The 55,422-nt window shown below is 58.7% G+C and carries 59 protein-coding genes (2 of these 59 only partly in view); 16 read left to right on the top strand and 43 right to left on the bottom strand.

The window, feature by feature from the left end; all coding sequences use genetic code 11:
* On the top strand, nt 1-252 hold the 3' end of the coding sequence (aroC, locus tag G5182_RS07655; RefSeq protein ID WP_201951171.1) for a chorismate synthase. The gene continues 837 nt to the left of window position 1, outside the view; only the last 252 of its 1,089 coding nucleotides appear in the window; its start codon lies beyond the left edge, outside the window; the stop codon is at nt 250-252.
* A 125-nt stretch (nt 253-377) separates the two neighbouring features.
* Here the strand turns inward: aroC and G5182_RS07650 are convergent, their stop codons facing one another.
* The gene (locus tag G5182_RS07650) at nt 378-1,187 is read right to left on the bottom strand and encodes a substrate-binding periplasmic protein (protein WP_106843347.1); all 810 of its coding nucleotides are present in this window, start codon (nt 1,185-1,187) and stop codon (nt 378-380) included.
* A 358-nt stretch (nt 1,188-1,545) separates the two neighbouring features.
* Here G5182_RS07650 and G5182_RS07645 point away from each other — a divergent pair, with 358 nt between their 5' ends.
* Nucleotides 1,546-2,952, top strand: a complete 1,407-nt coding sequence (locus tag G5182_RS07645) for a DEAD/DEAH box helicase (protein ID WP_227342835.1) — start codon at nt 1,546-1,548, stop codon at nt 2,950-2,952.
* A 112-nt stretch (nt 2,953-3,064) separates the two neighbouring features.
* On the opposite strand, the gene G5182_RS07640 is transcribed toward G5182_RS07645, so the two are convergent.
* From G5182_RS07640 to cra, 5 genes are all read right to left on the bottom strand, one after another.
* The gene (locus tag G5182_RS07640) at nt 3,065-3,451 is read right to left on the bottom strand and encodes an MAPEG family protein (RefSeq protein ID WP_227342837.1); all 387 of its coding nucleotides are present in this window, start codon (nt 3,449-3,451) and stop codon (nt 3,065-3,067) included.
* Nucleotides 3,452-3,643: 192 nt separating this feature from the next.
* A complete protein-coding gene (locus tag G5182_RS07635; protein WP_216953543.1) occupies nt 3,644-4,207 on the bottom strand; it encodes a hypothetical protein in 564 nt (187 codons plus the stop codon).
* 144 nt (nt 4,208-4,351) lie between these two features.
* A complete protein-coding gene (locus tag G5182_RS07630) occupies nt 4,352-5,017 on the bottom strand; it encodes a hypothetical protein (RefSeq protein ID WP_227342840.1) in 666 nt (221 codons plus the stop codon).
* 154 nt (nt 5,018-5,171) lie between these two features.
* Nucleotides 5,172-6,365 carry an aromatic amino acid transport family protein gene (locus tag G5182_RS07625; RefSeq protein WP_227342842.1) on the bottom strand — a complete coding sequence of 398 codons (1,194 nt, stop codon included), beginning with the start codon at nt 6,363-6,365 and terminating at the stop codon, nt 5,172-5,174.
* A 559-nt stretch (nt 6,366-6,924) separates the two neighbouring features.
* Nucleotides 6,925-7,911, bottom strand: a complete 987-nt coding sequence (cra, locus tag G5182_RS07620; protein WP_021230150.1) for a catabolite repressor/activator — start codon at nt 7,909-7,911, stop codon at nt 6,925-6,927.
* Nucleotides 7,912-8,207: 296 nt separating this feature from the next.
* On the opposite strand from cra, the gene fruB reads away from it, so the two are divergent.
* The 3 genes from fruB to fruA are packed head-to-tail and all read left to right on the top strand — an operon-like array spanning nt 8,208 to nt 12,018.
* A complete protein-coding gene (fruB, locus tag G5182_RS07615; RefSeq protein WP_167567260.1) occupies nt 8,208-9,308 on the top strand; it encodes a fused PTS fructose transporter subunit IIA/HPr protein in 1,101 nt (366 codons plus the stop codon).
* A complete protein-coding gene (gene pfkB / locus G5182_RS07610) occupies nt 9,308-10,297 on the top strand; it encodes a 1-phosphofructokinase (RefSeq protein WP_227342844.1) in 990 nt (329 codons plus the stop codon). The genes fruB and pfkB overlap by 1 nt, the downstream gene beginning before the upstream one ends.
* Entirely contained in the window at nt 10,294-12,018 is a 1,725-nt protein-coding gene (gene fruA / locus G5182_RS07605; RefSeq protein ID WP_421254311.1) for a PTS fructose transporter subunit IIBC, read from the top strand. Before pfkB ends, fruA begins: the two co-directional genes overlap by 4 nt.
* A gap of 101 nt (nt 12,019-12,119) precedes the next feature.
* On the opposite strand, the gene G5182_RS07600 is transcribed toward fruA, so the two are convergent.
* On the bottom strand, nt 12,120-12,371 hold the full coding sequence (locus G5182_RS07600) for a DUF1289 domain-containing protein (protein ID WP_216953548.1): 252 nt from the start codon (nt 12,369-12,371) through the stop codon (nt 12,120-12,122).
* Nucleotides 12,372-12,520: 149 nt separating this feature from the next.
* On the opposite strand from G5182_RS07600, the gene mltA reads away from it, so the two are divergent.
* On the top strand, nt 12,521-13,672 hold the full coding sequence (gene mltA, locus G5182_RS07595) for a murein transglycosylase A (RefSeq protein ID WP_421204889.1): 1,152 nt from the start codon (nt 12,521-12,523) through the stop codon (nt 13,670-13,672).
* A gap of 118 nt (nt 13,673-13,790) precedes the next feature.
* Here mltA and yfaE read toward each other — a convergent pair whose 3' ends face one another.
* The 5 genes from yfaE to ubiG form a co-directional block, all read right to left on the bottom strand.
* Complete coding sequence (gene yfaE / locus G5182_RS07590; protein WP_227342848.1) at nt 13,791-14,114, bottom strand: class I ribonucleotide reductase maintenance protein YfaE; 324 nt, start codon at nt 14,112-14,114, stop codon at nt 13,791-13,793.
* The gene (gene nrdB / locus G5182_RS07585; RefSeq protein ID WP_005336708.1) at nt 14,111-15,244 is read right to left on the bottom strand and encodes a class Ia ribonucleoside-diphosphate reductase subunit beta; all 1,134 of its coding nucleotides are present in this window, start codon (nt 15,242-15,244) and stop codon (nt 14,111-14,113) included. The genes yfaE and nrdB overlap by 4 nt, the downstream gene beginning before the upstream one ends.
* 80 nt (nt 15,245-15,324) lie before the next feature.
* A complete protein-coding gene (gene nrdA, locus G5182_RS07580) occupies nt 15,325-17,592 on the bottom strand; it encodes a class 1a ribonucleoside-diphosphate reductase subunit alpha (protein ID WP_421254310.1) in 2,268 nt (755 codons plus the stop codon).
* A gap of 624 nt (nt 17,593-18,216) precedes the next feature.
* A complete protein-coding gene (locus tag G5182_RS07575) occupies nt 18,217-18,912 on the bottom strand; it encodes an HAD family hydrolase (RefSeq protein WP_421254309.1) in 696 nt (231 codons plus the stop codon).
* The gene (gene ubiG, locus G5182_RS07570; RefSeq protein WP_005352120.1) at nt 18,912-19,628 is read right to left on the bottom strand and encodes a bifunctional 2-polyprenyl-6-hydroxyphenol methylase/3-demethylubiquinol 3-O-methyltransferase UbiG; all 717 of its coding nucleotides are present in this window, start codon (nt 19,626-19,628) and stop codon (nt 18,912-18,914) included. Before ubiG ends, G5182_RS07575 begins: the two co-directional genes overlap by 1 nt.
* Nucleotides 19,629-19,826: 198 nt before the next feature.
* On the opposite strand from ubiG, the gene gyrA reads away from it, so the two are divergent.
* Nucleotides 19,827-22,574, top strand: coding sequence for a DNA topoisomerase (ATP-hydrolyzing) subunit A (gene gyrA, locus G5182_RS07565; protein ID WP_216962815.1), 2,748 nt, complete (start codon nt 19,827-19,829; stop codon nt 22,572-22,574).
* 107 nt (nt 22,575-22,681) lie between these two features.
* On the opposite strand, the gene G5182_RS07560 is transcribed toward gyrA, so the two are convergent.
* Complete coding sequence (locus G5182_RS07560; RefSeq protein ID WP_421209059.1) at nt 22,682-24,079, bottom strand: alpha-amylase family protein; 1,398 nt, start codon at nt 24,077-24,079, stop codon at nt 22,682-22,684.
* 262 nt (nt 24,080-24,341) lie between these two features.
* On the opposite strand from G5182_RS07560, the gene G5182_RS07555 reads away from it, so the two are divergent.
* On the top strand, nt 24,342-24,497 hold the full coding sequence (locus G5182_RS07555; RefSeq protein ID WP_005345370.1) for a hypothetical protein: 156 nt from the start codon (nt 24,342-24,344) through the stop codon (nt 24,495-24,497).
* A 179-nt stretch (nt 24,498-24,676) separates the two neighbouring features.
* Here the strand turns inward: G5182_RS07555 and G5182_RS07550 are convergent, their stop codons facing one another.
* Entirely contained in the window at nt 24,677-25,732 is a 1,056-nt protein-coding gene (locus G5182_RS07550; RefSeq protein ID WP_005336693.1) for a PA0069 family radical SAM protein, read from the bottom strand.
* 173 nt (nt 25,733-25,905) lie between these two features.
* Between G5182_RS07550 and G5182_RS07545 the strand changes: the two genes are divergently transcribed.
* From G5182_RS07545 to rplT, 5 genes are all read left to right on the top strand, one after another.
* A complete protein-coding gene (locus G5182_RS07545) occupies nt 25,906-26,493 on the top strand; it encodes a tetratricopeptide repeat protein (protein WP_421254308.1) in 588 nt (195 codons plus the stop codon).
* Nucleotides 26,494-26,726: 233 nt separating this feature from the next.
* A complete protein-coding gene (thrS, locus tag G5182_RS07540) occupies nt 26,727-28,655 on the top strand; it encodes a threonine--tRNA ligase (protein ID WP_005336690.1) in 1,929 nt (642 codons plus the stop codon).
* A gap of 21 nt (nt 28,656-28,676) precedes the next feature.
* Nucleotides 28,677-29,207 carry a translation initiation factor IF-3 gene (gene infC, locus G5182_RS07535; RefSeq protein WP_234923365.1) on the top strand — a complete coding sequence of 177 codons (531 nt, stop codon included), beginning with the start codon at nt 28,677-28,679 and terminating at the stop codon, nt 29,205-29,207.
* An 86-nt stretch (nt 29,208-29,293) separates the two neighbouring features.
* On the top strand, nt 29,294-29,491 hold the full coding sequence (rpmI, locus tag G5182_RS07530) for a 50S ribosomal protein L35 (protein ID WP_005300673.1): 198 nt from the start codon (nt 29,294-29,296) through the stop codon (nt 29,489-29,491).
* Nucleotides 29,492-29,506: 15 nt separating this feature from the next.
* Complete coding sequence (gene rplT, locus G5182_RS07525) at nt 29,507-29,863, top strand: 50S ribosomal protein L20 (protein WP_005300683.1); 357 nt, start codon at nt 29,507-29,509, stop codon at nt 29,861-29,863.
* Nucleotides 29,864-29,988: 125 nt separating this feature from the next.
* Here rplT and G5182_RS07520 read toward each other — a convergent pair whose 3' ends face one another.
* The 28 genes from G5182_RS07520 to G5182_RS07385 form a co-directional block, all read right to left on the bottom strand.
* Nucleotides 29,989-31,149 (bottom strand): phage late control D family protein, encoded by a 1,161-nt coding sequence (locus tag G5182_RS07520; protein ID WP_421254307.1) that lies wholly within the window; start codon nt 31,147-31,149, stop codon nt 29,989-29,991.
* The gene (locus G5182_RS07515; RefSeq protein WP_216963400.1) at nt 31,149-31,640 is read right to left on the bottom strand and encodes a phage tail protein; all 492 of its coding nucleotides are present in this window, start codon (nt 31,638-31,640) and stop codon (nt 31,149-31,151) included. Before G5182_RS07515 ends, G5182_RS07520 begins: the two co-directional genes overlap by 1 nt.
* A gap of 12 nt (nt 31,641-31,652) precedes the next feature.
* On the bottom strand, nt 31,653-34,088 hold the full coding sequence (locus G5182_RS07510; RefSeq protein WP_421254306.1) for a phage tail tape measure protein: 2,436 nt from the start codon (nt 34,086-34,088) through the stop codon (nt 31,653-31,655).
* Nucleotides 34,085-34,216: a GpE family phage tail protein gene (locus tag G5182_RS07505; protein WP_041202707.1), complete on the bottom strand. Its 132-nt coding sequence runs from the start codon at nt 34,214-34,216 to the stop codon at nt 34,085-34,087. Before G5182_RS07505 ends, G5182_RS07510 begins: the two co-directional genes overlap by 4 nt.
* An 8-nt stretch (nt 34,217-34,224) precedes the next feature.
* The gene (locus tag G5182_RS07500; protein ID WP_019445430.1) at nt 34,225-34,509 is read right to left on the bottom strand and encodes a phage tail assembly protein; all 285 of its coding nucleotides are present in this window, start codon (nt 34,507-34,509) and stop codon (nt 34,225-34,227) included.
* Between the two features lie 77 nt (nt 34,510-34,586).
* Nucleotides 34,587-35,105 (bottom strand): phage major tail tube protein, encoded by a 519-nt coding sequence (locus tag G5182_RS07495; protein ID WP_421254305.1) that lies wholly within the window; start codon nt 35,103-35,105, stop codon nt 34,587-34,589.
* A 9-nt stretch (nt 35,106-35,114) separates the two neighbouring features.
* Nucleotides 35,115-36,293 (bottom strand): phage tail sheath protein, encoded by a 1,179-nt coding sequence (locus G5182_RS07490; RefSeq protein ID WP_421254304.1) that lies wholly within the window; start codon nt 36,291-36,293, stop codon nt 35,115-35,117.
* A 194-nt stretch (nt 36,294-36,487) separates the two neighbouring features.
* A complete protein-coding gene (locus G5182_RS07485; protein WP_421254303.1) occupies nt 36,488-36,844 on the bottom strand; it encodes a tail fiber assembly protein in 357 nt (118 codons plus the stop codon).
* A gap of 33 nt (nt 36,845-36,877) precedes the next feature.
* Nucleotides 36,878-38,281, bottom strand: a complete 1,404-nt coding sequence (locus tag G5182_RS07480; RefSeq protein WP_421254302.1) for a glycine-rich domain-containing protein — start codon at nt 38,279-38,281, stop codon at nt 36,878-36,880.
* A 1-nt stretch (nt 38,282) separates the two neighbouring features.
* Nucleotides 38,283-39,698 (bottom strand): phage tail protein I, encoded by a 1,416-nt coding sequence (locus tag G5182_RS07475; protein WP_421254301.1) that lies wholly within the window; start codon nt 39,696-39,698, stop codon nt 38,283-38,285.
* Nucleotides 39,698-40,099: a hypothetical protein gene (locus tag G5182_RS07470; RefSeq protein ID WP_013723883.1), complete on the bottom strand. Its 402-nt coding sequence runs from the start codon at nt 40,097-40,099 to the stop codon at nt 39,698-39,700. The genes G5182_RS07475 and G5182_RS07470 overlap by 1 nt, the downstream gene beginning before the upstream one ends.
* Before the next feature lie 10 nt (nt 40,100-40,109).
* A complete protein-coding gene (locus tag G5182_RS07465; RefSeq protein WP_421254300.1) occupies nt 40,110-40,991 on the bottom strand; it encodes a baseplate assembly protein in 882 nt (293 codons plus the stop codon).
* Nucleotides 40,988-41,347 (bottom strand): GPW/gp25 family protein, encoded by a 360-nt coding sequence (locus G5182_RS07460; RefSeq protein ID WP_421254299.1) that lies wholly within the window; start codon nt 41,345-41,347, stop codon nt 40,988-40,990. The genes G5182_RS07465 and G5182_RS07460 overlap by 4 nt, the downstream gene beginning before the upstream one ends.
* Entirely contained in the window at nt 41,344-41,895 is a 552-nt protein-coding gene (locus G5182_RS07455) for a phage baseplate assembly protein V (RefSeq protein WP_421254298.1), read from the bottom strand. The genes G5182_RS07460 and G5182_RS07455 overlap by 4 nt, the downstream gene beginning before the upstream one ends.
* Before the next feature lie 233 nt (nt 41,896-42,128).
* Nucleotides 42,129-42,794, bottom strand: coding sequence for a hypothetical protein (locus G5182_RS07450; protein ID WP_421254297.1), 666 nt, complete (start codon nt 42,792-42,794; stop codon nt 42,129-42,131).
* A 261-nt stretch (nt 42,795-43,055) separates the two neighbouring features.
* Nucleotides 43,056-43,523: a phage virion morphogenesis protein gene (locus G5182_RS07445; protein ID WP_421254296.1), complete on the bottom strand. Its 468-nt coding sequence runs from the start codon at nt 43,521-43,523 to the stop codon at nt 43,056-43,058.
* The gene (locus G5182_RS07440) at nt 43,505-43,975 is read right to left on the bottom strand and encodes a phage tail protein (RefSeq protein WP_421254295.1); all 471 of its coding nucleotides are present in this window, start codon (nt 43,973-43,975) and stop codon (nt 43,505-43,507) included. The genes G5182_RS07445 and G5182_RS07440 overlap by 19 nt, the downstream gene beginning before the upstream one ends.
* Entirely contained in the window at nt 43,950-44,192 is a 243-nt protein-coding gene (gene lysC, locus G5182_RS07435) for an Rz1-like lysis system protein LysC (RefSeq protein WP_421254317.1), read from the bottom strand. Before lysC ends, G5182_RS07440 begins: the two co-directional genes overlap by 26 nt.
* Nucleotides 44,083-44,556: an Rz-like lysis system protein LysB gene (gene lysB, locus G5182_RS07430; RefSeq protein WP_421254294.1), complete on the bottom strand. Its 474-nt coding sequence runs from the start codon at nt 44,554-44,556 to the stop codon at nt 44,083-44,085. Before lysB ends, lysC begins: the two co-directional genes overlap by 110 nt.
* Nucleotides 44,546-45,367 carry an N-acetylmuramidase domain-containing protein gene (locus tag G5182_RS07425; RefSeq protein WP_421254293.1) on the bottom strand — a complete coding sequence of 274 codons (822 nt, stop codon included), beginning with the start codon at nt 45,365-45,367 and terminating at the stop codon, nt 44,546-44,548. The genes lysB and G5182_RS07425 overlap by 11 nt, the downstream gene beginning before the upstream one ends.
* A complete protein-coding gene (locus G5182_RS07420; protein ID WP_013723873.1) occupies nt 45,364-45,705 on the bottom strand; it encodes a phage holin family protein in 342 nt (113 codons plus the stop codon). Before G5182_RS07420 ends, G5182_RS07425 begins: the two co-directional genes overlap by 4 nt.
* Entirely contained in the window at nt 45,702-46,073 is a 372-nt protein-coding gene (locus tag G5182_RS07415) for a putative holin (protein ID WP_421254292.1), read from the bottom strand. Before G5182_RS07415 ends, G5182_RS07420 begins: the two co-directional genes overlap by 4 nt.
* Before the next feature lie 9 nt (nt 46,074-46,082).
* A complete protein-coding gene (locus G5182_RS07410) occupies nt 46,083-46,313 on the bottom strand; it encodes a TraR/DksA C4-type zinc finger protein (protein ID WP_019445413.1) in 231 nt (76 codons plus the stop codon).
* A 28-nt stretch (nt 46,314-46,341) separates the two neighbouring features.
* Nucleotides 46,342-46,545, bottom strand: coding sequence for a tail protein X (locus G5182_RS07405; protein WP_005352059.1), 204 nt, complete (start codon nt 46,543-46,545; stop codon nt 46,342-46,344).
* Nucleotides 46,545-47,021 carry a head completion/stabilization protein gene (locus G5182_RS07400; protein ID WP_421254291.1) on the bottom strand — a complete coding sequence of 159 codons (477 nt, stop codon included), beginning with the start codon at nt 47,019-47,021 and terminating at the stop codon, nt 46,545-46,547. Before G5182_RS07400 ends, G5182_RS07405 begins: the two co-directional genes overlap by 1 nt.
* A gap of 108 nt (nt 47,022-47,129) precedes the next feature.
* On the bottom strand, nt 47,130-47,891 hold the full coding sequence (gene gpM, locus G5182_RS07395; RefSeq protein ID WP_421254290.1) for a phage terminase small subunit: 762 nt from the start codon (nt 47,889-47,891) through the stop codon (nt 47,130-47,132).
* Nucleotides 47,892-47,900: 9 nt separating this feature from the next.
* Nucleotides 47,901-48,959, bottom strand: coding sequence for a phage major capsid protein, P2 family (locus tag G5182_RS07390; RefSeq protein WP_421254289.1), 1,059 nt, complete (start codon nt 48,957-48,959; stop codon nt 47,901-47,903).
* Nucleotides 48,960-48,971: 12 nt separating this feature from the next.
* Nucleotides 48,972-49,775 carry a GPO family capsid scaffolding protein gene (locus tag G5182_RS07385; protein WP_421254288.1) on the bottom strand — a complete coding sequence of 268 codons (804 nt, stop codon included), beginning with the start codon at nt 49,773-49,775 and terminating at the stop codon, nt 48,972-48,974.
* A 149-nt stretch (nt 49,776-49,924) separates the two neighbouring features.
* Between G5182_RS07385 and G5182_RS07380 the strand changes: the two genes are divergently transcribed.
* The 3 genes from G5182_RS07380 (at nt 49,925) to G5182_RS07370 (ending at nt 54,766) form a co-directional block, all read left to right on the top strand.
* Entirely contained in the window at nt 49,925-51,691 is a 1,767-nt protein-coding gene (locus G5182_RS07380; RefSeq protein ID WP_421254287.1) for a terminase ATPase subunit family protein, read from the top strand.
* Nucleotides 51,691-52,695, top strand: a complete 1,005-nt coding sequence (locus G5182_RS07375; protein WP_013723865.1) for a phage portal protein — start codon at nt 51,691-51,693, stop codon at nt 52,693-52,695. Before G5182_RS07380 ends, G5182_RS07375 begins: the two co-directional genes overlap by 1 nt.
* 700 nt (nt 52,696-53,395) lie before the next feature.
* On the top strand, nt 53,396-54,766 hold the full coding sequence (locus G5182_RS07370) for a hypothetical protein (protein ID WP_421254286.1): 1,371 nt from the start codon (nt 53,396-53,398) through the stop codon (nt 54,764-54,766).
* A 504-nt stretch (nt 54,767-55,270) separates the two neighbouring features.
* On the opposite strand, the gene G5182_RS07365 is transcribed toward G5182_RS07370, so the two are convergent.
* On the bottom strand, nt 55,271-55,422 hold the final stretch of the coding sequence (locus G5182_RS07365; RefSeq protein WP_421254285.1) for a hypothetical protein. Its footprint extends 208 nt past the window's final position; the window shows 152 of its 360 coding nt (coding positions 209-360); the start codon falls outside the window, past its right edge; it ends in the stop codon at nt 55,271-55,273.

The raw sequence follows: 55,422 nt of genomic DNA, 5'->3' as shown, positions 1-55,422 counted from the left end.
ATCTCGTCGGGTCAGGATATTGTGGTGAGCATGGCGCTCAAACCGACTTCCAGCATCACTGTGCCGGGCAAGACCATCAATACCGAAGGTGAGGCCATCGAGATGATCACCAAGGGGCGTCACGATCCCTGTGTCGGCATTCGCGCCGTGCCCATCGCCGAAGCCATGCTGGCGCTGGTGTTGATGGATCACCTGCTGCGCCATCGTGCCCAGAATCAGGGGGTGTTGACCCATACCCCACAGCTGCGTTGATCGCTATTGCTGCACATCGACTGATCGCACCCTGTTCAGGGTGCTGGTTCGTCAACCAAATCAAAGGCGACCTTCGGGTCGCCTTTGTTCTTATGCTCTGCGGTACTTCTATCACTCGTCGGTTATCAAGAGTGATCAGCGTCCTGCGGATCGGCATCGAGACGGCAGTTGGGGGGAGAGAACTTCCCATGGTGTTTGGGCATAGCGTGAATGGCCTCGTTGACCTTGAGGAGCTGCTCTTCGCTCATGCTGTTTTTGGCAAACATCAGGCTGACCGGCTGATGGTGCAGCAACAGCTGACAACTGATAAACCCCTCGGCGCCCAATTGGGAGAGCCGATAGCGTGCATATTGCCACTCCATAATGATGCCATCGAGACGGCGGGCCAGCAGCAGTTCGATTAGTCGATCATCGGCATTGTACTCGGTCGCCCCCTTGAGGGCAGGACACTCGTCCATTTGATGAATGGGGCGAGTACCGCGCAGTTTGCCAATTTTGAGATCCTTGTTGTGGCACAGTTTGGACAAGGTATCGAGCTTTCCCCAGCGATCCTGATGGCCTGGAATCGGGTTATTACTCAACAGCACATAGGCGCTCTGGCGATAGGGTGCAGAGAAGCGGGCATACTTCTGCCGCTCCGGTAGTGGTAGTGCGGCCATCGCCACATCCAGCTGATCGTGCTCCACCAGATGGAGTGCCCGCGCCCAGGGGATCTCACGAAATTTGGGGGCAAAGCCCGCCTGGGTGAGGATCTGGCGAGTCAGGCTGACATCCAGCCCGTCCAGCTCACCCCGGTTGTTGATTTGACTGAAGGGGGGCCAGTGGCTCCAGGCCACGGTCAGGGTCTGACTGGCCTGCAGGGAAGGGGTCAGCAAAAGCAGCAGCAGGCAGAGCTTGGCCTGCCAGTTGCCGTGGGGACGATATTGCGTGCTCATAGCTTAACCTCGTTATTCTGCTTTTTGTTCTCTGCTATCCCGTGCGCCTGCGACCCGCGCATCACGATGGCGGGACAGGTAATAAGTTGTCAGTTAATAGTGTGGTTCGTGCTTCACTGGTCAACGGGATTATTCGGTGGAGAGCAGAGGGCTTTTCTGTGCGTGCTGGGAGGAGCATCACATTTTTCTCGTTTATCCGGCACAACTCCGTTAGACTGCGCCCCTATTCTTTCCCCTTTGCTCTGCTCCCCGGGGAAATCGTTGTGTTCTCAACAGGCCCGAGTCTGGCGAGATGGCATCGGCTCAGCAGAGGAGCCCCATCCCGGATTGTCGGCGCCCCTATCCCTAGCAGGTAATTATGAGTTTTACTTCCCTCGGTCTGGCCGAACCCTTGTTGCGTGCCGTTGCCGAACAAGGCTACGACACCCCGTCTCCCATTCAGCAGCAAGCGATCCCCGCCGTTCTGGCTGGCCGCGATCTGATGGCGGCGGCCCAAACAGGGACCGGCAAGACCGCAGGCTTTACCCTGCCGATGCTGCAACGTCTGATGGAGAGCAAGCGCAAGGTCTCTCCGAACCGCGTCCGTGCGCTGGTACTGACCCCGACGCGCGAGCTGGCCGCCCAGGTGGGCGAGAGCGTGCGCAACTATGGCAAGCATCTGCCCCTGCGCAGCCACGTGGTATTCGGTGGCGTGAGCATCAACCCGCAGATGATGGCGACTCGCCGTGGTCTGGACGTGCTGGTGGCCTGTCCGGGCCGTCTGATCGATCTCTACAACCAGAATGCCGTCAAGTTTGACGAGGTGGAGATCCTGGTACTGGACGAAGCGGATCGCATGCTCGACATGGGCTTTATCCGCGACATCCGCCGCATCCTGACCCTGCTGCCGAAGAAGCGCCAGAACCTGCTCTTCTCCGCCACCTTCGCCGATGAAATTCGCGAGCTGGCCACTGGCCTGCTGGACAACCCGGCTGTCATTGAAGTTGCCCCCCGCAACAGTACCGCCGAGCGTATCGAGCAGCTGGTGCACCCGTGCGACAAGGCCAACAAGATTGCCCTGCTGAGCCACCTGATCTCCAGCAACAACTGGCAGCAGGTGCTGGTCTTTACCCGTACCAAGCACATCGCCAACCGCGTTGCCGAGAAGCTTGAAAAAGACGGCATCAGTGCTGCCGCCATTCACGGCAACAAGAGCCAGGGTGCCCGTACCCGCGCGCTGGCCGGTTTCAAGGATGGTAGCGTCAAGGTGCTGGTGGCGACCGATATCGCCGCCCGTGGTCTTGACATCGACAAGCTGCCGCAAGTGGTCAACTTCGAGTTGCCCAACGTGGCGGAAGATTACGTGCACCGTATCGGTCGTACCGGTCGTGCCGGCGCGGCCGGTCACGCCATCTCCCTGGTTGCGGCCGATGAAGGCAAACTGATCAAAGCCATCGAGCGTCTGACCAAGCAGAACATCCCCTGCGAGCAGGTGCCCGGCTTCGAAGCGTCCCGCGAGACCCTCGACAACATCGCCCGTGGTATCGGCGCGCCGCTGCGCAAAGAGCCCCGTGATCCGAGCGAGCAGCGCCGTGCGCCGCGTCCGCAAGGTCAAGGCCAGCGTCAAGGTGCCGGTCGCTCCGGCAATGGCGCCGGTGCTAACGGTGGTGGCAATCGCACTGGCAACGGCGGCAAGCCCAAGCCGCAAGGTGGTCAGCGTCCGGCTGAGGGCGCTGGCAAACCGGCTCAGGCCCGTCGTCCCCGTCGCGCCAGCCATAACCAGTAAGGGCAAGGAGAGCCACTCTCCACCCTGATCGGTTAAACGAAAAGCCCTGCCATATCGGCAGGGCTTTTCTATTTCTGCTTCTGCAGATCCGCGTTTGGCTGACCTGCTCTGGTCAGGAGAGCAGGGCGGTGATCAGGAGACAGGCCGCACTCAGCAAAATGACGGTGAAAGTCAGCCCCATTCCCACCACCCGATAGCGGAAATGCTCCGGTGTGCGGCTCATGCCGAAGGCGTGACAGAGGCGACCAAGCAGCAGGGCACTCCCTAGCAGATGAACCAGCCAGGGGGCATGGCTGCCGGTTTCGACGAAATAGATGAGCAGCAGGGCGAGGGGGACATACTCGGCAAAGTTGGCGTGCACCCGCATGGCCCGCAGCATGGCGGGATCATCGCCATGGCCGAGCGCCACTTTCTGGCGGTGACGGGTGCGAATGGTGCGTACGCTGAGCAGGACAAAGAGCAGGGCAAGCAGGGCTGCATAGATGGGCAGTATGGTCATGGCGTAGGGCTCCCGAGGTGATGGATAAGCATGGATCTGTTGCGCGCTCAATGGCTTGCCCTTGAGGGTAGCAGTAAAGGGGGCTCGGCCATGGCGCCCAAAGCACCCTTGCCGGATAAAAAAGCCCCGCCAGTCTGGCAGGGCTTGTTGTCTGGTTTTAGGTGGCGTGCTCTGTCAGCTGCACTTCGCCAGTCAGGCGCCGTAGGGGAGAGAGGAGTGGTGCAGCACGATGCGCACCTTGCCATCATCCCCCTTCTTGAAACCCCAGCTCTTGTCGACCGTGGTCTCCTTGTTGTCGCGATCCACCAGATGCACCTTGCCCATGGTCAGCGCCATGTTGCCGTTGATATAGACGGCGGCATTGTCATAGCGGTAGCTCTGCCAGTTTTTCAGGGCAAAGCCGCTATCTGCCGGATAGGCGCTGTTGTTGCCGACAAAATAGGCCAGCGCCCCCTCGCGGGTGGTGCGAAAGGTCTGCTCACCACCGGCGAGGGTGGGTTTGAACAGTACCGGCCCCTGCTGGTAGCCATAAGCGCTGTCGAGTACCGCCTCGGCGGTGGCTTTGGCGCGCTCAATGCCGCCGGCCCGATAGTCATCGCTGATCTTGATGAGCGCCGCGCCCCAGGCATCCTGCGCCGCCTTGATGTCGGCCTCGGTGATATTGTTGTTGGTGATTTCGGCCGCGCTGAGGGCGCCGCTGGCTGCCAGCAGAGCAAGGGCAAGGGCAAGGGAACTCTTCGTGAGATGCAACATCATTGTTTTCAGGCTCCTGAAAGCGATAAACGAGGGGGCAGTGTAGCGAGCGGGCATGAACGGGTTTTGAACTGTCCGTTCAGGCTTCGGTGGCAAAAAAGATTGTATAAAACACGGTTCTTGGCGGTTTGTTCTGTGGTGCCCCGATCAGCGGATGGGGGTCAGCAGGGCCGAGAAGTAGCGCTCCTGCATCTGCTGCCAGCGGCCGCTCGCTATCAGCTGCTGCTGGGATTGGACAAGGGCGGCGATATCGGCCTGGCGGCTCTTGTTGAGGTAGAGATAAACCTCGATATCGGAGACCCGTTTCCATGGTGCGGCAAGGGGGGATTGATTGGTGGGCAGTAGCCGGATCACCCAGTCGGTTCTGCCGCGCTGGAACAGGGCGAGACCCTGCTTCTCATCGTTGAACCAGACGATGCGTCGACTGTCGAGATAGCGGCTGCACCACTGAATGCCGCGCAGGCAGCCAACCCGCTCCTGACTGGCGGGTGGCCAGCTGGCGTCCTGCTTGCTCTGGGCATAGATGGTCACTTCGCCAATCGCCGTGCCGACCGGGATCATATGCGGATGGGTCTGCTCAAAGCCCTTGATCCGGGCGATATCGCCAGCGATGGTGCTATCGGAATCAAGCAGCTTTTTGCAGCGGGCGCTGGTACAGGGGATAAAGGTAAAATCGACCCTGGCCTTGCCAAACCACTCCTCATAGAAGGGGCGCAGCAGGGGGATATATTCCACGGGCGCCGCCAGAGTCAGGGGCGCGCCCTGGGCAATCGAGTTCAGGCAAAACAGCAGCCACCAGCCAGCCCACTTCATACCTTGCTCCCCACTCCATTGCATATGGAAAAAGCGTAGCTGAAACGTCCTTTATCCCTCTTGTGCGAGGAGGGAATGGGCAGAATCATGGCAGCGTTGATAGCACAAAGCCCCGCCAAGTTAATTGGCGGGGCTTTGCTTTCAGTATCGGGGATTACAGCGCGGGCAGCAGCCCCATGCTGACGCTGATCTGGACGCCAACAATCAGCACGCCCATGGCGGCGGCCACTCCCAGCGCCACTACGCCACCCGGGGCGCGGTAGTGGTGGGCAGGCGCCTGCTTGCGGCTCTGCCATACCAGCGCCACCGGCAGCAGTACCGCGAGGATCGCCAGCGCAATGGCAGCGTAGCCGAGGGCCATGATAAAGCCCTGCGGGAAGTAGAGGGCAAACAGCAATGGCGGCACAAAGGTGATGAGGCCAGTCTGAGTGCGGCCCTGCCAGTTGTCCTTGCGGAGGGTTGCCTTGGCCATAAAGTCGAACAGCCCCAGCGTTACCCCGAGGAAGGAGGTGGCGAGTGCCAGATCTGCAAACAGGTGCATCGCCTGATTAAACGCAGGCCAGCTCACCAGCTTGCCGACGTTGGCCAGCAGGCTGTCCAGCGCGCCGCCGGTTTGCAGCAGGGCTTGCTGGCCGAGCAGACCGAGGATCGCCACCTGCCACAGCACGTAGAGGATCAGCGGCAGGGCTGAGCCCCAGACAAAGACCCGACGCAGCTGTTTTGGGCAGTCACCGAGGTAGAGCATCACGCTCGGAATGGAGCCGTGAAAGCCGAACGAGGTGAAGATGACCGGCAGGCCCGCCAGCAACAGGCCCTGACCCAGCGGCATCGAGAGCAGATGCTGCCCTTCGGTGCGGGGCAACAGCAACGCCAGCACCACCACCATGATCACCAGTTTGACGGTGAACATCAGCCGGTTGAGGTAATCCACCGAGCGGGTGCCGACACAGACCATGCCGCCAAACAGCAGGGTAAAGGCCCAGGCAGCCTGCTCCTGGCTGAGAGTCATGCCCGCATCGGCCAGCGCCTGTGCCAGCAGGCTGCTGCCACCGCTGATGTAAGCTGAGGCCAGCGAGTAGAACAACATCAGGATACAGAAGGAGGCGATGCGCTTGCCCCAGGGGCCGAGCAGATGGTCCGCCAGTTGGTGCAGGTACCACTTGCCGGTGGCAAGGCTCGCTTCCACCTGCAGCATGGCGGTGAAGGCCATCAGGGCCCAGAGGCCGACCATCAACATCAGGGTGGCGGGGCCGCCGAGGGACGAGGAGGCCAGCGGCAGGGCCAGCATGCCGGCACCTATGGTGGTGCCGGCAATCAACAGGGTACAACCCAGGGTTTTGGTATTCATGTTATCCATCCGAACGTAGCGGTGTCAGTGCAAACAGGCGATGCCAGCAGTGACGTCAACAAGAGGGGGCTAATTGGCGTTATCAGAAGGTGCCTCCGGTGATAGGGCCGGAGGCTAGCAATATCGGAACGGGAACATCTGTACCTAAAACCTGTCAGTTGTAAAAGATGGTTGCCAAGTTAGCGGATCAAAATAGCGGAAACAACCTCTTTTATACGGATCTTGTGCTGGCTTGTGGCAATAAGTGGAAATAAATGATGACAGCGGTAGCTAATTGAAGAAAAAAGCACCAAAAAAATGACTGGCAGGGGCTCATTGATACAGGTCAGCCAAGTGGTTACTGCACGGATGGGGGAGTGCCTTGTCGTGGCGTTGGCGTTTAGTTGTGGGGTGAAAGGAGTGTGGAGGCCAGTTGTTTAGTCGGCCAGACGGTAGAGAAAGCAAAGCGGGCGGGTAGGGTTGTGGGGGAAAACAATAAGGCTGCCGATGCTGGCAGCCTTATTGTCATCTGTTCGCTTTACCCACCCATTGACAGCAAATCGGGTCTGCAGCGGTCAGGTTAGCGACGGCGCTTGAGGGTGCGGCTCACATAGTGCAGCCCGCTCTGGTAGTCGCCATTGACCGCCTTGAGCGCTAGCTCCAGCGCCTGACTCGCCAGCGCGTCGTGCTGCTGGGGCAGGGAGTTGATGCCAAAGGGGAGGAAGTCGAGCAGCCGATCGTCCCCGAAGGTAGCCATGGCGAGCTGGCTCATATCGATCTCTTGCTCCAACAGGTAGTCGAGTACCCCCTCCATCAGGATATAGGAGGTAGTGATTAGCGCTTCGGGCAGTTGACCCAGCTGCTGGTGCAGATCTTTGATTAGGCGATACCCCTCAAGGCGAGAGAAGTGATCCCCCTCGCACAGATGGCGAGCCGCGCTGTGACTGGCGACCGCCTGCTCGAAACCGGCTTTGCGCTCCTGACTGATCGTGAGTGCCGGCAGCGCGGTGATCAAGGCGATATGGCGCAGAGTCGGGGTGAGCAGGGAGCTGGTGAGATCAAAGCTCGCCTTCTCGTTTTCACTGGCGACGGTGACAAACTTGTCGGCGGCCATCGCCCGGTCGATGGCGAGGATCTGGCTGCCTTGCGCCTGCAATTTACCGTAGAAGGGGTCGTCCGGCGGCAGGCAACTGGCCACCAGCAGGGCGTCCACATGGCGGCTCACCAGCATCTGGGCCAGCTCTTTTTCTGTGGCGGGCTCATCTTCCGAGCAGACGATGAGCAGCTGATATCCCTGTGCCCGGGCCCCCTGTTCCAGCCGTTTGGCCAGTTTGGCGTAACTGGCGTTCTCAAGGTCGGGCAGGATAAAGCCGAGGGTCTTGGTTTGGCCGCCGCGCAGGGAGGCGGCGCGGCTGTCCGGCTGATAGTTGTGGGCGGTGACAACGGCCATCACCTTGTCGCGGGTGGCCTGACTGATGCGGTATTGGTCGGCCTTGCCATTGATCACATAGCTTGCCGTGGTGCGCGAGACACCGGCGAGGGCGGCGATTTCATCCAGTTTCATCATATTGGCTCTGTTTGAGTTGCAAGGCCCACGGTCACTGCCGGGTGAGGGCACCGAAAAGTGTGCGCGGGATCATATCATTGAAAAGCACTCTTTGTGGGTACTTGATCAATTCGCTGAAACGATTCAGTCTGAGTGTAAGTGAAACGATTCAGCCTGTCAGCAACGAAGAGACCCAGTGGCCTGAAAATCAGGCTCCGATCACAGTCAACCGTGTTCGGGTCTATTGTCAGCTGGCGAGTTACCCGAATGTTCAATTGTGACGTACCGGCGTGGCCGGAACCTGATGGAGAGTCTCTATGTTGAAGTTGGCGCGAGAGCAGATCTTGCTGGGGCAGTCGGTGGCGACCAAGTCGGACGCCATTGCCCTGCTGGCAGGCAAACTGACCGAAGCCGGTCTGGTGGAAGCGGGCTATGTGGATGGGATGCTGGCCCGTGAAGCGCAGCATGCCACCTATCTTGGCAGTGGCATCGCCATTCCCCACGGCACCACCGATACCCGTCATCTGGTGAAGAGCACAGGCGTCATGGTGGCCCAGTTCCCCAATGGTATCGAGTGGGATGAGGGGCAGATCGCCTATGTCGCCATCGGCATCGCCGCCAAGTCCGACGAGCATCTGGGCATTTTGCGCCAGCTCACCCATGTGCTGGGTGACGAGCAGGCGGCAGCTCAGCTCAAAGAGGCCACCGATGCCGACACCATCATCAACATCCTGACTGGCGCCACTGCCGCCAAAGAGGTGCAATACCTGACCCTGGCTGACTTCCCGGCCGATGATCGCGATCAACTGCTGCTGGGAGCAGCCGCCCGCGCCAAATCGGCGGGCTGGGGCGATGCCGCCATGGTGAGCGCGCTGCTGGCAAGCGATCCCGCCTATCTGGGCGAGGGCATCTGGCTGGCCCGGGCGCAAGCGGCCCAGACTGGCTGGGTGTTGGCAACGCCCAGCAGCGAACTTCGCGCAGGGGAGCTGCCGGTCAGCGCCATGCTACTGCTGTGCGCCGCAGATAGCGGCCATCTGCCGCAGCTGGAGAATCTGGCCAAACTGGCGGCTGCTGGTCAGCTGGCGACGCTGGCGGGCGGCGAGGGACTGGCCATGCTGCAAGCAGGCCCCGCGAGCGGTCTTTCCGAAACCTTCACCATCATCAATCCCCACGGCTTGCACGCTCGTCCCGGCGCCATGCTGGTCAAGGTGGCCAAAGAGTTTGAATCCGACATCCGGGTGGCCAATCTGGATGGCAGCGGCGAAGCGGTTTCCGCCAAGAGCCTGATGAAAGTGATCGGTCTTGGGGTCAAATGCGGGCACCGTCTGGCGTTTCGCGCCGAAGGGGCTGATGCCGAAGCGGCTCTCAAGGGGATCGGTGAGGCCATCGCCGCTGGTCTCGGCGAGGGGGCGCATTAATGAAGATTGTTACCATCACCCTCAATCCGGCCCTTGATCTCACTACTCGCCTCGAGGCGATGAGCCTCGGTGAGGTCAATCTGGTGAGCGAGGCCAACCTGCGTGCCGCAGGCAAGGGGATCAACGTCGCCATGGTGCTCAAGGACTTGGGCCGCGAGGTGGGCGTCACCGGCTGGCTGGGCGCAGACAATGAGCAGAGCTTTGTCTCCCTGTTTGCAGAGCGTGCGCTGGATGATCACTTTGTGCGCGTCGCGGGCAGCACCCGCATCAACGTCAAGATCTCCGAGCAATCCGGTCGGGTCACCGATCTCAACCTGCCGGGGCTCACCATCCAGCAAGGGGAGGTGAGCGCGCTGGAGCAGGCCATCGACCAATTGGCACCTCACGCCGAGTGGTTCGTGCTGGCGGGCAGCCTGCCTAAAGGGGTGGCCCCCGATTATTGCACCCATCTGATCCGCCTGCTCAAGGCCAAGGGCAAGCAGGTGATCTTCGATTGCAGCGGCGCGGCCTTAAGCGAAGGGATCAAGGCGGCGCCGACCCTGGTCAAACCCAATCTGGAGGAGCTGAGCCAGTGGGCGGGTCGCCCTGTCAAAACTCTGGGCGAGCAGGCCGAGTGCGCCCGCTCGCTGCAGGCAAGCGGCATCCCCAACGTGGTGATCTCCAACGGCGCCGATGGCCTGATCTGGTTTGCCCCGGATGCCGTCTGGCAGGCCATTCCACCGCGCATGCAGGTGGTCAGCACGGTCGGTGCTGGCGACTCCCTGGTGGCCGGTCTCGCCCATGGTCTGAGCCTTGGCTGGGCGCCGGAGCAGACCCTGCGGCTGGCCACCGCCGTCTCGGCCTTGGCGGTTAGTCAGGTGGCGGTAGGCTTTAACGATATCAGTGTGCTCAACCCTTTACTTGAACAGGTGCGCGTAGAGCGTCTGGATGCGCTGGCACCGGTTCCGTGCAATACCCCCTCAATGGAAAACTCAGGAGATGCCCAATGAAAGCAATCTTGGTTACGGCTTGCCCGGCGGGCATTGCCACCAGCTTTCTCGCTGCAAAACGGATAGAACAGCAGGCCAAACTGGCTGGCTGGGAACTCACCCTCGACGTCGGCTCCAGCGTGCAGCCCCGCCAAGTACCGAGCAAGGAGCAGATTGCCGCCGCCGATCTGGTGCTGGTTGTCGCCAGTGCCCCGGTGGATCTCGCCGCCTATGATGGCAAGCGAGTCTATCAGGGCAGCATGGATCTCGCCCTGCAGGATCCGGCCGCCTTGCTGGAAGCAGCCACCAGCGGTGCCAGCGTCTATCGTCATCAAGCCGCTCCCGCAGCAGCTAAACCCGCCGCCGCTGGCAAGCGCATCGTGGCAGTGACAGCGTGCCCGACTGGCGTTGCCCACACCTTTATGTCGGCAGAAGCGCTGGAGACCATGGCCAAACAGCTGGGTTATCAGATCCGCGTCGAGACTCAAGGCTCGGTCGGTGCCCAGAATGCCCTGACTGCCGAGGAGATTGCATCTGCCGATCTGGTATTCCTCGCCACCGATATCGAAGTGGACATGGCGCGCTTTGACGGTAAGCCGGTCTATCGTACCAGCACGGGCGCGGCATTGAAGAAAACCCGCGCCGAACTCGACAAGGCGTGGAACGAGGCGACACTCTATCGCCACAGCGGTGCCAGCCAGCCCAAGAAAGAGGAAAAAGCCGGCCCCTACAAGCACCTGCTGACCGGTGTCTCCTTCATGCTGCCGATGGTGGTGGCGGGTGGCCTTATCATTGCGCTCTCGTTTGTGTTCGGTATCGAAGCGTTCAAGGTGGAAGGCACCCTGGCTGCTGCCCTGATGAAGATCGGTGGTGGCTCCGCCTTTGCCTTGATGATCCCGGTGCTGGCCGGTTACATTGCCTACTCCATCGCTGACCGCCCGGGTCTCGCTCCCGGCATGATCGGCGGCATGCTGGCAAGCTCGCTGGGCGCCGGTTTCCTCGGCGGCATCGTGGCCGGTTTCCTCGCCGGTTACAGCGCCAAGTACCTGAGCGACAAGGTGCGCCTGCCGGTGACCCTGGAAGCGCTCAAGCCCATCTTGATCATTCCGCTCTTTGCCAGCCTGTTTACCGGTCTGGTGATGATCTACGTGGTGGGTGGCCCGGTGGCTGGCATCATGAATGCCATGACCGAGTTCCTCAACAACATGGGCTCTGCCAACGCCGTGCTGCTGGGTGTCATCATCGGGGCCATGATGTGCTTCGACATGGGCGGCCCGGTCAACAAAGCTGCTTACGCCTTCGGTGTCGGCCTGCTGGCCTCCAAAACCTATGCCCCGATGGCAGCGGTCATGGCCGCTGGTATGGTGCCGGCACTGGGCATGGGGATCGCGACCTTCTTGGCCCGCTCCAAGTTCATCAAGGCGGAGCAGGAAGCGGGTAAAGCCTCCTTCGTGCTGGGCCTGTGCTTTATCTCCGAGGGGGCCATCCCGTTTGCCGCCAAGGATCCGATGCGCGTTATCCCAGCCTGTATGATTGGCGGCGCCCTGACCGGTGCGCTCTCCATGCTGTTCGGCTGTGAGCTGATGGCACCCCACGGCGGTCTGTTTGTGCTGTTCATCCCGCACGCCATCAGCAATGTCATGATGTATATCGTGGCCATTGCAGCAGGCTCGCTGCTGACCGGTGTCTCCTACGCCATGCTCAAGCGCGGCGAAGAGCAGGCCAAGCTGGCCACGGCATAAGCCTCGCCACCCGGCAAGACGTCATAACCAAGAGCGGCCTGCGGGCCGCTTTTGGTTTTGTCGGGAGGACAGGTAACCTGTGAGGGGAAGATAGGGAGTGGTTAAAACTCCCAGCCTTGTTGTTCTGGCAACTGGGGTTGCGCTCCTTCCAGCGCTTTGCGCCGCGCAGCCTCAACCCGCGCCTTGCGGGCGCGACACAGACGCATTACATCCTGTTGCTGGGCCGGGCTCATTTTCTGCCAGTTGAAACGCTCCTCGCGATTGCGCAGGCATCCTTTGCAATAGCCCTTGTTGTTCACCTCGCAGACCCCGATACAGGGGCTCTGCAACGGGAATATTTCGAGCTGTTCCATCCATTACCTCGCATATCCTGTCACCTTGTTATAACCCAGCATCCTCCCTTTGGAGAAATCTCTCTTCAAGTGATTGATGTCGTTTGCTTTCCCCCTGCAAATTTGGCATCTTGCCGCCGAGCAGGACTCTTGGTGTTAAATGAGGACATATGAACAAACACGGATTCTGGCTGGCCGCGATAGTGCTGGGGTTGGCCGGGTGTGCGGGTAACTCTGACAAAGCAGAGGTGCCCAAAAAACAGACTGATGACAGATGTTTTCTCAACTGCGAGGTGCCGGAAAATCTGGGCAAGCAGTATCTGGACGGTACCTTGCCGGGGGATCTGGTGCGGGTCGAGCGGGTCAACAGTCGTGCCAGTGTCGATTACAGCAAGTTTGGCCCCCAGAGTCGCATTGTCATGCAGCGTTCAGGGCGGATGGCGAGCCGTTATGGTGAACTATATCGTCTGCTCTCCCGCTGGGTAGCGAACGGCGGCAATCCGGCCGACATCACCCGTTACGGCATCAGCCTGGCCCAGCTGGGCGGTGCGGATCGGATGGGCAACGTGCTCTTTACCGGCTACTACTCGCCGGTGCTGGAGGTGCGTCACCGCCCGGATGCCGAGTATAAGTACCCCATCTATGCCATGCCCAACTGCGGCAGCCGTTGTCCGACCCGGGCACAGATCCACCAGGGCGCCCTTGCCAACCGCGGGTTGGAGCTGGGTTACAGCAAATCCCTTATCGACAACTTCCTGATGGACGTGCAGGGATCGGGCTTTGTTCACTACGGTGACGACGATAGGCTGCAATATCTGGGTTACAGCGGCAAGAACGGCCACGGCTATGTGAGCATTGGCCGGGTGCTGATTGACCGCGGTGAAGTGCCCAAGGAGCAGATGTCGATGAAGGCCATCAAGGAGTGGGCCAACCAGCAACCTGAGCACAGGGTCAAGGAGCTGGTAGAGCAGAACCCCTCCTATGTCTTCTTCGAGCGTCGCCCGACTAATGATGTGATCGGTGCCGCCGGTATCCCGCTGCTGCCGCTGGCGGCCGTCGCTGCCGACAAGACCCTGCTGCCGATGGGTACCCCGATCCTGGCCGAAGTTCCCTTGCTCGATAAAGAGGGCAACTGGACCGGCAAGCACCAGCTGCGGCTGTTGATTGCGCTGGATGTGGGCGGGGCGGTGAAGAAGGGCCACCTCGACCTCTACCACGGCATGGGCGAGAAGGCCGGTGTCGCGGCCGGTCACTACAAGCACTTTGGCCGGGTCTGGAAGCTGGGTCTGCACCACGGGCCGACTGCCGCCCCCTGGTTGTAATCCTCTGAGGGTTTGGGCGTCTGTCATCGGGCGCCCGAGCAATGTGAAGAGACAAAAAAAGCCGCCGGATTGCTCCGGCGGCTTTCTATTTTGTGCGAGTTGCCAGTCTGTGGCTGCGTCAGCTCTTCTGGATATCCAGCCGGATGGCGCCGACCGGTTTGCAGCAGCAGGGGAGGCACTCCCCCTGGGCGACAAATGCCAGCGGCACATTGGGGTAGTGCACCTTGCCAGCCATCAGCGGAGTGCGGCAGGCGCCGCAATAGCCGCTGCGACACTGGAACTCCACATGATGACCATGGCGCTCCAGGGTCTCCAACACGCTTTCGCCGGGATGGGCGTGCAGCACGGCACCATCCCGGGTATGTACCCGTGGTGCCACGACCGCATGCTGTTCGGCAGGTGCGTGCGGGGCAGGGGTCAGCGTGTCGGTGGCGTCACTCACAGCTCGAAATCACCCAGGTCGTCGGCATTGACTTCGCTGTCGATCTGACCAACCAGATAGGAGCTGACCTCTACCTCTTGCGGGGCGACCTGTACGTTGTCGGATGACAGCCAGGTGTTGATCCAGGGGATCGGGTTTTGCTTGGTGCCGGCAAAGGCTGGCTGCAGGCCGACTGCGCTCATGCGCAGGTTGGTGATGTACTCCACATACTGGCAGAGGATGTCCTTGTTCAGGCCGATCATGGAGCCGTCCTGGAACAGGTACTCGGCCCACTCTTTCTCCTGAATGGCCGCTTCCTTGAAGATCTCGAAGCAGGCCTGTTCGCACTCGGCGGCGATCTCGGCCATCTCTGGGTCATCCTGGCCGGTGCGCATCAGGTTCAGCATGTGCTGGGTGCCGGTGAGGTGCAGCGCTTCGTCGCGGGCGATCATCTTGATGATCTTGGCGTTGCCTTCCATCAGTTCACGCTCGGCGAAGGCAAAGGAGCAGGCGAAGCTGACGTAGAAGCGGATCGCTTCCAGCGCGTTGACGCTCATCAGGCAGAGATAGAGCTTCTTCTTGAGCTCACGCAATGTGATGGTCACCTCGCGGCCCGCGACGGTGTGGGTACCTTCACCATGCAGGTTGTAGAGGGCGGTCGCTTCGATCAGGTCGTCGTAGAAGTGGCTGATGGAGCCGGCGCGCTTGAGGATCTGCTCGTTGGTCACGATGTCGTCGAACACCTGGGCGGGGGTGTTGACGATATTGCGGATGATGTGGGTGTAGGAGCGAGAGTGGATGGTCTCCGAGAAGGCCCAGGTCTCAATCCAGGTTTCCAGCTCCGGAATGGAGACTAGCGGCAGCAGGGCCACGTTGGGGCTGCGGCCCTGAATGGAGTCCAACAGAGTCTGGTACTTCAGGTTGGAGATGAAGATGTGCTGCTCGTGAGGCGGCAGGGCCTGATAGTCGATGCGGTCACGGGAGACATCCACCTCTTCCGGGCGCCAGAAGAAGGAGAGCTGCTTCTCGATCAGCCGCTCGAACACTTCGTGCTTTTGTTGATCATAACGGGCTACGTTGACCGATTGGCCAAAAAACATCGGCTCTTTGAGCTGGTCGTTTTGGGTTTGGCAGAAAGTTGAATAGGCCATGGTTACCAGAATATGTGAATAGAGAAAACAGGAGAGCGGGAGCTTCACGCTCCCGCCCGGTTATCAGTTCTTGCCGCGACTTAGATTTTGCAAGCCCCGCCAGCGCAACCGTCATCTTGCAGGTCGGTCTGGGCATCGTCTGCACCATCACGGGTGTTGTGATAGTACAGGGTCTTGAGACCGTATTTGTAGGCGGTCAGCAAGTCCTTCAGCAGCTGCTTCATCGGCACCTTGTTGCCTTCGAAACGGGCAGGGTCGTAGTTGGTGTTGGTGGAGATCGCCTGATCCACAAACTTCTGCATGATACCGACCAGCTGCAGGTAGCCGTCAACGCTCGGTTGCTTCCAGAGCAATTCGTATTGATCTTTCAGGCGATCATACTCGGGCACCACCTGTTTGAGAATGCCGTCTTTGGAGGCCTTGACCGACACCAGACCGCGTGGCGGCTCGATGCCGTTGGTGGCGTTGGAGATCTGGCTGGAGGTCTCGCTCGGCATCAGGGCGGTCAGGGTTGAGTTGCGCAAGCCCACGGACTTGATCTCTTCACGCAGACTTTCCCAATCCAGATGCAGAGGCTCGTTGCACAGTGCATCCAGATCCTTCTTGTAGGTGTCGATGGGCAGGATACCTTGCGCGTAGGTGGTCTCGCCAAACAGCGGGCAGGGGCCGAACTCGCGGGCCAGCTGCACGGAGGCTTTCAGCAGGTAGTACTGGATGGCCTCGAAGGTGCGGTGAGTCAGTGCCAGACCGGAGCCATCAGAGTAGCGGGCACCGTTTTTAGCCAGGTAGTAGGCGTAGTTGATGACGCCGATCCCCAGGGTGCGACGACCCATGCTGCCCTTCTTGGCGGCGGCAATCGGGTAGTCCTGATAGTCGAGCAGGGCATCGAGGGCGCGCACGGCCAGATCCGCCATCTCTTCCAGATCTTCCAGTTTGTCGATGGCACCCAGGTTGAAGGCAGAGAGGGTGCACAGAGCGATCTCGCCGTTCTCGTCGTCGATGTTGTTGAGCGGCTTGGTCGGCAGCGCAATCTCGAGGCAGAGGTTGGACTGGCGTACCGGCGCCACGCTCGGGTCGAACGGGCTGTGGGTGTTGCAGTGATCCACGTTCTGGATGTAGATGCGACCGGTACCGGCACGCTCTTGCATCATCAAGGAGAAGAGGTCTACCGCTTTCAGGGTCTTCTTGCGAATGGCCGGATCCTGCTCGTACTTGACGTAGAGCTCTTCGAACTTGTCCTGATCGGCGAAGAAGGCGTCGTACAGACCCGGCGCATCGGACGGGGAGAACAGTGTGATGTCACCGCCCTTGATGAGGCGCTGGTACATCAGCTTGTTGATCTGCACGCCGTAGTCCATGTGACGAACACGGTTCTCTTCCACGCCGCGGTTGTTCTTCAGCACCAGCAGGCTTTCCACTTCGGTGTGCCACAGCGGGTAGAACAGGGTGGCCGCACCGCCGCGCACGCCGCCCTGGGAGCAGCACTTCACGGCAGTCTGGAAGTATTTGTAGAAGGGGATGCAACCGGTGTGGAACGCTTCGCCACCACGGATGGGGCTGCCCAGACCGCGGATGCGACCTGCGTTGATGCCGATACCGGCGCGCTGGGAAACGTAACGCACGATGGAGCTGGCGGTGGCGTTGATGGAGTCCAGGCTGTCGTCGCACTCGATCAGTACGCAGGAGCTGAACTGACGGGTCGGGGTGCGCACGCCGCTCATGATCGGGGTCGGCAGCGAGATCTTGAAGGTCGAGACCGCATCATAGAAGCGCTTGATGTAGTCCAGACGGGTATCCTTCGGATACTTGGAGAAGAGGCAGGCCGCTACCAGAATGTAGAGGAACTGCGGGCTCTCGTAGATCTCGCCGGTGACGCGGTTTTGTACCAGATACTTGCCTTCCAGCTGCTTGACCGCCGCGTAGGAGAAGTTCATGTCGCGCCAGTGATCCATGTGCGCGTTCAGCTCTTCGAATTCAGCCTGGGTGTAGTCTTCCAGCAGGTGTTTGTCGTACTTGCCCATGTCGACCAGACGAGCCACGTGCTGGTAGAGGTGGGGCGGTTCGAACTGGCCGTAGGCCTTCTTGCGCAGGTGGAAGATGGCCAGACGGGCGGCCATGTACTGGTAGTCAGGGGTCTGCTCGGAGATGAGGTCAGCCGTCGCCTTGATGATGGTTTCGTGAATGTCGGCGGTACGGATACCGTCATAGAACTGGATGTGGGACTTGAGCTCTACCTGGGAGACCGACACGTTGTCGAGCCCTTCGGCGGCCCAGTCCAGCACGCGGTGAATTTTATCCAGATCGATGGGTTCTTTGTGTCCGTTACGCTTCGTCACAAACAAGTTCATTGGCTGATGACCTTCAGTTGATTCCCGAAAAACCATCGCACAATGACACCACCCCTGGCCCCGGCGATGTGCAGGTATTGGGTAGAGATTGTGCGATGAATCACAAGATGTAGTGTTATTTTAAGTTCGAGCTACAAGATAGTGAGGTCAGCCCGCCATTGCAATGTGTGGATAAGTGACGAGCTGTGGATAAATTGTGAGTCTTGCCCCATCAGTTAGTGACCGCTCACAGTGAGCGGGTTTTCATTCGTCCGCTCCGCTAAAAGCAAGTCTCCCGATCGAAGATGGAAAATTTAAATAACTTTTTTTGCTTGCGAAACGGGGGGCTTTTTACTAGCAAACGGCGGCTGATTATCCCTTATGCAACAAGGGTCAAAAGCTGTCCAGTTGTCGCAGCCGCGGGCTCAGCGTGGCAAGGGCTTTGCATCAGATGACGGTGGTTTGTGGCCGCTTTGTGACGGTTGTGTGCGTGTCAAATGGGTATCCAATAGACTGTAAGCTGCCTTTATTATCCATGAATAGACGAGTGATGGTGGCGCAGGACGCAGGAGCGTAAAGGAAGAGATGCAAGGGGCGGAGAGTCTCTTCGCCCCGTTATCGCATATCAGCCGGTAAGGCTGTGCGTTACACCTTGGCCGTCAACTCATAGCGCAGCCAGTGGTGCAGGGCTTGCACGGTATCGAATTGCAGGTCGGCGCCCCACTGGGCGGGATCTTCCTCATCATTGAGATACCCCCAACCAGCGACCGCGGTGCGCATGCCAGCATTGCGGCCTGCTTCGATATCCCGCACATGATCCCCCACATAGAGGCAGTGAGCCGCCTCGACCCCCAGCTTCTCGCAGGCAAAGAACATGGGGGCGGGGTCGGGCTTGCGTACCGGCAGGGTATCGGCGCTGACAGTGACGCCGCAGCTGGCAAGCTCTGGCAGGGCTGCCAGCAGTGGCTCGGTGAGAAAGCCCGGCTTGTTGGTGACGATACCCCAAGGTAGCTGTTTCTCGTCGAGCCACTCGATAAGATCCACCATTCCCTCATAGGGACGGGTACCGACGCAGAGATTGGCCGCGTAGTAGTCGAGCAGGGCATTGCGCAGGCGCGTGGTCCCCAGCTCTTCAAGCAGTTCGTCGCCGAGGCCTGCTTTCAGCAGCCCGAGCGCTCCGTGGGAGGTGGTCTGACGAATAATATCGTCAGAGAGCGGCGCAAAGCCTTCGTTTATCAGCACGTGGTTGACGGCGGCCCCCAGATCCGGGGCTGTGTCGAGCAGGGTGCCATCCAGATCGAACAGTACACCGCGCAGGGGAAGAGGGCGAGAGGCGCTCATCAACCGTGCTCCGGGCGGACAAACTCCACCATATAGTTGACGTCGACATTTTTGCCGAGCTTGAACTGGTTGGTGAGGGGGGCGTAGTGGACGCCGCTCATGTCCCGCACCAGCAGGCCAGCCGCTTCCCCCATGCGACACAGTTCGGCCGGGGTGATGAATTTTTTGTGATCGTGGGTACCCTTGGGCACCATCTTCATCAGGTATTCGGCCCCGATGATCATCATCAGATAGGATTTGGGGTTGCGGTTGATGGTGGAGACAAACACCCGGCCGCCCGGGCGCACCAGGGTAGCGATGGCGCGCAGCACGGAGGCGGGGTCCGGCACATGCTCCAGCATCTCCATGCAGGTGACCACGTCATACTGGCCCGGCACTTCGGCGGCATGGGCTTCGGCAGTGATCTGGCGGTACTCGAGCTCGACACCCTGCTCCAGGGCGTGCAAGCGGGCGACGCCGAGGGGCTCCTTGCCCATGTCGATGCCGGTGACCTTGGCACCACGGCGGGCCATGCTCTCGGAGAGAATGCCACCGCCACATCCGATATCGAGAATGCGCTTGCCAAACAGACCGCCACTTTTGTCGGTGATCCAGTCAAGGCGTACCGGATTGATTTGATGCAGGGGTTTGAATTCACCTTCCATGTCCCACCAGCGGGAGGCGATGGCTTCAAACTTGGCGATTTCTGTCAGATCGACATTGGCATCACTGTTCATTTTTCGAAGATCCTGTGGCAGGGCGCCCGCTTCTGAGTCATGGGCGCAATCTATTGTCCTGGCGGGCATTATAACGGACGGACTTTGTCACACCAGCCCGATCTGATACCCGATTTGTGGCTTAAGGTATTTGGCTCAGTGTGTTACCATGTCGCGCTGTTTAAGCCAAAGAACAACTAATTAGGGATAAGGCTTTCTATGAGCGATCTGGCCAGAGAGATCACGCCGGTCAACATCGAAGAAGAGCTCAAGAGTTCCTATCTTGATTACGCCATGAGCGTGATCGTAGGACGAGCTCTGCCGGATGTGCGTGATGGCTTGAAACCGGTTCACCGCCGCGTTCTGTTTGCTATGAACGAGTTGGGGAACGACTGGAACAAGCCCTATAAAAAATCGGCCCGTGTGGTCGGTGACGTAATCGGTAAATATCACCCGCACGGCGATAGCGCTGTGTATGACACCATTGTCCGGATGGCGCAGGATTTCTCCATGCGTTACATGCTGGTCGATGGTCAGGGCAACTTCGGTTCGGTCGACGGCGACAGCGCCGCGGCGATGCGTTATACCGAAGTGCGGATGGCCCGCATCTCCCACGAGCTGCTGGCTGATCTGGACAAAGAGACCGTGGACTGGGTGCCGAACTATGACGGCACCGAGATGATCCCGGCGGTCATGCCTACCAAGGTTCCCAACCTGCTGGTCAACGGCTCCTCCGGTATCGCGGTGGGCATGGCGACCAACATTCCGCCTCACAATCTCACCGAGATTGTCAATGGCTGCCTGGCGCTGATCGAAAACGGCGACCTCACCATTGACGAGCTGATGACCTACATCACCGGCCCGGATTTCCCCACCGGCGGCATTATCAACGGTCGTTCCGGCATCGTGCAGGCGTACCGTACCGGTCGTGGCTCCATCTATGTGCGGGCCAAAGCTGAAGTGGAAGTGGACGAGAAGACCAGTCGCGAGACCATCATCGTTCACGAGATCCCCTATCAGGTGAACAAGGCTCGACTGATCGAGAAGATCGCCGAGCTGGTCAAAGAGAAGAAGATAGAGGGCATCAGTGCCCTGCGCGATGAGTCTGACAAAGACGGCATGCGCATCGTTATCGAGATCAAGCGCGGCGAGTCCGGCGAGATTGTGCTGAACAATCTCTACAAGCACACCCAGATGCAGACCACGTTCGGCATCAACATGGTGGCGCTCGATAACAACCAGCCCAAGGTGATGAACCTTAAAGAGATCCTTGATGCGTTCCTGCTGCACCGCCGTGAAGTGGTGACTCGCCGGACCGTGTTCGAACTGCGCAAGGCGCGGGATCGGGCGCACATTTTGGAAGGTCTGGCGGTTGCGCTGGCCAACATTGATCCCATCATCGAGCTGATCCGTCACAGCGCGACCCCGGCCGACGCGAAAGCGGGCTTGGTTGCCAAGGGCTGGGAACTCGGCAACGTGGCCGCCATGCTGGAAAAAGCGGGCGACGACGCGGCACGGCCAGAGTGGCTGGAGCCCGAGTTCGGTATCCGTGAAGGTCAATACTTCCTGACCGAACAACAAGCCCAGGCCATCCTTGACCTGCGTCTGCACAAGCTGACCGGCCTTGAGCACGAGAAGATCCTGGAAGAGTACCAATCTCTGCTGGACCTGATCGCCGAGCTGCTGCACATCCTGGCGAGCCCGGCTCGTCTGATGGAAGTGATCCGCGATGAACTGCTGGCTGTACGCGAGCAGTATGGCGACGAGCGTCGCACCGAGATCAGCATGTCCAGTGCCGAGATCAACATCGAAGATCTGATCACCCCGGAAGACGTGGTGGTCACCCTGTCTCACCAGGGCTATGTGAAGTATCAGCCGCTCTCCGACTACGAGGCCCAGCGCCGCGGTGGTCGTGGCAAGTCGGCCACCCGGATCAAGGAAGAGGACTTTGTGGAGCGTCTGCTGGTGGCCAACACCCACGACACCATTCTGTGCTTCTCCACCCGTGGCAAGGTCTACTGGCTCAAGGTTTACCAGCTGCCGGAAGCATCCCGTGGCGCCCGTGGTCGTCCGATCATCAACCTGCTGCCGCTGGAAGAGGGTGAGCGTATCACCGCTATCCTGCCGGTGAAGGAATATGACGCCGAGAAGTATGTCTTCTTCGCCACCGCCAACGGTACCGTGAAGAAGACCAGCCTCTCTGACTTCAGCCGTCCGCTCTCCTCCGGTATCCGCGCCATCAACCTCAAAGAGGGTGATGAGCTGATCGGGGTGGATATCACCGATGGCAGCAACGAGATCATGCTCTTCTCCGATGCGGGTAAAGTCGTTCGCTTCGCGGAAGGCAGCGGTCGCGCTGATGCCGATGTCAGCGATGACGTTGAAACCGACGACGATGCCGGCAACGACGATGATGGTAGCGACAACGGCGAAGGCACCGAAAGCAAGGGTACCTTCAAGGGTGTGCGTCCGATGGGTCGTACCGCAGCCGGTGTCCGTGGCATCAAGCTGGGCGCCGGTGACAAGGTGGTTTCCCTCATCGTTCCGCGCGGCGAAGGTGCCATCCTCACCGCCACCGAGAACGGTTACGGCAAGCGGACTGCGTTGGCCGAATACCCGACCAAGAGCCGTGGTACCCAAGGCGTTATCTCCATCAAGGTGGATGAGCGCAATGGCAAGGTGATCGATGCGATCCAGGTCGAAGATACCGACCAGATCATGCTGATCACCAACGGCGGTACCCTGGTGCGTACCCGTGTTGCCGAGGTGAGCGTCATTGGCCGTAACACCGGCGGTGTCCGTCTGATCCGTACCGGTGAAGACGAGACCGTGGTTGGCCTGCAGCGTATCGCCGAGAGCGACGAAGACGAGAACGACGCTTTGGCCGTTGACGGTGAGGTATCTGAAGGTACCGATACCGTGACCGGCACTGATGCGGTCGATGCTGGGGAAGCGGGCGACGAGTAATCGTCACCAGTTACCCGAGCAACGTCTCTGATCAAAAAGAGCGACCCAGGTGGTCGCTCTTTTTATTTATTTGCATTTTATGACTCTACGCTGCTCTTACGGCAGGCTCACTCCTGCAGCCACATTCTGGCGCTGCGGGCGGGAATGGCGACCCGTAACCACTGGCTCTGCACATTGACCACGGCACCTTGGTCGAGCACGTCACGATAGTTGCGATACCAGTTCATCTCGAACTTGGCGGTATCGAGCCAATACTCCTGCTCATAGTCGCACTTGTTTATGCCGACCAGCCCCTGTTTGCCCCGTTTGAACAGCACGAAGCAGTCACCGCTGCCGATCAGCTGCATGGGTTGACCCTGCACCGTATTGTGGAAGCGGATCATCTCCTTGAGATCGGCGCGCTGGTAGTAATCCTGCCAGCGCAGTCCATCCTTGGCCTGGGTTTCGCCGTGATCCGAATAGACCAGTGGCGAGCCACCATCGCGGCCGAGCAGGTAGGCATAGGCCAGCTTCTCGTCAGTCTGGCTCAGGATCTGATAGCGGAAGCCGTCGTTGGTGGGGATGTCGTGGGTCACGGCAAAGGTGACGGCACGACTGCCCGGTAGCGCCTGACCATAGGCGCCCGGATCCGCCAGCAGGTTCATGCTGCCACCGTAACTGAAGGCACCGCGCAGGGAGGCAAACAGCGGAAAGTCATAGGCTCCCTGGCCGCTGCTGTCGAGGTAGGGTTTGAGGAAGCGCTCGTAATCGGTGCTGCCTGCGCCCCCTGTGGTGATCACCTCGCCAAAGACATGCATCCCCTGTTTGATCTCGGGGGTGAACACGGCATTGATCTGGTAATCGCTCATGTGTTTGACCGCATCGACCCGAAAACCCTTGATCCCCATCCCCTTAAGCGCCTTGAGATAGGCCTGTTGCTGGCTCACTACCCAGTTGTTGGGATCCAGATCCGGCAGCCCCTTGTCACCGGCACCACCACAGAGTCGCCAATACTGGACATGACCCGGATCGCTCCAGTCGCTAATGCACCCTTCGGGATGAAAATCCTGACCGGAGAGGAAGTTTTGCCCGAGATCGCCAAACAGTTTCTGGCGCTCGAAATAGGCCGGGTTGCTGGCGTAGCTTTGCAGCAGCTCGTTGCCGGGATAGTTGAGATCGCTGCGTTTCCAGCTTTCGTTGGCCATGTGGTTGAGCACCACATCGGCATAGACGGCGATACCTCGCGCCTTCATGGCGGCGATCAGCTGCTCGAGATCCTGCTTGTTGCCAAGAGGGGAGTCGACAAGACGCAGATCCTGCGGCTGGTAACGAGCCCACCACTCGTTGCCTGATGACTTGAGAGGTGGTGAGATGAGTACCTGTTTGTAACCGGCTGACTTGATAAGATCGGCTTTGGCGGTCACTTCACTGTACTTCCAGTTGAAGGCGTGCAGTATGACGTCGGCGTGCGCCAAGGGGGCGATCAGCATGCCTGCGATCGCCCATATTCCCGCTGTGTGTTTCATTATTGTGTCCCTGTTTTTATAGATGCCTGAATGGGCAACTCAGCTTTGGCGGGAACAGAGTGAGCTGCAATCAACAACCTGCAGATTTGTGACCGCTTTCAGTATGATTTCGCCGAATATGTGAACTGTTTCGGCTTTTCCTCGCCACCGCCAGTTGCCTTTTTACAAGTGATTTTTTTGTCATTTCCCTGTCATTCCCAGCCGCTATCCTGCCAGGCGAGTGGTGCGTTGTTGCAATCACCTTCACCGTCAGGAGCTGCATATGACCAGTTGGATCACGTGGGAAATTTGGTGGAGCCGGGTATGGGGCGAGTCAGAGGTGCCGCTGTATGAAGAGGATGAGCACGAAGTGGCTCATGAACCCTCGCGACTACCGGTTGAAATGGTGCAGCAGGGTCGGGATCAGCGCGCAGGCTAAGGCGCTAACACAGCCTTTACCGGATTGCGCGATCTTGTGGCGACATGGCTACTTCGTTGGCCAATTTGGAAAATTAGGAAAGCGGGTTTTCCACAGGATGTATCGCGGCATATCTTCCTCTCGACCTCTTGGCAGGCAAGGGCTCTGTGCCTGATGCGTGAAGGGCGTGAGCAGGGGGATTAGAAGAGCGACAGCTGCTCCCCGGGGCGGATAAACCCATCCAGCCTGAGCTGAATATGGCGTTTGCCCAGATCAAGTCGTTTGCTGATAAGGCGAAAGCGCTGGGCCAGCAGATCGGCAAAGTGCCCCTCACCGCGCATGCGGGTACCGAAGGCGGTACTGTTGAGCCCGCCACCGCGGCTGGCTCGCAACTGATTCAAAATAGCCTCCTTCTGGCCCGGATAGTGGGTATCGAGCCAGTCACCAAATAGCGGCGCCAGCTCGTGGGGCAGGCGCAGCAGAATGTAATCGGCGCAGCTGGCGCCAGCCTCGGCAGCCGATTTGATGATCTGCTCCAGCTCCGGTTCATTGAGCCGCGGGATCATGGGGGCGGCCAATACCCCCACCTGTATACCAGCGTTGGCCAGCTTTTCGATCACTTTCAAGCGGCCGGTGCCCGTGCTGGCGCGGGGCTCCAGCTGTCGCCGCAGGGTTTCGTTCAAGGTCGTCACCGATACCATCACCTGACACAGTCCCTCTCTGGCCAGCTCGGTCAACAGATCGAGGTCGCGCAAGATCATGGCGCTCTTGGTAATGAGTCCGACCGGATGGCGGTGGGCCAGCATCACTTCCAGCAACTGCCGGGTGAGGCGATAGCGCTGCTCGATGGGTTGATAGGGGTCGGTATTGGCGCCAATGAAGATGGTCTGTGGCTGATAGGCCGGTTTGGCAAACTCCCGACGCAGCAGATCGGCTGCATTGCGTTTAGCAAACAGCTTGCTCTCGAAATCAAGACCAGGGGAGAGTTCCAGATAAGCGTGACTGGGTCTGGCATAGCAGTAGATGCAGCCGTGTTCGCACCCCTGATAGGGGTTGATGGAGCGACCAAAGGGGACATCCGGCGAGCTGTTGTAGCTGATGATACTGCGTGCATCGATCTCCCGCACCTCGGTGCCAGGCACAGAAGAAGTGAAGGCGGCATCCCAATCGGACGATTGCCAGCCGTCATCGACCGCTTCGACAAGGGGGCCGCTAAAACGGTGATCGATATTGTTGGGGCTGCCTCGTCCTGCCATGGTGTGCACCGACACTGTTTATACATACAGTTATTTTGCAGGTACCCCGGATAAATGACAACAACTGCTGGTCGACCGGGTGCAAAAAGGGTTTTCGTGGGGATCTCTAGCTTGATCGCGGCGCTACATTTCGTTTACATAGACAAAATGAGAACTGGATCACGGAAATCATCATGAGACCCACCACTTCCCGCTGGCTGTTTATCGGTCTGCTTGCGCTGGTTATCTGGCGTCTGCTTCCGCTCTCCACCGAGCAGGAGATGGCTGCCGCCAACCGTGCCTGGCGTACCGGTCACTTCGATGAGGCGACCCGGATCTGGTCGCCACTGGCCGATCAAGGCCAACCTCGGGCGCAAGCCCTGATGGGCTGGAGTCATGAGGTGGGGCAGGGGAGCGAGCAGGATATCCATCAGGCCATCAGCCTCTATCGCCAGTCGGCGCAGGCAGGGGATCCCTTCGGCCAATATCGGCTGGCAGAGCTCTATCTGCGCGGTGTTGGGGTCAAGCGAGATCTGCGCCAAGCCTTTCACTGGATGGAGCAGGCTGCCCGCAATGGTGATGTCCCGGCCATGCTGAAAGTCGGTGTGCTTCATCTGATGGGGGTCAGCGGCAGGGTCGATCTGGCTCAGGCGAAACAGTGGCTCTATCAGGCGGCACAAAAGGGCAACAAGCTGGCGCTTCAGGTGCTGCAAGAGCTGGCGCTGGCAGAGGAGGGGAGCAGTGACTTTGACTTCAACTGGCAATCCCTGCTTGGCGAATAGTCGGTAGGCGACTCATTTGACTGTAGAAAATATCTGCAAATCCGATACAGCACGCCCGACTTCTGGTAGCATGGGGGCCGTTTTGGCTTGGTTTGTCATGTTAAACATGCTGTTTGCGTGTCAGGCCGTCTTCGCAAAGTGCTGTGGAGAACCAGAACATCACCTTTTTGAATCTCTTTTCCATCCCGCATGTGACCTTTGGTAGGGGTCACCACTGTATAAGGAAACACATAATGCCAATCATTACTCTGCCTGACGGCAGCCAACGTCAATTTGCCCACTCTGTTTCCGTCATGGATGTGGCTGCGGACATCGGTCCCGGTCTCGCCAAGGCGTGCATTGCCGGTCGGGTAAACGGTGAACTGGTGGATGCATGCGAGCTGATCGAAGCCGATGCTGCGCTGGCCATCATCACCGCCAAAGACGAAGAAGGTCTGGACATCCTGCGCCACTCCTGCGCTCACTTGCTGGGTCATGCTATCAAGCAACTCTGGCCCCAGACCAAGATGGCCATCGGTCCTGTCATCGACAACGGCTTCTACTATGACGTTGATCTTGACCGTACCCTGACCGATGAAGATCTGGCTGCCCTGGAAGAGCGCATGCTGGCGCTGGTAGCCAAGGATTACGACGTCATCAAGAAGAAAGTCTCCTGGCAAGAAGCGCGCGATGTATTCGAGGCGCGCGGCGAGTCTTACAAAGTCGAAATCCTGGATCAGAACATTGCCCGTGATGACCAGCCAGGTCTCTATCATCACGAAGAGTACATCGACATGTGTCGCGGCCCGCACGTGCCCAACATGCGTCACTGCCACCACTTCAAGTTGCTGAAGATGTCCGGCGCCTACTGGCGTGGCGACTCCAACAACAAGATGCTGCAGCGTATCTACGGTACTGCCTGGGCTGACAAGAAGCAGCTCAAGGCTTATCTGCAGCGTCTGGAAGAGGCCGCCAAGCGCGACCACCGCAAGATCGGCAAGCAGCTCGACCTGTATCACATGCAGGAAGAAGCACCCGGTATGGTGTTCTGGCACAACGATGGCTGGACCATCTTCCGTGAGCTGGAAACCTTTATCCGCGGCAAGCTCAAAGAGTACGACTATCAGGAAGTGAAAGGTCCGTTCATGATGGACCGCGTCCTGTGGGAGCGTTCAGGTCACTGGGAGAAGTATGCCCAGGCCATGTTCACCACCCAGTCCGAAAACCGCGAGTACGCCATCAAGCCGATGAACTGCCCGGGTCACGTCCAGATCTTCAACCAGGGTCTGAAGTCCTACCGCGATCTGCCGCTGCGGATGGCCGAGTTTGGTTCCTGCCACCGCAACGAGCCGTCCGGTTCCCTGCACGGTCTGATGCGGGTGCGCGGTTTCACTCAGGATGACGCTCACATCTTCTGTACCGAAGAGCAGATCATGGAAGAGGTCTCCGGCTGTATTCGTATGGTCTATGACGTCTACGGTACCTTTGGCTTCGAGAACATCGTGGTCAAGCTCTCCACTCGTCCCGAGCAGCGTATCGGCTCTGACGAGATGTGGGATCGCGCCGAGAAAGCGCTGGCCGAAGCGCTGGAGCTCAACGGTCTGAAGTACGATTTGCAGCCGGGTGAAGGGGCGTTCTACGGTCCAAAAATTGAATTTACCCTGCACGATTGCCTTGATCGTGCGTGGCAATGTGGTACCGTGCAGCTCGACTTTGCCCTGCCTGGTCGTCTGGGTGCCACTTATGTGGGCGAAAACAACGATCGTCATGTACCTGTGATGATCCACCGGGCCATCTTGGGTTCTATCGAGCGCTTCATCGGTATTCTGACTGAAGAGTACGCCGGTCTGTTCCCGACCTGGTTGGCTCCGACTCAGGCTGTGGTCATGAATATCACGGACAATCAGGCCGATTATGCGGTGAAAGTAGCCAAAGCATTGAATGATGCGGGCCTTCGCGCAAAAGCGGACTTGAGAAATGAGAAGATTGGCTTTAAAATCCGCGAGCATACTTTGAAGCGAGTACCTTTCATGCTGGTCTGCGGCGATAAAGAAGTTGAAGCCGGTAAGATTGCAGTACGGACTCGTAAAGGGGCTGACCTGGGCACTTATCCTGTTGAAGAGTTCATCGCTCTGCTGACCCAGGAAGTTCAGACCCGCGGACAAAAGAAAGTGGAGGAATAAGCTATAAAAGGCGGAAAAAAACTGGGCAAGCAACCGCAAGCCCGCGCTCACCGGATCAATGAAGAGATCCGTCTGAAAGAAGTTCGTTTGGCTGGTCTGGATGGCGAAGCTCTTGGCATCGTATCTATCCAGGAAGCACTGAACTTGGCCGCAGAGGCCGAAGTGGATCTGGTCGAGATCAGTCCGAACGCCGAGCCGCCCGTTTGCCGGATCATGGATTACGGCAAATTCCTCTACGAAAAGAGCAAAACCACCAAAGAACAGAAGAAAAAGCAGAAAGTCGTCCAGGTCAAGGAGATCAAATTCCGTCCTGGCACTGACGAAGGCGACTATCAGGTAAAACTACGCAACCTGGTTCGCTTTCTGGAAGACGGGGACAAGGCTAAGGTCACCCTGCGCTTCCGTGGTCGTGAAATGGCACACCAGGATCTTGGTATCAAGGTTCTTGAGCGCGTCAAGAACGATCTGGAAGAGTTAGCCGTAGTCGAATCGTTCCCGAAAGTCGAAGGCCGTCAAGCTGTGATGGTCCTCGCACCTAAGAAGAAATCTTAAGGCCCACAAGAAATTGACTCATGGGGCTCGCTCCATGAGTCGGTTCGCCTTGCGATTTTGTTGTCACTCACAATGCGGAGTATGAAATGCCGAAGATGAAAACCAACCGGGGCGCCGCAAAGCGCTTCAAGAAGACTGGCTCAGGTCGCTTCAAGTGCAAGCACAACCACCTGCGTCACATCCTGACCAAGAAGAGCAGTAAGCGTAAGCGTCAGCTGGGACCGAAGTTCTTTGTTTCCGCTGCCGACCACAAACGTGTTGTCGCTTGTCTGCCGTACGCATAAGGGGGGATGTGAAAAATGCCAAGAGTTAAACGTGGTGTGACTGCTCGTGCTCGTCACAAGAAAGTAATGAAAGCCGCCAAGGGTTACTACGGCGCCCGTTCCCGTGTTTACCGCGTAGCGGTACAAGCGGTAACCAAAGCTGGTCAGTATGCCTACCGTGACCGTCGCCAGAAAAAGCGTCAATTCCGTCAGCTGTGGATTGCGCGTATCAACGCTGCTGCCCGTCAGAACGGTCTGTCCTACAGCCGTCTGATCAACGGTCTGAAGAAGGCTTCTATCGAGATCGATCGCAAGATCCTGTCCGATATCGCCGTTCACGACAAGCTGGCTTTCACCGCCCTGGTTGAAAAAGCTAAAGCAGCTCTGGTCTAATTCCAGCACTGTTATAAAAAATAAAGGAGGCTTAGGCCTCCTTTTTTGTATCTGTAACTCTTTGTTTTACATAAGTTTTTCCTTTCTTATGTCCACATTATGTCCACGCTTTTTTATCTATGTGGTCACTCAGGCAGTTCTTCCAGTTTCACTTCGAGTTGCAAGCGGTTGGTGTAGCCCTGATCGGTGAGGTCGTGGATGACCTGGGTGAGTAGCCAGTCTGCTTCGTCGATTTGCGGTTTGAAGCCCCTGACCGTGGTGGGTTGCTCCGGGTAAAGTTCGGGGCGGCCTTTGGCCAGGGTGATCTGAAACTCGGCCACGCCGCGGTGCAGCTTTTCCCACTCTGCCCGGGCGGCCCGCATGGCGTTGCTCTGGCTGGCGTAAACGTGGCGCAGCTCCTTGACGTTCTCACTGTCACCAACCAGCAGCTCGTTTTCCTTCTTGTTGACCACCACTCCAGGCGGTAATGGCCGTTCCTCTTTCGGTTTGGTCTTCCGTTTGCGCTTCACCTCTATTTTCTTCTTCTCGGCGGCCTTGTTGTCTTGCCAGTAGGCGATGACACCGGTGTAGGCGTCGCGGTCTGCCACCGAGAACTGGTGCTGATCGCCGTCCTGGCGGGTGATGGTGACAGCCGGCAGTGGCTTACCGCTGGCGGTGGTGCCGTTGCCCGCCTTGATGAACATCAGGCGGCCAGATTTGACGGTGGCGATGGCATCTTGCTCGGTGGCCAAGCGGGTGAGAAAGGCCAGATCGCTCTCGTTGGTCTGGTCGATGTGGTCGATCACCATCCCCTTGAAGGCGTCGCCAACGCTCGGTGTCAGGCCATAGCGGGCGGCCAGCTGCTCAACGATGGCGCCGATGGTCTCGAAGTGCCAGCTGCGCTCGCGTAGTTTGTTCATGCCCCCGCGCAGGTCTGCCGACTTGCCCCTGATGGTGAGCACATCCGGCGCGCCGCCATGCTCCACCTCGTCAATTTTGAAGGTGCCTTTATCGACCAGGGGGCCGCCTTGCCAGCCAATGCTGGCTTGAAGGGTGGCCCCACGGCGTGGCATGGCCAGTTTGCCGTCGCTGTCATCGAGGGCGATCTCGATGGTATCGGCCGAAAAGCCCCGGTTATCGGTGATGGTCATGTGCATCAAGCGTGGGCGCAGAGTGCCCGAGACATCGCTGCCATCGACCCGCACCTGATAGGCGGGCGCCGGATGTTGTTGGCTCAGGGCATCCAGCTGGCTTGTGATGCCAAGGTTTTCAGTCAAGCGGGTACCGAACAGGTCGAATGCTCCCATCAGAGCAGCCCCCCGAGTTTGCCGCCCACCGTGTTCAGCAGCTTGCCAACGCCCAAGCGACCGAGCAGGTTGCCCGCAGTGCGCCCGAGCAAGGTATTGCCGAGGGAGCTGTCGTTGTCATCGACCCGCTTGAGCTTGATGCTGAACTCGATTTTTCTGGCGCTGCCATCCTGGAAGAACTCGCTGCGGGTGGTGCTGATCCCCTCTATCACGAACGAGCCGCGCATCACGCCATCCCCTTGGATTAAGGGGAAGGCTTGGCCGCTGTCACCCATGCTATTGAGCATATCGAGGGAGACAGGGCCGCCGGTGAGCTCTGGATAGAGCACCCCACTTAAGTTACTGAGCTCGTCATCTGGCCCGAGGTACTGGTATGAGGGGCGGGCGCCGACCCGGTTATTGCCCGGGTGGCGCCATGATTTTTCGTCTTGTTGAGATTGCGGGGCCACGGTCGAGCGCATAAACACGAACCAGCCCAGAGTCATCATCATGGTGGTTGCTCCTTAATTACGGTCGGTCAGGGAGGCGCGGCCACTGGCAGCTGCCTGCCGTTCGCGTCGGTCCAGTTCGCGGCGCACCTCTTGCGCCACATCGGTGGCTGATTGTCCCGGCTGCTGGGTGATACTGATCGGGGCGTGGATCTGGGTGGTGCTGTTGCCTCGGGCCACCGGCCGCACCGGGGTGACGATGCGCGGGCCGTATCCCGAACCGCCCGCCATGGCCGGGGTGTTGTAGTTGCCGGTGAGGTAGCCGGACGGATTGACGTTGGCGGTGACCGAGCCGCCCCCCTTCATCCAATCCGGCAGCAGGTCGGTGAGGGCTTTGATCTTGTTCTTCAAACTCTCCCACTTGGCACTGATGCCGCCAATCAGGCCATCGATGATGGCCTTACCCTTGTTGGCGGCGCCCGCAGGCAGGGTATCGAAGAAGGTCCAGATCTCGTTCCAGTGCATGATCAGCATGCCGATGGGGGTCCATGAGAAGAGCTCTTTCAGGAGTTCCCAGAAGGCGAGAGCAGAGGCCTTGCACTGGGCCCATAGGTCGCTGAACCACTTGGTGACCCCATCCCAATTTTTGTAGAGCAGGTAGGCCCCGGCCGCGATTGCCACAATCCCCATGATGAACCAGCCGATCGGGGTGGTAAGCATGGCAATGCCGAGCCTGACCATGCCCATGGTCAGCGCCTTGATGAAGGTCAGCAGCGGGCCGCCATAGACCAGCAGGGTGGAAAGCCCCATTTTGATGGCAGCCAGTGGCCCCAGCAGACCGGCCACAATCAGCAGCAGCGATCCGCCAGCAGCAGCCGTTACGGCGGTGACCGCCGCGATACGGGTCAGGGTCGAGGTCAGCTCTGGGTTGGCCCGCATCCAGTCGCCAGTGACCTGGATGATCTCGGTGACGCGCTGGATAATGCCGCGCAGTGGGCCGTTCTCGGTCTCCATCATCTGGATCCCTACGTCATCCCAGGCGGAGGTGAGGTTGTCCAGGTCGCCGATGGCGTTATCGGCCATCACCTTGGCGACCTTGCCCGCTTCCCCCTGGGTTTGCTTCAAGGTGGCGATTAGCTCCTGCAGCTTGCCGGAACCGGCCTGCTCGGTCAGCACGGTCAGGGCGGCAAATGCCTCTTCGCCAGCGATGGCCTTGAAGTAGCCCGAGCGGGTGGCGTCCCCCATCTTGCTGGTTTTCTTGTAGAGCTCGTCCAGGATATCGGGCAGCGAGCGCAGGTTGCCCGCCGCATCGGCGGTCTTGACGTTGAGGGCGGCTAATGCATCGTTCGCCGCCTTGGGCGGGGAGGCCAAACGGCCGAGAATGGCACGGATGGCTGTCCCGCCCATGCTGCCCTGAATCCCTGCATCCCCCAGCTTGCCCGCCATGGCGGAGGCGGTTTCAAGGTCGACCCCGAGCCCTGCCGCTACCGGCCCCACGTATTTCATGGTTTCACCCAGCATCTGCAAGTCGACGTTGGCGCGGGTGAAGGTGCCGACCATCACATCCCCCAAGCGGGTCATCTGGTTGGCCGGCAGCTTGAAGCCAGTCAGGATGTTGGATCCGATATCGGCAGCAGCGGCAATCTCGACGCCGCCCGCCTTGGCGATATCGAGCACCCCGGGCATGGCGTCACGGATTGCCTTGGGGGTGAAACCGGCCATGGCCAGAAAGCCCTGACCCTGCGCCGCTTCGCCCGCCGTGAAGGCGGTATTGGCGCCGAGCTCCCGTGCCTGAGCCCGCAGGGCGGCCAGTTCGCTGCTCTCTTTGCTCAGCCGGGTGATCGCCTGCACCTTGGACATATCGACATCAAAGCCCATCGCCTTGCCCGCGATATTGGTGCCCTTGTAGATGGCGGCGGCCCCGGTGGCCATCCCTGCAGCGCCATAGCCTGCCAGCGTGCCGCGCATGGACATGGTTTTGTCGTAGTTGGCTTTGATCTGGTTAAGGCGCTTTTGCTGGTCGGCCAGTTGCCCCAGCTTGGCCCGCTGCTGGTCGAGCTGGCTGGTGGCGGCAGCCAGATCGCTCTTGAGCTGGCGCTGGTGCTGGCCCAGCTGTTTGGTGTTGATGCCTGCCTCGCCCATGGCCCGTTTCAGGCTGCCATGACGGGCGACCATTTCCCGCTCTTGTTGGGAGAGGTCGCGCACCTTCTGCTTGGCTTGCTCCATGGCGCGGGTCATGGCCTTGGTCGGTTGCTCGACCTTGGCGAACTGCTGCACCATCTGTTGGGCATCGCGCTGGGCTTGGGTCAGCTGGGCGCGGGTTGCACCGATTTGCTGGCCGAGGGTGCGATAGCCATCAATCTGGCCGCTCTGGGCTTCCAGCTCCTTGATGCGCTTTTTCGTGTCGACCAGGTCTTTGGCGGTGATGCGGCTCTGGCCGCTGGCTGCCTTGAGGGGGGCGGTGAGCTTGTCGATCCCGTTAAGCAGGATTTGCAGTTTGAGAGGGTTCATTGTTGTTCTGCCCCGTTGATGCGGTTGTGAGTCTCAACGAGGCGTTGGTGCCAGCCCATCAGCTCGCTGATCTCCATGACCGCCATTTCGGACGGCGGCCAGTGGGCGATGATGGCCAGATCGGCCATCACCTCGTCTACGCAATGAGGTAGGCCATTCTCTTCGGTACCAAAAAAGCGCTTACCTCGCTGCCCAGTTGCATCAGGTCAGCCGGATCCATATTGCCGATCTCGGCTTCGGTCAACATGGGGGTGGTGATGCGGGGCAGCAGTTTGGTGAGGGCGTTGACGTCCATCTGCACCACATCGGTCATATTGAGGCCGCGCATTTCACCCGCCTTGGGCTTACGCAGCTGGATCTCGGTGAGGGTGGTGTCGCCGCGCTGGATGGCTTGGTCGAGGGTAACGGTTTTGTTTTCCATGGTGTCGGTTCCTGGTGATGTGGTGAGGGCGGCACTTATTGGTTGGATAAGGACCGCCCATTGGATGAGAGAAGGGGTTAGAGGCCGATGGCTTTGCGGTGCTCGGCCATGCGGTCGACGCCATCGGGGCCGATCTCAATCATGTTGATGAGGTCGATTTCATGGATCACCTGACCGTTGATGGTCTCCTTGTAGTAGGTGTTGACCATGCCGACCTTGGCCTGGGAGTTGTCACCGGCCTTGAGGGTGCCGCGGTCGAGCTCTTTGAAGCGGCCACGGCAGATGATCTCGACGGGTACCACTTCGGCGGTGTCGTCGTCCTGTACCGAGCCGGCAAAGCGCACCATGGTGCCGTCGGCCTTGGGTTCCCCCATGCAGCGCAGCAGGGGCTCGCCATAGCCGCCGAAGGTGAACGAGACATCGAGGGCGTTGTCATCGAATCCCATGTCGATGTTGACGGCGCCGCCCATGCCGCCGCCGCGATAGGCTTCAAACTTGCGGGTCAATTTGGCCGGGGTGAAATCTTCCGCTTCACCCACCCAGTTCTCGCCGTTGAGAAAGACGTTCAGGCGTTTGAGTTTGCGTGGCAGTGCCATGGGTGCTCCTTATGCTGCGGCCGCGACGCGGGCGCCGAAGTCGATGAGGTAGGAATCGGTGATGCGCTGGATGAAACCGAGGTCTTCAAGCGGCGGCACCGGGGTGTAGTTGTAATCAATGCGCAGCTTGCCCGCCTTGAGGGTGTCCTTGTCGTTGAGCTCCTCGTTGTACCAGCAGTCAAACCCGAGCAGATAACCGCCGTTCACTAGCTCGCGCCCCTTGGCCTTGATCCCCTCGACTATGTCTTTGACCAGGGATGGGTGCAGCGGCTTGTCGTTGGCCCACATGTGCGCCTCGGCCATGGTGTCAGCCAGGATCTGGGCGGTGCGGGTGTAGTTCTCGAAGGCGAACAGGGGATCATCTGAGCAGGTGCGGTTGCCCCAGTAGCGAAAGCCGTCAGAGCGGATCAGTGCGGTGACCTCGTTGGCGTTGAGCAGGCCGACCTCGGTGTCGGGGTCTTGCAGATCCCAGAACAGGTTTTTGGTGATGCCATCGACCCCGGTCACGCCGACGTTCGACAGGGTCTTGTGCCAGCCAATCTCTTTGTCGATCAGTGCCCGCATGGCGGCAGCCTTGAGGCAGGCATCGAGCTTGATGCTGGCATTGGCGGCAACGTCCCACGCCGTCCAGTCGGCATGCACCAGCATCAGCTCACGGCTGGAGACGTTTTCACGGTAGGCCAGCGCTGCTTCGACGGTCTCGGCGATGGTCGGTACATAAGCAAAGGCGCGCAGTTTCTTGGCCATGCCCGCCAGCGCAGTGGACACCGGCAGGGTGCAGTTGTCCGGCACGCAGAGGATGCGCGGCTTGACGCCGGTGGCCGGGGTGGCCCGTTCCAGCGCCTTGAGGCCGGTATAGCTACCATCGGGCTTGATGGTGCCGATGATGTTGCTGGTGAGGGCCGCCGCGTCAGCCCCCTTGGCTACGCGCACGGCGATAACGATAGTGTTGACGGTGTCATAGATGGTTTGCAGCGATCGCTTGAGGTTCCCCTCGCTGCCCGCCTTGGCGATGGCTGCCGGCAGGTTGGCGATCAGCACAGGCTTGTCGAGGGGGAAGTAGGTGGCGTCGGCGTCTTCGCTGGTGCAGACCATGCCGATCACCGCCGTGGCGACGGTGCGGATGGTACGGGTACCCTCGGTCGCTTCAACGACACGCACGCCGTGGTGGAATTGGTCCAGTGCCATAGGTTCTCCTGTTGTCCGGACGGAGCATTCTTTGCGTAGGTAATGCAGGTGATGTGAACAGGGTCAGGATGCAGGGGCTGGGGATGGCAGGCGAGCGGCGGCCAGTGTATCTGGCGTGGATACACTGGATGGGCGGTGACAACGGGGTAACGGACGGCAGTAACGAAACACCCCGCACAAGGCGGGGTGTTTCGTTAGATGATTTTGTCCGGTTCGGTTGGCCACTGCGGCGACTCTGGCCAGCCGGCTTGCTCCGACACCAGCGTCAGCTCGTAGCGGTAACGCTGCCAGTCGGCCAGCAACTGGGTGTGCTCTGGCTTGGCATAACCGCCATCGACTGCGGGCTGAAGGGTGGCAATGGTCTGATTTGCCAACGTGAGGCAGTCTGACAGGCGCGTTTGCGCGCTATCTTCAGGAGAGACTTCCGTTGCTGAGGGTGGTGTGATGTTGTTACCTGAGACGACCCATCCAGGCATCACATCATCGCTGCATGCCATCCAGTCAAGCGCTTCATAATAGCGGCCAGTGGGGTCAACCTCGGTGGTTTCCATGACGACATTCTTTTCGATTCGTGCCCACATAATTTACCACTCCACAATGACTATACCGTTTAATCCATCTTGGCCAGCAGCGCCCTGATTACCTGTTACCGTGGCGCCACCATTTCCCCCTCTACCCAATGAGGCGAGGGCTGTTCCACCTTGTCCTTGGCCCACAGACCCCCCTGCTGCGGAAGGCGCGGAAGCAATCCCGGCTGAACCATGGCCACCATAACCATCAATATCGCCGCCGGAACCTAACCCGCCGCCGCCTCCTGCACCACACATTGAAGAGGTGGACCCACCCACAGCGGAGTTGCCCGGGCTACCGCCGGTGGCACTGCAAAACGTGCCAAATGAACTGGTTTGCCCGGGGGAGGCGGCAACCGTCCCATTTTGTGCCCCTTTACCCCCTGTTCCGATCGTGATGGGAATACTGTCTCCCGGCGATACGTTGACCAACTTTTTGGCATATCCCCCTGCGCCACCCCCGCCACCACTGGCGTTGTAATTGGTCGATGAGCTGGCTCCACCACCACCGCCGCCAGCACCGACCACAGTGACCAGGACTTTATACACGCCGGTTGGAACCACCCAGTGGGTTACACCCACCTGTTTGAAGGTTGCGATCTGTTTTTGAATGCCCACCTTTGCCAGTTTCAAGACTGTGACGAATTTGGTGTCATCGGTACCGGCGTTCACCTCTGCCTGGGTGGCGATCTGTGCCTTACCTTTCACGGCTTCACTGGCGGTGGCGATGGTCACTGCACCGGTCATGCCATCCACCGATTGCACCGAGTCTGTCGGGGTGAGCAGTTCTTGCCAGTTGTCTAGGGTGGCGGCGCCCGATACCCGCAGGATGAAGCTCTTGTTAAGGTCGGTTCGCACGGCGATATCCCCGACTTCGGCAGTCAGGGCCAGCATGGCGGCCTGGGTGTTGACGACAAAGGTGTCGGTGATGGCCGTGGCCGGGATCTGATTGACGGGGACTTTGCCACTGCCATCGAGCGTCGCCACCCCATTGGCTGCGCCTTTTTGCGCGCTGGGGACGGCATCGGTGATGCCATAGCCCGCCAGGGTGGTGGGGTTGCTGCCGGCGGTGATGTTGCCCTTGGCATCGACGGTGACCGAGCGATAGGTACCCGGCACCACTCCTGAGTTTTTATAGGTGGCGGTGATGGTGATGTTGCCGCTGCCATCAAATGCCGCCTGACCGGTCACATCGCCCGCCAGGGCGATATTGCGGGCGGTGCTGAGCTTGTTGGCCTTGCCCGCCGCCGTGTTGCCCCCTTCGATATCATCGACGTGTTTTTTCAGGTAGGCGGTACGGTTGGCCAGCGCTTGTGCTTGCTTGTTGGAGATGCCGCCCGGGCCGCCCAGCACCGGATCACCGGTTTCGAGTTGGTAGATGCCAGCCTCCCAGCTGACGACCTCTTGTAAATTCGCCATATCACGAGGCTCCGTGGTTGTAGTTGCCGTTGTAGGTTGCGCCGCCGTTGTAGGTAACGGGCGCCCGGGTGTAATCGAGTGCAGAGAGGTGGCAGCGGGCTGGGGCCATCTCTGCCAACAGGCGCTTGATGCGGTTGGCCTGTTCGGTGGTGACCGGGCGGGTCAAGATGACCCGATACACTGCCCAGCGGGTCGGGTCGCCGTGGGGTTCGTTGCCGTTGTAGCTGAGGGTGCCATCATAGCGGCGGCCGGTGGCGCGCTCGATGATGGTGCTGTCACCAAAGCCCAGCACGTTCAGCGCCTCCTTGATGGCCCATGGGGTGCCCTTGCGCTGATGCAACCGGAACGAGGCTTTGACCAGCGCCCGCTGCTGGTCTTCCGATTCCGCCAACTCCCACCAGTCCACCGAGCGGGCCCATGCCAGCCAGGGCAGCAACGGCGCCGGGCAGGTGTCGGCAAAGCGGGTAGAGGTAATGACTTCTGGTGTCAGGTTGCAGGCCAGCGCGGCGGCGGTCAGGTGCTCCAGCCGGGTTGCAGAGGGGGGCAGCAGATCCCGGGTTGCGGGAGTTGCCAGCGGCATGCGATGCACCTTGTGCGACCCCATGCCACCGGCATCGACCCCTTGGGTCGCCAAGCGAGTAATGGTGGTGAACGGGCCTACCAATGGGGGCTCAAGTCCATCCTGCGCCAGGGTGATGGTCAGGGCTGGCTGGGTTGCTGCTGGCAGGGCTGGTGCTATCGGATAGATGATCTGGGCGTACTTGGCGATCGGTGTGCCCATGGCGCCGGTAAAGGCGGTTGCCGCCTGCGCCAGCTTGGTTTTCAGCAATGGCGCACCATGCTGACCGTCAGCCAGATCACCGATGGTCTGTCGCACCCTGGCCTTGTGGCTGCCGATGACGCAGAGATCGAACCCTGCAGGAGCCAGCCGTTGCTGAATGGTCGGCGCCTTGATGGCATCAGGGGGGAATCCGCCGGTACCGAGCCGGGTTCTGACTCCCGCCGTGCCGACAATTCCCGCATCAAGCCCGGCAAGGGTTATCTGTGTTGACATGTCAGCCGCCCCCATGGCGAGCAGATCGCCCATTGTTGCAACCGTGGCCCGGATGGTCGTTGCTGGAGCGCCCTGTGCGCCATCGCTGATAGCGATGGCTTTGGTGCGGCTGGTCAGCTTGTTGGCCCCGGCGGCAAACTGGCTGATCCCGGTTGGCTTGGCGCGCTGAATGAGTGATGCCATCCCGGCCTGGCCTGCTTCTATCCCTGCCACTGTCAGGCCAACTCTGACCCCGGCAATGGCCTCTGGCGCTGGATCATCCGGGCCTTGCACCGTGCCCCGATAGAGAGCTGCCCCGTCATGTGACAGGGTGCCGTCGTGATAGGTGAGTGACCCGCGCCAGACGGGATAGAGTGTTGCCATCAGAGCTTGAAGATCTTATTGGGGCCGTTATCCCAGGCGATGATGATGTCGCCGCCGTTGGTGCTGACCGGCAGGCCCGCCGCCGTATCAAACAGGGCGATCAGCGGGCTGGTCGCGGCGTTGCCGGTGTCTTTGTAGATGGCGCAGTAGTTGACGTTGGCGGTTGGCACGGCGGTGAAGGTGACATCGGCCGCATCGAGCACGCCAGCAGCCACGGTTTTGCTGGTGAGGGTCTGCGGGGTACCGACCACATGGGCCGAGATCCCGCTGTAGAACTCATCGCTGGCGAGGGTCGGTGAATAGGTGCTTTTGAGCAGGGCACACTTGAGGGTGTCGGCACTGGCATTGATGGCGCCGGTGAGAAACTTTTCGCGGCCTTTGTCATAGAGGGCGTTTGCCATGGTGGTGTCCTTAGTCGAGGGTGATGGAGGTGAGTTTGGCGGCCTGCTGTGCGCTGCAGGTGACGTCGGTCAGCGGCGCGCGCAGGGTGACGCTGTCGATCCCCGGCTGGTGCAGGGCGGCATAGATGGCGGAAAGCGGAACTGTGGCCCCGACACGGTAGTAAGCGGCGGCCGTTTTGGCCATGGCCTCTTTCGCGGCGGCAATGGCCTGCTCTTTACCCAGGCCGATGGCGTTGAGGGTGGCATCAACGGCAAAGGGTTTGATCTGGGCCGGTTCGACTGCCACCAGATCGCAGAGCGGGCGCACGTCTTCGGCAGATAGTGCCTGCTCGACCAGATTGAGGGTGTCGGCGCTCGGCTGGCCTGCCGGTGAGAGGATGGTCACTCTGACAGTACCCGGGGTGGGGCTATCGACGGCGACATCGGCCACCTCGGCACTGGCCGAGAGGGCGTGAAACTTGTAGGCATTGACCGGGCCCGCCGTGGCCATGCCCTCATAGGCCATTTGGCAGCGCATGCGCAGGCGGTCATCAGATTCATACACCGGATCTATGGGCGGGGTTGCTGATGGATTGCCTGGGGTGACCAGCAGGCGTTCGAGTTCGTACTCACCGGCTACATGGTCCAGGGTGGTGCCACTGGCAAAGGCGAGCAGGGTCTGCTTGGCGGCATCGTTAATGCGGGCCCGCAGGATCAATTCGTTGTAGGCGTTCTCCTGCAGCAGCTTGTTGAGCGGCTCTGATTCGAGTTCCAGCGTGGCAGCGATAGCCGCCTGCTGGTCTGCCGGGTAGTAGCTGATCAGGGTTGCCTTGCGCTTGGCCAGGATGGCCTCGAAGTCGAGGGTTTCCTCGACTTCCGGTGGTGGGAGCTGGGTCAGGTCTACATTGCTCACTGGGCGGCTCCTGTCGGAATGGGGATGGTTGCAGACTCCAGCACGCCGCCATCTTTGCGCCGCCAGGTGAGCTCGATGGTGAGGGCACCATTCATGCCGCCGCCCAGTACATCGACGCGGGTGACGGTGATGCGCGGTTCCCAGTTGATAAGGGCTTGCACAGTGGCGGCCATCAGGCGCAGGCGGGTGGCTTGATGCTGGGGCATGTCGATGAGGTAAAAGAGCTCGCTACCGTAGTCACGGCGCATCACCCGCGAACCCACCGGGGTGATAAGGATGTCGCGCACCGACTGGATAATGTGGTCGGTGGCGCTGATGGCGCGGCCATTGGCGGCATTCATGCCGAGCCAGTTCATACCGGGCCCCCTGATTTGCCGTCACCCGGCTGCACTTTTTCATGGCCGTGTTCTGTCACCTCGATGTCCCCCACCTTGGCGGTGTCGCAGATGAGGCGCTTGGCCTGCAGCAGGTTGGTGCAGATGGTCTTGGGGGTATCGAGAGTGACGCTGACACTGGCGGTGATAGTGGCTTGCTTGATGCCGGTGGCGTTGAGTGCACCGGTTGTTGGGTTGTATTCGATGATGGCGCCATCGGCGTATTCGGTGCGGTCGAGATCCGGGTTGTCATCCTCGGCCAGCGGCTCGGGGAATTTGTCTGCATTGAGGCGGCCGACGATATAGGCATTGCGCAGATCACCGCTGACCGATAGCAAAATAACCTGCTCGCCCAGGCTCAGGCGATGGCGGGTACGGTTAGCCCCGGCCCTGTCCGTGGTGTAGGGCCGCCAGTTGGTGGTGATGTCGCCGGTTTTGACGCGACACTCTCCGGAGCGCACGGCGGTGACGGTGCCAATGCGGATCAGGTTGTCGATCAGGCGTTTGAGTTCGGTTGGGGTCGGTTGCATGAGGCCATTGTTTTGGGCAATGACCGGGAAGGCGAGGGGCGGCCAGTGTATCTACGGTGGATACACTGGCTGTGATGATTACTGCTTTTTGGCTAGTTCGGTTAGCCTCACGCTTTTAATTCTTGGGATTGTACCCGATCTCAATTACATCAGCGTATTAGGTGCGGTTGAGATCTGGGTCGCCACTGTAGGTAATGCGTATTAAGTGGCAAATAATCAAACATCATATCCATTTAGTTTGTTGATTCAGTTCTAATTTTATTTGATAAATCATCAAAGATATTTTTAATTTTCTCATCCATGTAATCGTAAAATGCATCTTGCTTTTCGAACAGTTTCTCAACTTGTAAATCACTAAACATTGACATGTTTGTGGTTCGTCGTTGTAACTGTATGAAAACATGGGCTTTATTTCCAAGCTCTATTGCAACATCCTTGATTTCATCGCTTAGTTTTTTTGGTATCCATATTTGTTTTACATCAAAAGTATCAATGAAGTCGTCTACTGCTTTATGAAGTTCCTCAGCTTTTTCTTCATGGAGGCCATTGCTAATCGCTTTTGCACATTTTTTTATGACAACAAGCTTTGAAAATACAAGCTCAATTGCTTCTAGCGAACGAACGTTGAAGTCTGTTTGTTTTATTTGATATGCAATATTCTCTTTTTCAAAGTCCGTTCTTATCTTTGTTAAGTCCTCAGTCAATTTTCTTTGTTGTACTAAATGTTCAGAGAAGTTTTTATTTATTGCAGTCAATTCTGCGCTCTTTTTAATTCTACTTCCTAGATATGCACTAACCCCACTAATAAAAGCAATTAAAATATAAAACCCTAAGTCATCGATTTTATTTTCAGAGATTAACTTTGAAATCTCTGTCGTTTGTTCACATAATGAAGGCATAAACTATTTCCGGTTTTAGTGTGACACGTAGATTTTATATCATCAGTATTTATCCTGTTAGTCAACCTATGTTATTCTTTCATAATAAAGTGCTGACATGTCGTTAATAACAGGGCCAACCAAAAACACAATGTAAAATAACCAACGCTTAACTTTTCTGCATTGTATTTCCATAAAGTCAATCTGTATAGATTGCGACTTTTTCATGTATCCCTATGCTAGAACAATCAAGCTTCAAACTTGTCCGCTATTGTACCGATACTATTGCGAATGAAAACTTGGGAGCATGAACTCCAGCAGAATCTCTTCCATCTTCTCGAGCTCCTTGGTTTCCAGCCCCAGCAGTTCCCGTGCCGGATAGCTGATCTCGCGGCCCTTGATGCGGTCTTTGAGACCGTACTGGTGAATGGTGGCGAGGCGATTGGCTGAGCCGACAAACTCGACCACGGCCTGATGTTCGGTGCTGGTCGCCTTGAGCCAGCGGGGGCTGACCAGATGCTGAAACATCTTACGGCGGGTCGCGCCACGTTTTTTCGCCAGCTTCTTGAGCGGTTTGCGCGGAGTCATGGGGCTGCCATCGGGCTGAATGTTGGCCCTGATCCGTTTGCTCTGACTGGCGCGCAGATTGCGGGCCATGTCCCCCATCAGTTGCCGGCGGGCGGCCGGTGTCATGCCGGCCAGCAGACCATCGGCCCAGCTGATCAGCCGGCTCAGGTCGTCGGTGGCCATGGCTGCGGTTCCCCGTTGATAAAGAGCTCCCAGGTGATGCCGTCATAAGGGTCTTCCGGCGGTTCTGGCAGATGTTCCCAGCCTATCCCCTGTTCGTTCTGCCATACCTTGACCCGCTCGGTCAGCTTGACTGTGATGATGAGATCCATCAGGTCGTTGGTGAGGTATTCGGCCTCGAAGGTGATGCCATCTTTGCGCAACTCGTTGTTGGTCATCAGCTCGGGTTGGTGTTGGCGCAGCCAGGCCAGCAGCGGCACCATGACCTGATCCGGGTGGCCCGCAAAGTCTTCAATACCGATGGTGAGGGGGTATTGCCACTCGAACGAGAGGGAGCGGGCCCCGGTGCTTTCGATATTGCCCGGGGCGATAAAGATGTGCAGCTTGTCCGGGTTGGTCTTGAGGTGTGGCACGCAGCGGGTCAGTACCTCACGGATCTGTTTTGGCTTTTCCATCTTCACTCCCTTGTTGTCGTGTCTGGCAGGTGATGAGGTTATCGACCTTGGCGGCGCAACTGGCCCAGGCGGCCTCGGTCTGGCTCAGCTGGTCGAGCAAGTCGCCGTTATTGAGTGGCGCCGCCGGCGGCAGCTGGCAGGGGCTCGGGGCCGGACAGGTGAGCCTGATAATCTGCGGCGCCGGTGAGGGCGGGGCGCTGGAGCAGCCTGATAACAGGATCAGGCAGAGGGCGAGTAGCCCAAGCTCTGAGTTCGGCATTTTCACGTTTGAGCCTCTTGATGGTGTCGGCGCGGGTGGCTGCGGCCTGTGCCAGCTGGTCGAGCTGGGCCTGCAGCTGCTGCGCCGCTTGTGCCTGGGTGGTCAGTTCCCGGGTGAGGGTGGCGATGGCGGTCTCTTTAAGCTGTTCGCGCCGCTCGGCCTCTTTGGTTTTCTCATCGGCTGCCTTGAGACTGGTTTGCAGGGTGGTGACGTCCCCTCTGGCCTTGGCCGCCGAGCGGGCTGACCAGCCCCAGCCACCAAGAGCGACAACCAACGCCAGCAGCAACCAGCTGAGGGGCGAGCCCAACAGCTCACGCCACATTAACCACCTCCTGCAACTGATAGACCTTGGTAAAGTGCGCAAACCACTTCGCCAGTTTGGTGTCGTAGTCGTTCTCCTTAAACGCCGTGCCGTTGTAGCGACGGGCGAAATCCGCCCACTTTCGCCCCTGCAGCGCTTTGTGCATAGCGGGGTCTTGCTGGATAAAGCGGCACAGGGCGGTGAGGTGTTCGACCTCGCTGTGCTGCATGGCTGCCTGCCAGTCGCTGGCAGAAGCAAAACCCAGCGGCTGCCAGTGGTAGCCCATGATCTGGAACATGCCCCAGCTGGCCGACTCGATGGCCGCATCCCGATGCAGGCTGATGGCCAGTTGCAGACGCTCCCACTCGGCTGCGCCGCCCACATAGCCTCCGCGCTTGGGGTTGACCAGGTTGGGGTAATGGGTGGCCAGCTGGTCGGCGGCCGCCTTGCCTTGGTGTTTGGTGAGCTGCTGGTAGAACACATGCCGCTCGAACAGCACCACCGGGCGCATGGCTTTGGTGAAGCCTTCGCCGATGCTCTCGACCTGGGCAACGGTAGCCATGGTGGCCAGCGGTACCGACAGCAGATCGGCGCCGGCCTGCATGTGGTTGATGGTCAGCTGGTTGCCGCGCTCACTGCCGAGCAGGGCTGCCAGGGTGCGCGGGCCCGCCTGACCGATGGCGGCGATCATGTAATCCCGCTGGAAGGCGATCAGCGCCTGCTCGGTGGCCTCACCAAACCAGCCATCGACAGCCACCGGATAACCGGCGGTGGTGAGGCGGCGTTGCAGGTCTGCCACGGCGGTGCCGGTATCCCCTTTTTTCAGGCTCATGGCTGGTACCTCCGGTAAATATCCCGGGCATGGTCGGTGCTGGACGGTTTGCCCCGGGGCAGCAGGTGGTGCACCGAGCCGCGGGTGTTGAGCACGGCGCACAGCAGGAAGAGGGCTAGCCCGAAGGCGGCCGGATCTGGCACAGGGATGCCGCCAAACAGAAAGCGCAGTGGAATGGAGCCTGACAGCACGCAGAGCAGCCACGCCATCCAGGCGGGCAGGGCGCGATACTCGCCACCTTTGCGGTCAAACAGCATGACCCGCAGGAAGATGGCGGCGCAGATCAGGGCGTAAAGGGCGGTGTAGATAAACACACCGGTCGGAGTTGTCGGGATCATGGTTGCCCCCTTTTGTTAAACAAGGCGTCAAGTAGCCGATCCTGATTGCGCATGATGAGCTGCAGCAGGCGCACCATCATGGCGGAGGCGATCAGCGAGCCGATCGCATTGCTGACCTGGACGCTGGCGGGCAGCAGTACCTCCAGCAATTGGCAGGTAAAGCCAGCCAGCAGCAGGCCGCTGACAAACGAGGCGACAAACAGGGCAATCCGGCGCAGGCGCCCCTGCTCTTCGGCGGCCGAGATAAACAGCACCGCGCCGGTGAGTGCGCCGAGCACCACGGAGGGATCCACCCCGGGCAGGGTGAACAGCAAGGCCAGACCGGTGAGGGTGCTGGTTGCGGCGCTGGAGGAAATCGGTTCTGGCATCGTGCTCTCCTATCGTTTGCTGCCGCAGTGGCGGGCGAGTTGGAATTCGTGGATGGTCTGACAGTCGGCGCAGCGTTCGCAGCCCCGGATCGCCTCGCGGCGCTCCTGCGGGATCGGGTCGTCGCAGTCGATGCAGTAGTGGGGGCCAGTGCCCGCAATGCGGGCGGCATGGATGCGGGCAGCCAGTTGTTGCTCGCTGATGTTGGCCAGTCGTTCGAGTTCGTCGTCGAGGCGGCTCATGTCGGAGTTCTCTGCTGTCGCATGACAGTCAGTCCCATAGCTGGATCAGCGGCTGTTCGGCCTGAGTGGGGGCCGCTGGCATGTTGATGAGGGTGCCGGTTGGCAGGATGGGGCCGAGCGCTGCCAGACCGGGGTTGAGGTTGAGCACCTGCTCGGTGATGCCCGCGGTGTAGCCGTAGTGACGAAACAGGATGAGATCGAGGGTGTCGCCCTGCAGGCTGCGCAGTTGCATCAGATGAGCTCCACCGTGGTGTGGGTGGTGCCAATGATGTCGCGGATGGCAAAGCGGGCGTCGCGGTAGAGGTCATCCGAACTTATCTCTTTGGCATCGGCCCCTTTGATGCCGTCACCGGTGGCGCTGTAGTCGGTGTAGCGCTCTAGCAGGTTGGCGCGGGTCATGGCGTAGACGGCACGCCGGTAGCTATGCAGGTATGTCGATTCGCCATTGATGGGCTCGGCGGGGACTGCGGCCAGGGTGGCGTGACCTTCACTTTCTCTGGCGCTGCGCCACTGGGCCAGATCCCGGTTGACGCTGGTAATGGCGTCGATCACCGCATGAGTGAGGCGGGCGGTGGTGACGGTGCCATCGAGCCGGACGGTGTCGCGCAGCGCGCAAAGCGAGATGGCCGGCCAGAAGGGGGCGCTGGTGATGTCGCCCTCTTCTGTGGCGGCCGGGGTCGGGTTGGTGGCTAAAAATCCGGTGCTCATGGTGCTCCTGATGTGAGGTGGCGCCGCATGTTGGGCGGTGGTCGGGCCGTCTGGTATGCCGCTGGCATTCGTCAGGCCCGAGCCGCCCAGGGTGCGGGGTTCGCTCGGTTAGCTGGCCTCGCCGGGGGCGGGGTCAGGCTGTTCGGGTGGCGGTGACTCGGATTGGGGCTCCGCGTCCGGCTGCGGTGCCGGTTCGTTGGCGGGCTGGCCGGCGGCGGCTTTATCCTTTTTGATCTCGCGCACCAAATCTTCCAGCTCTCGCTTGATGCCCACCTTGTCGTACAGTTCGATGGCGCGGCGGTAGTGGTCGGCCGCTTGCTCTTTGAGCCCTTCGGCATAACAGGCGCGGCCCACCGCCTTGTGCAACTTGGCGCGCACCTGGTCGAAGATGTCGCAGTCAGCCAGCATGCTCATGTAGCTGCTGAGTAATGGCAGGGACGGGCCATTGCCCGCCTCTTGCAGCTTGATGGCGGTGTCGGCCACCTCTTCGGCGATAAGGGTGGGGGCGGTGCGTTCGTACTGGTCAGGGGTATTGAGGCAGTGGCGGATCACGTAATCAGCCATTGGCAGGGCGCCTGCCAGATCGCCGGTGTCGAGGTGCCATAGCATCACGGTCACCATGACGTCATCCTGACCACCGCGATCGGCGGCCAGCAGGCCATCAATCCACGGTGTGTAGGTGGCCAGCATGGTGCGTTTGGCGTCAATCTTGCGCTCGAGGCTCTGAATGCCCTTGAGGGTGCGGCGGTGCTCGGCCAGCTGCATCAATTGGAGTTCGTACTGGTTGGCGGCGGCGCGATCCTGCTCGGGATTGGCCGCCCCTTGCAGGGCGGCCATGATGCGGGCGGTGTGTCGTTGTGCAGGTGTCATCGTGGCTCCTTAACCGCCTGCAGGCGCAGGTTTGGCGCCCAGCGTGATGTTTTCTGCGACGGCGATGCAGTCGTAATCCTCGACCACGTAGGCATCGTTGGAGGATTCCCAGTTGACGATGCGGTCGAGGCTCGGCTGCTCTTCCAGGTGGCGACGGCGGCCGCCGATCTGCCAGTAGATGGAGAGGTTGTCGAGGCGGGTGACGATCAGAGTGTCTTCCGGGACGAAGGGGACGCGGATCGCCAGCAGGCCGCCAATCTGTTTCTGGCTCACCAGCACCTGACCGGCCAGCTTGTTCTGGTTGTCCCGGGTCTCGTTGAGGATGGGGAAGTATTTGTCGGCCAGCAGTTTGCGGCCGCAGATCACCACCAGATCGGTGTCGTCCTGGTACCAGGGTTTGATCTTGCTGTTGACCAGATCGAACACCAGGGCGTCGAGGTTGCCGTAATCACCCTCTTTGGTGTCGGCTTCACTCTTGGGCTGGTAGATGTAGATATGGCCGGTGCCCGCATCCCCTTCGCTCATCACCTGGGCGGGAGCATCATGGCGGGTGTGCTCAATCCAGCCGATGTTGACGTCTTGCAGCATAGGGAACTGGATGCGATCGGTGTCTTTCGCGGCAAGTTTGCCGTTCCAGCCGATCATGATGCGGTCCAGGCCCTGGCGCTTGACGATGGCATCGCGAATGCGGATCTGGAAGTCTTTGAACTTGGCCCAGGCATCAAGCTTGGCGTAACCGATGCTGGTGTCGTAGTTGGTCTTTTCGCACTCGTATTTGGTGTTTTGCAGTCCGGTCGGGTCGAACGGGACGCGGGCCTTGCCGCCACTGGTATCGGTACGAGAAGCAATAGTGCCATTGATGCCGATGCCGACCTTTTCCCCTTTGAGTTCATCCACCGGCACGATGTTGATCATGCTGAGGAAGTCGACGGACTCCTGCATTTTGGTTTCCAGCTTTTGCTGGATGCTGGGCTCGACACTGAATTGCACCATGGCCGAGCTGACGGCATTCAGGCTCGCCAGTTGGCTGGTGTACTGCTCGAATTGCTGACGGGTATCGTTGCGCATTATCGGGGTCCCTTAAAAATCGGTGTTGGTTGGCTTGGTGCCATCGTCACCGGTGGCAGGCTGGCGCTTGTGGCTGAAATCTTCCTGGCGCTCGAGCTGGGTGGTCAGGTCGGCCAGGGCGTTGGCGGTCGCCGTTTGCCGGGCTGTCAGTTCGTTGAACTTGGTTTGCAGGTCGGTATCGAGGCTGGTCACCTCTTTGGCCACGGCTTCGACGGCCTGATGCACATCGCTGAAATCGGCGGTCGATTGCTGCTTGTGGCTGGTGAAAATGGCGCTGATCCGTTCCAGCAGGCCCGGGCCTTTCTCTTGCTCATCTTCAAACTCGATGACGGTTTCGAGGGCTTCGGTAAACAGGCACTCCGGATGGTATTTGCGGTCGGCCAGCGGGTTGACCGCGGCCTTGCTGCAGAACTGCAGCATTTCGGTGCCAAGGCTCGCCGGGCTATCGGTCACGGCCAGCCCCATCATGTAGGCCCCTTTTTCGTTCAGGTTGGGGTGGATCTCGATGGAGGTGTAGACCTTCTGGCGCTTCTTGTTGAGCGCGATCAGCTCCGGGGTCGGGTCAATCTGGACGAACAGGGCCAGCCGCTGTTCCCCTTCGATGGTGACCTCTTCGGTCTTGGCGGCGGTGATGTCACCGTACATCTTGAACAAGCCGTTGGGGTCGAGGCCCCGGATATGCTCCATATTGACCCGTGCGCCATAGGTGGCCTGGTTGTAGCGCTGGGCCATCTGCTCAATCCATTCGCGGGTGATGGCGCGACCGTCGGTGGTGCCCCCCTCAACCGCAACACGGAAGAATTTGGACTTAGGCATGTGCTGGGATCCCTTTGGTAATTGGGTAGTGATGTCGCGGTTATGGTCTGGGTGAGCGGCGGGATCGTGCAATCCGGGGCCAGTGTGGGATGGCGCTACACACTGGCAGTGGGGCGTTTGGGGTGGTAGCGGCTGGGTAGACTGGCGCCATGACAACAGCACCCATCATCTTTCCCCATCTCGACCCCAGACGGCAGGCCATGTACCTGTTCTTTCAGGGGTACCCGTTGCGCGCCATTGCCGAGTTGCTGCAAACGCCGGAGGGTACCGTCTCGACCTGGAAGAAGCGCGACGGCTGGGAGGACATCAAACCGATAGACCGGGTGGATAGCGCCATCGAGGCGCGCATGATCCAGCTGGTGATGAAGGAGACCAAGAGCGGCGGCGACTTCAAGGAGATTGACCTGCTGGGCCGCCAGCTCGAGCGCATCGCCCGGGTCAACAAGTACAGCAATGGCGGCAACGAGGCCGACCTCAACCCGAAGGTGGCTAACCGCAACAAGGGGCCGAAGAAGGCCCCCGAGCGCAACGTGGTGGAGCCCGAGCAGCAAGAGCGGCTTATCGAGCGGTTTGAGTCGACTATGTTCGATTACCAGCGGGTCTGGTATCAGGCCGGGCAGGAGTACCGGATCCGCGACCTGCTCAAGTCGCGCCAGATCGGGGCGACCTACTTCTTCGCCTTCGAGGCCTTCATTGATGCCCTGGTGACCGGGCGCAACCAGATTTTCCTGTCAGCCAGCAAGGCGCAGGCCCACATGTTTAAGCAGTACATCATCCAGTTCGCCAAGGAGGAGGGGGTTGAGCTCAAAGGTGACCCCATGGTGCTGCCGAACGGGGCGCACCTTTACTTCCTTGGTACCAATGCCCGCACCGCCCAGAGTTACCACGGCAACATCTACATGGATGAGTATTTCTGGATCCACGGCTTTCTGGAGTTCCGCAAGGTGGCCTCCGGCATGGCGATGCACAAGAAGTGGCGCCAGACCTACATCTCCACCCCTTCCAGCCTTTCCCATCCCGCTTATGGATTCTGGTCTGGCGCCAACTTTAACCGTGGTAAGGCCAAGGCCGACCGGGTCGAGATTGACCTGAGCCACGCCAACCTGTCTGCCGGCAAGTTGTGCGCCGATGGTCAGTGGCGGCAGATCGTCACGGTGGAAGATGCGGTGCGCGGCGGTTGCAATCTGTTCGACCTGGATCAGCTGCGCAGTGAGTATTCCGAGGATGAATACCGCAACCTGCTGATGTGCGAGTTCATGGATGACACCGAGAGCCTGTTTCCGTTGGCGACGCTGCAGCGCTGCATGGTCGACAGCTGGCTGGTGTGGGAGGACTACAAGCCCCACACCTTGCGGCCGTTGGCCAACCGGGCAGTGTGGATCGGTTATGACCCGGCCAAGGGGGGTAAAGGTGACAGCACCGGTTGCGCGGTGCTGGCTCCGCCATTGGTGCCGGGTGGCAAGTTTCGGGTGTTGGAGCGTCACCGCTGGCAGGGGATGGACTTTGATGCCCAGGCCAAATCCATTCGCGCCATCTGCGATCGCTACAACGTCGCCTATATCGGCATCGATACCACCGGGATCGGGGAGGGGGTTTATCAGCTGGTGAAGCAGTTTTACCCGGCAGTCACCGCCATTCAGTACAACCCCAACGTGAAGATGCGGATGGTGATGAAGGCACAGGATGTGATGAACAAGGGGCGGCTGGAGTTCGACAGCGGCTGGACCGACTTGGCCCAGGCGTTCATGAGCATTCGCCGCGCCGTGACCCAAAGCGGCAAGCTGCCCACCTTCGAGGCCAGCCGTTCCGATGAGACCAGCCACGCCGATATTGCCTGGGCAACCATGCAAGCCCTGTTACACGAGCCCCTTGAGGGGCAGACCGGCACCAATTCCGGCTTTATGGAGATTTACTGATGAGTGAGCAGATCAACTCGCCTGCCGGTGTGCAGGCGTTTACGTTTGGCGAGGCTATCCCGGTGTTGTCCCAGCGGGAGGTATTCGATTACCTCGAGTCGATGCACAACGGCCGCTGGTATGAGCATCCCCTGAGCCTGCACGGGCTGGCGCGGGTCTATCGGGCGGCGGTGCATCACGCCTCGGCCATCCAGGTGAAGCGCAATATCTTGCGCGGCTGTTTCATCCCTCATCCGAAACTGAGCCTGGCCGCCTTTACCGGCTTGGTAATGGACTATGAGATCTTCGGCAATGCTCACCTGCAGCGGGTGCGCAACCGGCTGGGGGGCACGCTGCGCTATGACCAGATGCCGGCCAAGTACACTCGCCGATCCCTCGACCTGGATCGTTATTGGTGGGTGCCAAGGCCTGGGGATGAGGTGGAGTTGCCTGCCGGTGATGTGGGGCATGTGATGGAGGCGGACGTTAATCAGGAGATTTACGGCATCCCCGACTATGTGGCCAGCCTGAACTCGGCGCTGCTTAACGAGTCGGCCACGCTGTTTCGCCGTCGCTACTACGAGAACGGCAGCCATGCGGGGTTCATCCTGCACATCAGCGATGCCCTGCAGAACGAGGGCGATATCACCGCGCTCAAGACGGCGCTACAAAACAGCAAGGGGCCGGGCAACTTCCGCAACCTGCTGCTCTACACCCCGGGTGGCAAGGCGGATTCGGTGAAGCTGATCCCGGTGGCCGAGATTGCGGCCAAGGATGATTTCCTTTCCATCAAGGGGGTGAGCCGGGATGACCAGCTGGCAGCCCATCGGGTACCACCGCAATTGATGGGGGTGGTACCGAACAACACGGGCGGGTTTGGGGATGTGACCAAGGCGGCCCAGGTGTTTGACGTCAACGAGATCGACAGCATGAAGGCGAACTTTGCGCAGTTCAACGAGTGGGCAGGGGAGGAGATAATCCGATTCACTTCTTATCGACTGTCAGATCTGACAGTGCAAAGCTGAAAACCTTGGCTATCTTCAAATTGGAATTCCTCCAAATTCCTCCATGATTTAATTCAAAGCCCCCTACCCAGGGGGCTTTGTTTTGGCTGAGCTCCCATCCTGCCAGAGCCCACCAGTCGCGCTACAGGCCACTGTCGGCCAACCCTTCGCCCATCACACTCCCGAGATCCTTCACGCGCACCAGGGAGCCTGAGCGCAGCCTCGAAAGGCCCCTCAACACCCCGCGCGCGCAATCGGGACCCCGCCTCGCCTGCGCGCTTTATGCGTGGAAAACCATGCAGATGAACGACTGGGGGTGGGGAACGCCTCCCCGTGCCAGCGTTGGCCGAGCGCGGGATAACGGATCCATTTTGTGATCCTTCACTTTCCGTCAGATCCTTTCACGCTAGAAGATGGTTTACCTGTTAGGTGTAATCATAGTGACTTATCCTCTTTATATTCACCTCACAATTTCGATCTTCATCAAAAAATCAGCGTCAAGGATAATTATTACTACACGTAGTAGTATAGGATTGGTATGGTTTTATTGAGAGCTTACTCCCTTGCGAAGGATTAGGCAGTCGATGGATGGTAACTAGGTTGGTTGTTTGGTATATATTGCGGTTCAATAACATTTTTTTTGGGGTGAAAATGTAAGCTATATTTTATTGTCTTAAATGTAACTTATAACATGCACATTAAGAGTTTGTACATGTAGAGCATGAAATTAATAAATTATGTAAAAGGTGTGGTTGTGAAAAATAACAGGAAAAATAAAACAAATAAAGAAAATGGAAATGCTAAACCTTTCATGGGCAAAAAAACATCTAATTTGAATAGAATTATTGCGGACTATCTATTTGAAAAGCAAAAAAATCATATATTGACTGAAAAAATTGACCCTAGAGATCACGAGATAATTGAAAATGCTATGCCGGCTATATCTTTTGTGTCTCAATTTGATATTGATTGTCACAAAGAAAATGATGAGTACAATAAAATTTACTCATTATTAAAAGAATCAAAAGTTAAGATGGTGCTAGACGATGAGTTAGTTAGGATATATGAAAAAAATAGAATGCATACATTAAACTATTTATATATACGTAGAGGGAAGGTAATAAGGGTAATTCTAGGTGAACAGTTGCAAAACTATAAATGCATTAAGAAAATTGACCCTAATAAATCAAATGTTATTCTTGAGCGGTGCCTTTCTAAAGCGACGAGTAATGACAAAGAACACCTTAAGCTTTTAAATGATGCTATTTTAAAACACCGTCACCATGTCTTCATGCTCAAACTCAGAGCTTCACTGTTCAAAACGGAATTTAGTCATAGTGATTATCTTGAGTCAGCAGCTGTGTTAATTGCCAGCCCAAAATATCAACTTCCAGAATTGATGCGCTTGGATGACGCTTGGAGTGCCTTCCCTTTGAAATGGCACATACATAATAAATCCATATCCTATGGAAGGGCTGTATTTTATGCTTATAAAGATGGGGACGACCTCTCTAACATTTTCTCCCAAGAGTATAGTAATGGAAGGTTCGAAAAGATAAATGAGCTTGTTAACAGTGCTTACTTATCTCCGCCAGCGTCTCATATGCTATGTAGTAGGGCACCTATAATTAATGAAGTTCTATTATGCTATCGAAATAATCTCTATTCAGCATCTATTTGTACTGCATTGCCAGTTATTGAGGGAATGATTTGGGATTTCTCAAAGGAATATCATGCTCTGAGTGGAGGGGTTTATTGTGACAATGATTTCACAAAAATAACGTTGGATTCTCAAAAAGAAACTAGTAACTTTACTGTTGGTACATTATTGAAGCAGACTAAGTTTAAAGAAGTATTAAATATGGAATTTATAACTTATTTTTGTGATGAATTGTATAATGAAAGAAATCCAATACTTCACGGCCAAGAATTGGAGTGTTTTAGTCTAGAGAATGCGAGCAAAAAAATAGCCACGATTGAGTACCTGCTGACGGTTGCCGCTGGCTTTCATAAATTAAGGATAATGAAAAAATTTGATGAAAGCTTTGATGAGGATACAAAGAAAAGGTTGCTTAAAGCGCTGGATAAATAATGTAGTTGACATATTGGAAATGTAACTCCATGAGTTTTTGAGCACAAAAAATTGACACTCATATATCTGTTAATCGGGGTAGTAAGTCCGATCACGCACTTTGGTGCGTGACCAGTCACGTTTACCAACTTTTTGCTGCCGGTAGGTGGTGCAGGTGGGGGATCAGCCTGTTCCAGTCGCGGTTGCCGTGGGTGGCGGGCTGCACATGGTGGGTCTTGTCGGCCAGGATGCGTTGGGCGGCGCCAGGGTCATCGGGTATTCGTGGATGATGGAGTAGTAGGTGCCGGCTTCGCGGTGTTAGGCCACATCGTGCAGGAGAAAGATGCCCCACCATGTAATCGGCGGTGCGCAACAGCACGACACCAATCAACCCACAGTAATGTGGGATAAGCCACAACCTCCGCTGCCCTGCAGCACAACACGGCCGGGAGGATAAAGGGCCTGCACAAGGAAGGGGCGTTAGTTTCAGTAGGCAACATATACCTAGGATGGTTGTTAGAAGTCCTAGTCAGTAAACGTATGGCCGCAGCTGAGGCACTTGTAGTTGTTGAGTATGAGACTATCAACTGCCTTTCCTGCTGCGCCACCGACAGTAGCGCCTGCTGCCGTTCCAGCAAGTGCGCCCAAAACGGCACCAGCAAATGTGCCTGTGGCAG

It is taken from the genome of Aeromonas sp. 600948 (assembly GCF_049174875.1).
In the GTDB taxonomy this organism is placed as follows: Bacteria; Pseudomonadota; Gammaproteobacteria; order Enterobacterales; family Aeromonadaceae; genus Aeromonas; species Aeromonas veronii_A.
This window is presented reverse-complemented; position numbering and strand designations above follow the sequence as displayed.

Coding starts and splice junctions, on each gene's coding strand:
- fruA (WP_421254311.1), top strand. CDS start 10,294: ATGAAAGCAATCTTGGTTACGGCTTGCCCGGCGGGCATTGCCACCAGC.
- G5182_RS07385 (WP_421254288.1), bottom strand. CDS start 49,775: ATGCCTAAGTCCAAATTCTTCCGTGTTGCGGTTGAGGGGGGCACCACC.
- pfkB (WP_227342844.1), top strand. CDS start 9,308: ATGAAGATTGTTACCATCACCCTCAATCCGGCCCTTGATCTCACTACT.
- G5182_RS07510 (WP_421254306.1), bottom strand. CDS start 34,088: ATGAACCCTCTCAAACTGCAAATCCTGCTTAACGGGATCGACAAGCTC.
- G5182_RS07380 (WP_421254287.1), top strand. CDS start 49,925: ATGACAACAGCACCCATCATCTTTCCCCATCTCGACCCCAGACGGCAG.
- G5182_RS07645 (WP_227342835.1), top strand. CDS start 1,546: ATGAGTTTTACTTCCCTCGGTCTGGCCGAACCCTTGTTGCGTGCCGTT.
- ubiG (WP_005352120.1), bottom strand. CDS start 19,628: ATGAACAGTGATGCCAATGTCGATCTGACAGAAATCGCCAAGTTTGAA.
- G5182_RS07390 (WP_421254289.1), bottom strand. CDS start 48,959: ATGCGCAACGATACCCGTCAGCAATTCGAGCAGTACACCAGCCAACTG.
- G5182_RS07415 (WP_421254292.1), bottom strand. CDS start 46,073: ATGCCAGAACCGATTTCCTCCAGCGCCGCAACCAGCACCCTCACCGGT.
- nrdA (WP_421254310.1), bottom strand. CDS start 17,592: ATGAACTTGTTTGTGACGAAGCGTAACGGACACAAAGAACCCATCGAT.
- rplT (WP_005300683.1), top strand. CDS start 29,507: ATGCCAAGAGTTAAACGTGGTGTGACTGCTCGTGCTCGTCACAAGAAA.
- G5182_RS07405 (WP_005352059.1), bottom strand. CDS start 46,545: ATGCAACTGCGCAGCCTGCAGGGCGACACCCTCGATCTCATCCTGTTT.
- G5182_RS07495 (WP_421254305.1), bottom strand. CDS start 35,105: ATGGCACTGCCACGCAAACTCAAACGCCTGAACGTCTTTCTCAACGGC.
- G5182_RS07550 (WP_005336693.1), bottom strand. CDS start 25,732: ATGGCAGGACGAGGCAGCCCCAACAATATCGATCACCGTTTTAGCGGC.
- lysB (WP_421254294.1), bottom strand. CDS start 44,556: ATGTGGCGTGAGCTGTTGGGCTCGCCCCTCAGCTGGTTGCTGCTGGCG.
- G5182_RS07625 (WP_227342842.1), bottom strand. CDS start 6,365: ATGAATACCAAAACCCTGGGTTGTACCCTGTTGATTGCCGGCACCACC.
- nrdB (WP_005336708.1), bottom strand. CDS start 15,244: ATGGCCTATTCAACTTTCTGCCAAACCCAAAACGACCAGCTCAAAGAG.
- gpM (WP_421254290.1), bottom strand. CDS start 47,891: ATGACACCTGCACAACGACACACCGCCCGCATCATGGCCGCCCTGCAA.
- thrS (WP_005336690.1), top strand. CDS start 26,727: ATGCCAATCATTACTCTGCCTGACGGCAGCCAACGTCAATTTGCCCAC.
- G5182_RS07555 (WP_005345370.1), top strand. CDS start 24,342: ATGACCAGTTGGATCACGTGGGAAATTTGGTGGAGCCGGGTATGGGGC.
- G5182_RS07575 (WP_421254309.1), bottom strand. CDS start 18,912: ATGAGCGCCTCTCGCCCTCTTCCCCTGCGCGGTGTACTGTTCGATCTG.
- G5182_RS07450 (WP_421254297.1), bottom strand. CDS start 42,794: ATGCCTTCATTATGTGAACAAACGACAGAGATTTCAAAGTTAATCTCT.
- G5182_RS07485 (WP_421254303.1), bottom strand. CDS start 36,844: ATGGAAACCACCGAGGTTGACCCCACTGGCCGCTATTATGAAGCGCTT.
- G5182_RS07410 (WP_019445413.1), bottom strand. CDS start 46,313: ATGAGCCGCCTCGACGACGAACTCGAACGACTGGCCAACATCAGCGAG.
- G5182_RS07460 (WP_421254299.1), bottom strand. CDS start 41,347: ATGAACTGGCTCGGCATGAATGCCGCCAATGGCCGCGCCATCAGCGCC.
- cra (WP_021230150.1), bottom strand. CDS start 7,911: ATGATGAAACTGGATGAAATCGCCGCCCTCGCCGGTGTCTCGCGCACC.
- G5182_RS07475 (WP_421254301.1), bottom strand. CDS start 39,698: ATGGCAACACTCTATCCCGTCTGGCGCGGGTCACTCACCTATCACGAC.
- G5182_RS07600 (WP_216953548.1), bottom strand. CDS start 12,371: ATGGAACAGCTCGAAATATTCCCGTTGCAGAGCCCCTGTATCGGGGTC.
- mltA (WP_421204889.1), top strand. CDS start 12,521: ATGAACAAACACGGATTCTGGCTGGCCGCGATAGTGCTGGGGTTGGCC.
- G5182_RS07425 (WP_421254293.1), bottom strand. CDS start 45,367: ATGAGCCTGAAAAAAGGGGATACCGGCACCGCCGTGGCAGACCTGCAA.
- fruB (WP_167567260.1), top strand. CDS start 8,208: ATGTTGAAGTTGGCGCGAGAGCAGATCTTGCTGGGGCAGTCGGTGGCG.
- G5182_RS07445 (WP_421254296.1), bottom strand. CDS start 43,523: ATGGCCACCGACGACCTGAGCCGGCTGATCAGCTGGGCCGATGGTCTG.
- G5182_RS07630 (WP_227342840.1), bottom strand. CDS start 5,017: ATGAAGTGGGCTGGCTGGTGGCTGCTGTTTTGCCTGAACTCGATTGCC.
- G5182_RS07420 (WP_013723873.1), bottom strand. CDS start 45,705: ATGATCCCGACAACTCCGACCGGTGTGTTTATCTACACCGCCCTTTAC.
- G5182_RS07490 (WP_421254304.1), bottom strand. CDS start 36,293: ATGGCACTGGACCAATTCCACCACGGCGTGCGTGTCGTTGAAGCGACC.
- G5182_RS07515 (WP_216963400.1), bottom strand. CDS start 31,640: ATGATGATGACTCTGGGCTGGTTCGTGTTTATGCGCTCGACCGTGGCC.
- rpmI (WP_005300673.1), top strand. CDS start 29,294: ATGCCGAAGATGAAAACCAACCGGGGCGCCGCAAAGCGCTTCAAGAAG.
- G5182_RS07440 (WP_421254295.1), bottom strand. CDS start 43,975: ATGGAAAAGCCAAAACAGATCCGTGAGGTACTGACCCGCTGCGTGCCA.
- G5182_RS07470 (WP_013723883.1), bottom strand. CDS start 40,099: ATGGCAAACGCCCTCTATGACAAAGGCCGCGAAAAGTTTCTCACCGGC.
- G5182_RS07505 (WP_041202707.1), bottom strand. CDS start 34,216: ATGGCCGATCTGGCCATCATCGCCCACTGGCCGCCGTCCGAAATGGCG.
- G5182_RS07650 (WP_106843347.1), bottom strand. CDS start 1,187: ATGAGCACGCAATATCGTCCCCACGGCAACTGGCAGGCCAAGCTCTGC.
- G5182_RS07640 (WP_227342837.1), bottom strand. CDS start 3,451: ATGACCATACTGCCCATCTATGCAGCCCTGCTTGCCCTGCTCTTTGTC.
- G5182_RS07480 (WP_421254302.1), bottom strand. CDS start 38,281: ATGGCGAATTTACAAGAGGTCGTCAGCTGGGAGGCTGGCATCTACCAA.
- gyrA (WP_216962815.1), top strand. CDS start 19,827: ATGAGCGATCTGGCCAGAGAGATCACGCCGGTCAACATCGAAGAAGAG.
- G5182_RS07545 (WP_421254308.1), top strand. CDS start 25,906: ATGAGACCCACCACTTCCCGCTGGCTGTTTATCGGTCTGCTTGCGCTG.
- G5182_RS07635 (WP_216953543.1), bottom strand. CDS start 4,207: ATGATGTTGCATCTCACGAAGAGTTCCCTTGCCCTTGCCCTTGCTCTG.
- G5182_RS07455 (WP_421254298.1), bottom strand. CDS start 41,895: ATGCAACCGACCCCAACCGAACTCAAACGCCTGATCGACAACCTGATC.
- G5182_RS07520 (WP_421254307.1), bottom strand. CDS start 31,149: ATGGGAGCATTCGACCTGTTCGGTACCCGCTTGACTGAAAACCTTGGC.
- G5182_RS07500 (WP_019445430.1), bottom strand. CDS start 34,509: ATGGAAAACAAAACCGTTACCCTCGACCAAGCCATCCAGCGCGGCGAC.
- G5182_RS07560 (WP_421209059.1), bottom strand. CDS start 24,079: ATGAAACACACAGCGGGAATATGGGCGATCGCAGGCATGCTGATCGCC.
- G5182_RS07375 (WP_013723865.1), top strand. CDS start 51,691: ATGAGTGAGCAGATCAACTCGCCTGCCGGTGTGCAGGCGTTTACGTTT.
- G5182_RS07400 (WP_421254291.1), bottom strand. CDS start 47,021: ATGAGCACCGGATTTTTAGCCACCAACCCGACCCCGGCCGCCACAGAA.
- G5182_RS07370 (WP_421254286.1), top strand. CDS start 53,396: ATGAAATTAATAAATTATGTAAAAGGTGTGGTTGTGAAAAATAACAGG.